The following is a 57,671-nucleotide window of genomic DNA, read 5'->3' as shown; positions in this document are numbered from 1 at the left end:
CTTATTTACTTCATTCCATTCGTGTTCATCATTGCTGAATTCGTATCAGCAAACAAAAATTCTGAGTCAGGCATGTACGACTGGCTTAAAAAACCGCTGGGTACGAAAGCGGCCTACCTAGGTTCGTTCCTGTACTGGTTTGTGAACCTTTTCTGGTTTGTATCGCTGCTACCAAACGTTATCGCCTACGCATCTTACGCGATGCTTGGCTACGAATACGCCTTCTCACCTGTCGTCACATCGGCCATCTCGATTGGTCTATTTGCTGCGGCAACGCACATCTCAACCAAAGGCGCGAGCTGGTTAGGTAAGATTGCAGAGATCGTGGCATACGGTGTATTTGCTCTGTTCGCGATTTACGTTATCGGTGCACTGATGGCACTGGGCGGTAACCACGAACCAGTTGAACCAATCACGCTAGAAGCAATGACACCAACCATCAACTGGGCAACCCTAGGTATTATGTGTTGGATCTTCCAAGCAGCTGGCGGTGCAGAAACAGCTGCCGCATACCTAAACGATGTGAAAGGTGGTCATAAGTCTTTCATCAAGGTCATCATTGGTGCCGGTATCGCGATTGGCGCGATGTACGCAGTTGGCTCTCTATTAGTAAACGTATTCGTTGCACGTGATGAACTCACTTACGCTGGCGGCATGGTTGAAATCTTCACAGGTATGGCGAACTACTTCGACATTTCACAATCTCTAACGGGTCGCTTCGTTGGTATCGTACTGTTCGTTGCAATGTTCGGTTCAATGATGATGTGGACTGCGGCACCTGTAAAAATTCACTTCTCTGAAATCCCTAAAGGTGTTTACGGCGAGAAGACAACAGAACTGAACGAGCACGGTGTTCCTGTTCGTGCAGCATGGTGGCAGTTTGCGTTCGTATTCGTGATGCTTGTGGTTAACGGCTTCGGCTCTGAATCTGTACAAGACATGATGAACACGGCTATCAATCTAACAGCCGGTACCGCAATGCTACCGCCTATTTTCATTATGGTGGCGTACTTTGTGTTCCGCTTGAAGCATGACGATACACCGCGTGATTTCCGTATGGGTACTCGCACTCAAGGTATGGCTGTGGTTTCTGTTCTGATTACTATCTTCGTTGTGAGCATGACAGCATCGGCATTCCCGACAGGTGTTGACCTTGTTCAAGCCTTCTTCATCAACGTCTTCATGACAGCGGTATTCTCTGGTATTGCATGGTGGTGGATCTCTCGCTTTGAAAAGAAGCAAGCAGGTAAAGAAGCAAAGCTAGAAACGGCTAAGCAGTCGTAATCCAAAACCTTCACATCTAATTAAAAGCGCCTTCATTGGCGCTTTTTTGTTTTAAATCAGACAATTGAAACAACAACCTCAAAAATAAAAACGCCGTTCCGTCAAGGTTTCACTTCACGAAAAACGCCAATTAATCGGTAATAAAACTCGAATAAAAACCAAGGTAAAACATTAACTAAATTTATTTACTCAAGGTCACATAATTGATCAATTTTGATTAACTTCCCGCCGCTTAATCTTTAATCTTCTTGCTGAAGAGACAAGCTGTTCCATATAAAAAAACGACACAAAGCCCCTACAAGCCTTATCAAAGGTCGCACATGAAACAGCCAATCTCTTTATAGAACTTCTGAGTCCTTAACCTGTTGTTTCGGTAATAAATTTACTGAAACAGCAAAGATAAATCACTAAGAAGTCCGATCGTCAATCTATAAAAATAATATCTGAGCCAACCCTGATTGATCTGAGCGGGTGTTTGCCAAACCAACATAACAATAAAAGTGCGGCCTAGAGCTTCCCTCTCTAGGACCAAGTTATAACGATCATCAACGTGATTCACCGGAGAACATCATGTCCGATAATAAACGCAGTACGATAGGCAAATTTGCCCTACTGTCTATGACCTTCGCGGCGGTATATAGCTTCAATAACATCATTAATAACAACATCGAAATCGGCCTCTCTTCGGCTCCGATGTTCTTTTTAGCAACCATCTTTTATTTTGTTCCTTTCTGTCTGATAGTCGCTGAGTTTGTGTCACTGAATAAAGACTCTGAAGCGGGTGTTTATTCTTGGGTTAAAAGCTCGCTAGGCGGCCGCTGGGCGTTTATTTCGGCTTACACATACTGGTTTGTTAACTTATTCTTCTTCACGTCTCTGTTACCTAGAATCATCGCTTACGCGTCGTATGCGTTCTTAGGTTTCGAGTACATCTTCACGCCAATGACCACGGCAATCCTAAGTACCATTTTGTTTGCGGTCGCGACTCACATATCGAACAACGGCGCGAAGCTACTGGGCCCTATCACCTCTTTAACTTCGTCACTGATGCTATTGCTGACTATGTCTTACATCCTGTTGTCAGGCGGCGCATTAGTCGGTGGTATCGAACCGGCAGACCCAATCACGATTGAGGCAATGACACCAAGCTTTAACTGGGCATTCCTTGGCGTAATCACTTGGATCTTCATGGCGGCAGGCGGTGCGGAATCGGTCGCGGTTTACGTTAACGACATCAAGGGTGGTCACAAGTCTTTCGTTAAGGTGATCATCATTGCCGGTATCTTTATCGGTGCGCTTTACTCGGTTGGTTCTGTACTTGCGAACGTGTTTGTTGCTCGTGAAGAGTTGAAGTTTACTGGTGGTTCAGTACAGGTATTCGAAGGGCTAGCAAGACACTTTGGATTGTCTGAGATCCTGATGAATCGCTTTGTGGGTGTGGTTTCATTCACTGCGATGCTCGGCTCGCTACTGATGTGGACAGCAACACCGGTTAAGATCTTCTTCTCTGAAATCCCTAAAGGCATCTTCGGCGAGAAAACTGTCGCGCTCAACAAACAAGGCGTGCCAGAGCGTGCGGCTTGGGTTCAGTTCTTTATCGTAATTCCACTGATGTTCATCCCAACACTGGCGTCGGACACAGTACAAGATCTAATGAGCACCATCATAAACATGACAGCCGCAGCCTCTATGTTACCGCCACTGTTCATTATGATTGCTTACCTGCACCTGCGTGTAAAACTCGACCATCTACCTCGTGATTTCCGCATGGGCTCACGCCGAGTAGGCATTACCGCAGTGTCGATTCTTATCGGTATCTTCACGGTAGGGTTCTTTGCATCGACCTTCCCGACTGGCGCAGACATCATGACCATCATTTTCTACAACGTGGGTGGCATTGTGATCTTCCTTGGCTACGCGTGGTGGAAGTACGGTCAATACGAGAAAAGCTTGTCTCCAGAAGAGAAGAAGCTCGAAGCAAAGCCAGAACCTGCTAACGCTTAATTTGGCTTGATACTCTCATTAACAATCTAAGGCACTCTCCATTTGGTGAGTGCCTTTTTATTTACAAGCCTGTTTATTGGTTCAAAATTCGATTCACGCTCCAAATACCTTCCATCCCAAGCATTAGCGTACAAATTCAACTAAAAACCAAAATAAATTAAAAGTAAATATTTACTAAAAATAGATCACACTTTTAGATCAATTTAATTTTAAACACAAAAATAATCATTAATATCGGTTTTGCGATCGTAAGTGACCTGACCATATACGCCTTGAAGAACCCCCAACATTAGAAGTCAGAACAGCCTACGAAGCTTCATTTATCAACCCGAAACAGAAGTGAATAAAATGAAACGTAGTTTTACTAAAACCACTCTTATTACAAGCTATATCCTTGCTGCTCTAACGGCTAATGCCCACGCTGATGAAACAGCCGCTAACCACAGCGACACTCAGCCCCCTAAAACAGAATCTGAAACGCTATTTGACTTCTATGGTGAGCTTGGCCTTGGTGGTCACGTTGCACTAGAAGGCGACGACAAAGGCCGCTACGCAGACGGCACTTACATTGAGGCTGGCTTGGCTATCGAGCATGGCAATTGGTTTGGTCTTGCTTACATGGAAGGCTGGACGGTACAAGCCGATGACGAAGGCAATGCATGGGCAACTGGCCACGGCTGGGGCGGCTTCGAAGGGGGCTTTAACCGTTTTTACGCAGGTTACCGCACCGACGCAAAAACAGAATTTATTGTTGGCCGTATGGACTCGTCACTGGATGACGTTCAATGGTGGGGTGACCCTACCGTTGAGTACGGCTACGCAATCTCAAACACGCGCGACGTACATGTCGGTGTGAAGATCCAAAACCTAGAAGGCAAGCTACGCTACAGCGTTTCCTTTGCTCCAGAATCTGACTTCTCTGAAGACGATGCCCTACTTCACTTTGGTAAGTACGACAACTTCGCAGACCAATGGAAAGACAAAAATGCCATGGTCAACGGTTACCTCCAATACGATCTGACTGACGACCTAACCCTAATGGGCGGCGGTGAAGTTCGCAATAACGATGGTGGTGAACTTTTACTATTAGGTGCTGAGTACAAGAACTTCGCAACGCGTGTTTGGCACGATACCGACAAAGGCAACCAAGAGTCTTTCGGTAGCGAATCAGGTATTCAAACCAGTGTATGGTATGAAGCCGCACAAGGCGTTTACCTATCAGCAGCCTACAACTACGCGAACTTTGACGGTGACAATGGCGACAAAGAGATCACCTCTTACATCAATGCCGGCGTTTGGTACGAATACGGAAACGGCGCATTTGCTACTGCGTTCGACAGTCGCTTTGGCGTAGGCAGCGACACTGAAATCGGCGACGCGCAAGTGTTCGCAATGCAATACTTCTACTGGTAATAACAGGAACTCATCATGAAACTGAATAAATCATTCGCAGCTCTCGCTATCGGCGCAGCACTTGTTGTTACTGGCTGTACATCAAACTCAAGTTCTGACACAGAGCAACTGCAAGCAAACGAATTTAAGAACGTTATCGACCGCACTGGCTCACCAGAATACATGCGTGACTACGACTTCGATGACCACCAGCGCTTCAACCCATTCTTCGACCTAGGTGCATGGCACGGTCACTTGCTGCCAGACACAGCTGAAGGCATGGGCGGCTTCCCAGGAACGGCACTGCTTACTGAAGAATACATCAACTTCATGGCTGATAACTTCGACCGCCTAAGCGTGTTCAAAGATGGCAAAAAAGTCGCATTCACCATGGAAGCTTACAGCCTGCCAGGTGCATTAGTTCAGACACTAAAATCTGACGATGTGACGGTAGAAATGACGATGCGTTTTGCTTCAAACCGCACCTCTCTGCTAGAAACGAAAATCACTACCGACTCCCCAGTAGAATTGGTATGGGATGGTGAACTGCTAGAAAAGACCCATGCGAAAGAAGGCGTGGCACAAACCGACAAAACAATCGCTGAAACTTACCCTGAGTATGACCGTCAAATCGTCGCAACCGACGACGGCCTAAAGGTCACTTTCGGTAAAGTGCGTTCAACGTGGGATCTGCTGACTTCTGGTGAGTCTGAGTACCAAGTTCACAAATCGATTCCAACACAAACCACAGTGGATGGTTTAGCGTTTACTTCAACGGCAAACATTGAAGAATCGACCATCATCTACACCACTTACTCGCATGTTCTAACGGCAGAAGAAGCACAAGCTGAACAGCCTGAAATCAAGAAGATCATGGCAAACCCAACTGACTTCTTAGCGGCATCTGCAGAGCGTTGGGAAGGCTATCTTGAGATGGGTTTAACCAACCCGAACGCAACACCAGAACAAGAGCGTGTTGCAGTTAAAGCAATGGAAACCCTAAACGGAAACTGGCGTGGCGCTGCAGGTGCAATGGAGTTTGATTCTGTCACTCCATCGGTAACCGCTCGCTGGTTCTCGGGCAACCAAACATGGCCGTGGGACACATGGAAACAGGCCTATGCAATGGCTCACTTCAACCCAGACGTAGCGAAAGACAACATCCGCGCGATGTTCGCTTATCAAATTCAGGCTGACGACGCCGTTCGCCCTTGGGATGAAGGCTACGTGCCCGATCTATTGGCTTACAACCTAAGCCCAGAACGTGGCGGCGACGGTGGTAACTGGAACGAACGTAATACCAAACCAAGCTTAGCGGCATGGGCAGTAATGGAAGTCTACAAGACCACCAGCGACGAAGCTTGGCTTGAAGAGATGTATCCAAAGCTAGTGGCATACCATGATTGGTGGCTACGTAATCGTGATAACAACGGTAACGGTGTTCCAGAGTACGGCGCTGCACGTGACAAAGCACACAACACACCTGAAGGTGAAATGTACTTCACCGTGGTTCGTGGTGATAAGCATGAAACCGTCGTAGGCCAAGCAGCACTGGATAAAGTGGTAGCGGAAGGTAACTACGATTACATCGAGAGCCCAGCTCAAACCGCTGCATCTTGGGAATCCGGTCGTGACGATGCGGCAGCCTTTGGTTTCATCGATAAAGATCAGCTAGACGCGTATGTCGCGAACGGCGGCAAGCGCAGCGATTGGGATGTTGAATTCGCTCAAAACCGTGCGGAAGACGGCACACTGTTAGGCTACTCACTGCTGCAAGAGTCGGTTGACCAAGCAAGCTACATGTACAGCGATAACAAGTACCTAGCAGAAATGGCTGACATTCTGGGTAAAGACGCAGAAGCGAAAGAGTTCCGTGAAAAAGCGGAGCACCTATCGAACTACATCAACACCTGCATGTTCGATGAAAGCACGAACTTCTACTACGACATTCGTATTGAAGACAAGCCTTTAGCCAATGGCTGTGCGGGTAAACCAATTGTAGAACGTGGCAAAGGCCCTGAGGGTTGGTCACCACTGTTCAATGGCGCAGCAACACAAGCTCACGCTGATGCGGTTGTCTCTGTGATGAAAGATACTGGAGAGTTCAACACCTACGTTCCACTAGGCACAGCAGCGCTTTCTAGCCCAGCATTTGGTCCAGACATTTACTGGCGTGGACGTGTATGGGTAGACCAGTTCTACTTCGGCTTAAAAGGCATGGACAGCTACGGCTACCGTGACGATGCGATTGAAATGGCAGGCGCATTCTTCGACCACGCCGATGGCTTGGTACAAGATGGTCCTATCCGTGAGAACTACAACCCGCTAAACGGTGAACAACAAGGTGCACCAAACTTCTCTTGGAGTGCGGCTCACCTATACATGTTGTACAACGATTTCTTTACTGATGCAGAGTAAGTAAAAACCTATACCTGTCTTCTGAAATCCAATGAAAATCTAACCTCATAAATTTCAGACTTTGGCACTCAGTTTCTCGCTGAGTGCCTTTTTTATATCTGAAGCAACATAAGCGAAAAACAGGCTATCATAGTATTTGGCCTACTATGATCCTTTTGCTTAACTAGCCAAACGCAACCCATGAAACGATTCAAAAAGTTTCATGTACCCCACTTAGTTTTTGGCTCTAACGACCTTATTGGTATTTTCTTTACCCTTAATAGCTATCCGGACATTAATTTGATAGTCGTTTACTAAATAATCGCTAAACTATAGTGTCGCCTACCCCTTTTTTTGAGAAAACCTAAATGCCTAATGCTGATTCCACCCTAAACAAACGTATGGGAATCGTTGCGCTCACCTGGCCAATTTTTATCGAAGTTCTTTTAAGAACGGCACTCAACACCAGTGATGTATTCATGTTATCGGGATACTCAGACAAAGCCGTGTCTGCCGTTGGTGTTATCTCTCAGATATCCTTTTTCCTAATCATCGTATCGACCATGGTCAGCAGTGGTACTGGCATTCTAATCGCACAATATAACGGCGCCTCTCGCGAGCAAGAGAGTGCGCAAGTCGGCGTTGCTAGTATCATATTGGCAATTGTTACTGGTGTATTGCTGAGTATTTTTGCTGTGCTGGGCGCTGAATACTTTATCCCACTCTACCAACTTGAACCTCAAGTCGAGCAGTACGCTCAAGAGTACTTGTTCATCAGTGGTGCACTGACCTTTAACGTCACGATAGGTGTAGTGCTCACGACTATCCTGCGCAGTCATGGCTATTCAAAATCACCCATGGTCATCAATATGATTGCGGGTGTAATTAACGTGTTCGGCAACTACTGTGCACTCTACCAACCTTTTGGCCTGCCGGTTTACGGCGTGCAAGGCGTAGCGATTGCGACCGTTATTAGCCAAGTAATCGGGATGTTTATCTTGATTGGTGTTGTGAGAAGTAAAGGCATTGACCTACCACTGAAACAGTTTAAATCGGTACCTAAAGCCATCTACCAGAAGATCATTAAGATTGGCTCGATGAACGCCGGAGAAGTGCTGTCTTACAACATGGCGCAGATCACCATCATGTTCTTTGTCGTGCAAATGGGCACGGCTTCGTTGGCAGCATTCACCTATGCACAAAACATCGCTCGCCTCTCTTTTGCGTTCGCACTGGCAATTGGTCAGGGAAGCCAAATTCAAACCGGTTACTACATCGGCAAAGGTTGGATTGATGAAATCGCCAACCGTGTGCAACGTTATTTTGTGGTTGGCTTTATCGCCTCGACTACCATAACCTGCGTGATCTACCTGTTCCGTTTCGAGATATTGGATGTGTTCACACAAGACCCTGAGATTCTCGCGCTAACGGCCTCTCTGATTGCTGGCTCTATTATTTTAGAAGCAGGCCGTGTGTTTAACCTGATCTTCATCTCTTGTTTGAAAGCCGCTGGCGACATCAAGTTCCCTGTAAAAATGGGCATTGTTAGCATGTGGGGCATTGGCGTCGCGATGAGCTATCTACTTGGTGTGCATTGGGGTTATGGCGTATTTGGTGCTTGGATGGCGATCGCGATGGATGAATGGTTCCGCGGGTTAATCATGGTTCGTCGCTGGCGAGCAAAAAACTGGACTCGCTTCTCTTTATAATCTAATAAAAACAATTATCTACACAACACGTTAGGCATCTCAGTTATCGCAACTGGGCTGCCTTTCATAGTATTTGGCCTATGATGTTCCTTCCCGTTTATTAGCTGTACGGCCTCCATACCCTACTCGTTCAACCCCCTCTGATTTCTAATCACACCTCTACTCTTCATTACCTTCAATCCAATATAGAAAGTGTACCTGGAGAAAGCATTATCAACATTTTCTATATAAAGATTATTCAATCGTAGGGATTATCAAACAGGGTCACTCGAACTACTATTATTTCGTCCGCTAGCCAAGACGTTAGCAAGACAGTTACTAAAACGACCAATAACTAAAGTGCACAGACTCATTCAGAGCGCACAACGTGGAGAACATCATTATGTCTTACTATTCAGTACTAGAAGTAACACCAACTACAGACGCATGGGTTGCCGATTACATTGGCCCTGCAAACAAACTGGTTGCTCAATACGGCGGTAAATACCTAGCGCGTACTTCTAGCCACGAACGCCTTGAAGGCGACGCACAACAGCCTGCACTTCGCATCATCATCGAGTGGCCATCAAAGCAAGCTGCGGTAGATTTCATGAACGATCCTGGTTACGTTCCACACCTAGCAGCACGCACTGCAGGTTCAGTTAGCCACCATGCGCTTATCGAAGGTAAAGACGACCTAGCGTAATCAAGAGTCCAATTCTTGGTTAATGGCTATGATTAAACATGACCATTTCCAAAAACTAGAAAAGCCGCACCATCATTGTGATGGTGCGGCTTTTTATTGTTCGCTCTAAAGTATTTGGCCTATGATGATCTTTTTACTTAACCAACTATTAATTACCAAATAATCAGATAGTTAACAAGTTATCCTAGAGCATCAAGCCGTCGCTTCAACGCCCTTCTTTCGTTTTGCTAGTCGTCCAAAAATACCAAGCAACATAACAATGCCACACACGCCATAAACTTGCATGATGGTTGGATCGTCCGATACAAAACCAACATCAGAGAACATAACGTAAGCGCCAAGCACCATGTAAAGAATAATCGCTGAAGCCTCGAAGCGGAACTCCCACGGCGTCACATCGATATTTTCGTTTACTGGCATCTCGTACTCAGATTCGCGAGGCATAAAGTGACCAATGATGAACATCAGCGTGGTACATACCACGAACAGAATCGCCAATTGGTGTAGGAAGTGAATCGGTGTTTTGAAGATTAGCTGCATCGCCGCATAAGAACTTACGAACACCACCAGCGCCACTTTTGCTGCTAGAGCAGGCACACGTTTAGAGATGTAACCAACAAATACGATGGTAAAGATTGGCACACTAAAGAAACCAGCCACCATTTGTAGGTACTGGAACAGACCTTCAGGTGCGTACATGATGAAAGGAGCGATACATACCGAGATAATCGCAATCACAACACCAAAGATACGTCCTTTACCGACCAACTCTTCATCCGTTTTACCTTGACCAAACAGCGGCTTATACACGTTCAATGCAAACAAGGTAGTAGAGCTGTTCAACACACCGTTGAAGGTACTCAGAATCGCACCAAACATCACGGCAACGAAGAAGCCCACTAACGGTTTAGGCAATACTTCGTTAACTAAACGGGTATACATGGTATCTGGGTTGCCCGCATCAGCACCAAACATGTGGAATGCAATAATACCTGGAATGATCAGGAACAGCGGAGAGATAACCTTAATTGCACCCGCAAGGATGACCCCTTTCTGGCCTTCTTTTAGGTTCTTAGCACCCAATGCACGCTGGATGATCGATTGGTCAGTACCCCAGTAATACAAGTTCACCAATAGTAGACCTGTGAACAATGTCGAGAACGGCAGTGGATCGCTTTCTGTGCCGACAGATTGAAGCTTCTCTGGCGCCGCATACAGCAGAATGTCTAGACCCGCACCAAAGCTGCCCTCACCCAGCACCATCAAACCAAATACTGGAATCATCATGCCACCGACAATCAGACCAATACCATTGATGGTATCGGCAATTACCACGGCTTTAAGACCGCCATAAATGGCGTAAAAGAAGCCAAGTAATCCGATTGTCGCCGAAATTAGCGCTATTGAGCTAAATTCAGAGATATTCAGTAAAGCTTGAACATCGAAGATTTCGCCTAGAACAACGGCACCAGCGTAAAGTGTGGTTGGCAAAATATTGATAACGTACTGGCACAAGAAAAGCAGTGTTACAAACTTCTTCACAGACATGTCGTAGCGGCTTTCCAAGAAATCTGGAATGGTGGTAATGCCTTGCTTCAAATAGCGAGGAACAAGCATTAATGCGATGATGACAAGCGTGACACCCGATGCGACTTCCCATCCCATCACACTCATATTATGCGTGTAAGATTGGGCACTCATGCCCACAAAGCTGGTTGCGCTTAGGTTGGTTAAGATCAGTGAACTGGCGATCAGACCACCGGTCAGGCTTCTTCCGCCAAGAAAGAATCCATCTTGTGAGGTGTTTTTATCGTTCTTAACTTTGTTGTAGGTATACGCGACAACAAAACCAGTAAACAACAAAAATGACAGCAGAACTGTAATAGACATTTTGTTTTCCTTTCGTTTAGTTATTGCGGCAGCACTACCTCGCTGCCGATTATAATTTTTATATTTAGATTTTTATTTGTAGGGGTACTCAGAGTCAGAAATTCACATCTTTTTTAGATGCACAATTAAGGCTGACTCCGGGTCTAAAATAGGTAAGGTCAATCCAATTTCTTTGAGGTTGTCACCGCTTAACGTCAGTGTTTTATCCAACCATTGAGGGCGTTGCTTCATCAGTTGGAAGCTGGTTTGTGGCATCTCCACCAGCTTCACTTGGTATTGGGCATTGTCCTGGACGCAGCTGATTCGAAGGGGTGACGGAAGCGCATGATCTGGCATGGCTAATTGGCACACCGTAATCAACATCTCGTCATCATTTTGCACACCATAAATGTTCTGATTCTTATCCGCAGGATCCATACGGAAACTGCGACCAGAGTGCAGAATATGGCGGAACTGTTTATGCAGAGCGATGTAGTGAGAGAAGGCTTTCTTCTCTTGTTGCGACTCTTTTACTGGGTCTAGCTCAACGCCCATGTGTCCCATTAATGCCGTTACACCGCGCATATTGATACTATGACGACGATTCGTTGAGTGGCACTCAGCTGGGCCAATGTGTGCCCCCATCACTTCTGGTGGGAAGAAGTAACTCATGCCTTTTTGAATCGCTTGACGCTCAAGCGCATCATTACAGTCCGATGCCCAAAAACGATGTGTGCGCTTAAGGATTTCAAAATCGATACGGCCGCCACCAGACGAGCAAGATTCAATCTCAACCTCTGGGTGTGCCTCGTTAAGTTGATCAACTAAGCGATACAAAGCCTGAGTTTGACCGTGTACTGCCGCTTTACCGTTATGTCCAGGTTGAACCAATTCGCGGTTCATGTCCCACTTGAGATAGGTGATGTGGTAGCGAGTGAGCAGATCATCTAAACGTGAGAACAGGTAATCAAAGCACTCTGAGTTTTGCAGGTCTAAAACATACTGCCAACGACCTGAAGGCTGATGATAACCTTGCAAACCAAGTACCCAATCAGGGTGGTTGCGGTATAGATTTGAATCTTGGCTCACCATTTCAGGCTCAACCCAAAGGCCAAACTCCATGTCTTGCTGGTTCACATGGTCAATAACAGGCTCTAAACCATTTGGGTATTTCGCTTCATCGAGATACCAGTCGCCTAACGCTGCACGTTCGCCGTCACGCCCAACGAACCAACCATCATCAATAATGAAACGCTCAACGCCCATCACACCGGCTTCAGTCGCCATCTGCATGATGTACTCAGGTTTATGATCGAAGTAGATCCCTTCCCAAGTGTTTAGGTGAACAGGACGTAGCTTATCGGTTGGAAAGTTGATGATGTTATCGCGAACAAATTGCTGAAAACGCTGAGCGATACCATTCAGCCCTGAATTGCTGTAACAGCCAAATAGCCAAGGTGTTTGATAGCTGGCTTGAGGTTCAAGAATGGATTCGCCCGCCAGCAATAACTCGCCAGCTTGCACAAAACGACGACCGTCACTACGAACATCAGCACGCATTTGGTGGTTGCCACTCCAACCTAAATGGAAGCCCCACACCAAACCTTGTTGCTCTGAGAATCCTTGAGTGCCCGCAAACATACCCGGAAAGTTTTCATGAGAGGTTCGACCGCGGCGGTTCTCTTGCATGAAACCACCGTGCTCAAAGCGCTGACGCTGTGTTTGGAACTCATGACACCAACGACCATGGAACGTCATCAGCTCATTAGCATGATTCGGAAGTGGCAGTGTTGAGGACAATTTGTTGAGGTAGTATTTACTGTCGCCTTTATTGGTAATCGTGACACGTTTTTGAACCACATCAGATTGGTAATCAAGCTTAATTTCGACGGTCAGTTCAAGCTTGGCTACGGTGTCTTCAAGAACAAATGTCGCTTGCTGAACGTTAGCTTCACCGTCTGTAGTATCAGCTTCAACACGTGTGGTATTGAATACAGGCGCCCAATCCAAGCCATCACGATGCCCTTCAACTCCCGGCGCGTTAAAGTGGCCGCTGCCCAGTTCAGGACAAAGTGAAAGCGGCACATCGACATCAAGGCGCGCTTGAGAAATCGGTCTCTCAGTTGATAACAGCAGATCTTCATCAATACTGGCGATCTTCGCTCCCCAGTGCAGGATCTCTGGAACACGCCCTGATTTAATGATCAAACTGTGGTTTTTACTTGTTAGATGAATAAACTCGCTCATAGCCAATCTCATATTGTTTTCGTAAACATAATTTGAGATTAATAGTGAACCTAGAGACTATAATTAATACTAATTCGAATAAATAACGTGATCTAAAAGCAGTTATTCCTTTTCAAAATTTGCACAAGATCGACTGTTTTCGGAAACATAAATAGTGTTTCAAATGACATTTATTTGAAGGTGTACAAGGTTTATTTCATCAAGATTGGTTAGGCTTGTTTCATTGTCAAAGTCTGATGAGCAGAATAATGAGTGTCACCTTTAAAGATGTCGCAAAGCTAGCGGGTGTCTCTACCCAAACCGTTTCTCGAGTAACAAATGGTTCAGAGAGCGTCGCCGAATTAACACGTCACAAGGTTAATGCGGCTATTAAACAGTTGGGGTATGTGCCAAACAAGGGCGCGCAAATGCTCAGCCGAGCTAAGTCCACCAGCGTTGGGTTGGTGACTCTCGATATGGCACTGCATGGTGCAGCGATGATCGCCAATGGCGTGCGAATGCAGGCTCATGACATGAATTATGGTATTGCTTTCTCTGTTGTGTCAGAGCCCAACCTCGCTAACACGCGTGAAGCTATCCGTGAATTAATGGCTCAACAGGTCGACAGCATCATTCTGAATGTGCCTTTAAAAAGTGCCGATGCAGAGCTATTAGTCGAACAGTACCAACACTTAAATCTTATCTTCATTGATGTCCCTTCTAACAGCCAAGTGAACTATGTTTGCGGTGATCACGCTGAAGGAGCAAAACTTGCAGCTCAACACCTGATAGCGAGTGGGCGAACTAACTACCTATTGATCACAGGTCCAAATGAATCCAGTGCATCACAGATTCGTCACCAGAGTTGGTTAGCAGTGTTATCAGATGCCGATTGCAAAGTGCCGTATCAACATCAAGGAAACTGGCAAGCAGAAAGTGGCTACCTTGGTGTTCGCGAAGCTGTCGCGAAGCAAGCTGTATTTGATGCTGTGTTGGTGGCAAGCGATCAGATGGCATTAGGAGCATTGCGCGCACTGCAAGAACTGCAAATCCCAGTGCCTGACAAGGTCGCTGTTGTCGGTTTTGATGGCATCGAAGACAGCGCTTACTTTAACCCACCATTGACCACTATCAAGCAAGACTTCACTACCATCGGTCGACAAGCAGTGGTACTTGCAGAGAAGCTCAACGCTAATTCACAAGATGCTTTGCTACAACACCATATTGAAACTACATTACTCCCAAGAGAAAGCAGCCAACCTAAAGTGACTGCTCATTATGAGAAACAAGAGATAGAGCGACTGCTGCAACGGATTCAAACCCTTCTGCCTGAATCGAGATGAAAAGAAAAAGCGCTAGGGGGAGCTAGCGCTTTAAGACCAACTAAGTCCGTTTAGCCTGGTAGTTTTTTAAGCTATATCATGAGGATATAACCAATTTTTTTACTTAGGTAAATCAAAAAGCCTATTCTTTACGACTGCTTTGAGTCGTAAATTAAGTATAGTCGGATTCTTATTATTAACCTGATTTTTCCTTAAATAATTAGAAAAAGTGTGGTTATCTCCCAATACAAAAAATTACTCAGCAATCACAGACGACACCGCCTCAGTAATCAATCTTCTAAGTAGCTTATTTTTATCATCTAAATGCTTCGCTTTCCTATAGACAAGCTGTATGTCGAAATCCGGTACATCTATCGGTGGCTTGACAGCCAACAGTGCTTCTTCACCCTCAATGTCATTGCGAGCCACCAGCTTAGGCACTATACAGAGCAGTTCTCTGCCACGAATTAAGCGCTTTACTGTTAAAAAGTTACTCGAAGCAATAACCACTTTTCGACTTAAGCCAAGTTCAGCTAAACGATTGTCGACTCCAGTTTTTATCACACCAGCAGGCGAGACCAAAGCATGTTCAACAGATGCAAATTGCTCTAAAGACATAGGCTCTTCGATCGACAAAACCGAATTGTCGAGCAGGCAGACGTGTTCTTCTGTATACAAATGCTTAGTTCTGTATAGCTTAGACACCTCACCAAAGCTACCAATCGCTATATCCAGCTTAGAATCTTCAAATACTCGCTGATAGTTACCTCGATTTACGTTAAACAAAGCAATTTGAGAATCAGGAGAGGACTGTTTAATGAGGTCAAACAACACTGGAGCAAACATCTGCTCGGCATAATCGGTAAGACCAATCTTCCAACTGCCTTTGTAAGTTGTTGCATCAAATGATTTAGAGAGTAGTACTTCAGATTGAATGGTATTGAGCAAGGCATCGACAGTACTGGATAATTCAATCGCTCTATCCGTTGCTTCCATCTTGCTACCTACCCGCTCAAACAGAGGGTCATCAAACAACTTTCGAAGTCGTTGAAGGCTATGACTCATTGCAGACTGACTGACATAACAGCGCTCAGCTGCTTTACTTACACTGTTCGTTTTGTATAACGCTTGCAGAGCTATCAATAAGTTAAGATCGATACCTTTCCAGTTAAAATCAGCCATCCAGAAGAACCTATTTCATTAATAGTTATAATTAAAACAATTAATTTGAATCATAGTGCAAGTCACCATAAATTACGCTAAACATTTATCTGGAATCGATCATGCTTTCAATTTTTAAAACCTTTTTCTGGCTTGGCTGGATTAGCTTTGGTGGACCAGCTGCGCACATTGGCTACTTCCGTAAAACCTTTGTTGAGAAACTTAACTGGCTATCTGATGAAGAGTACGGGCAAATTGTTGCTCTCAGTCAGTTCCTACCAGGCCCAGGTTCAAGCCAAGTTGGCTTTGCGGTTGGCTACAAAAGAGGTGGCTTAACGGGTGCGATTGCTGCGTTTATCGGCTTTACTTCCCCATCAGTCATCTTAATGTTGATATTAGCTTTGGTGAGCAATCAACTATTGGAAGCACCTCTGTTTAATTCAATCATTCACGGTTTGAAGCTACTCGCAGTGGTGGTGGTTGCTGATGCCACATTTGGCATGTACAAAAACTTTTGCCAATCGAAGATAGCGACCGCCTTGTGTGTAATGACAGCGATTGTCCTGCTGTTAATTCCAGGGATCTGGCCGCAAATCTTGGTACTTCTATTTGCTGCAATCATTGGCAGTAAGTTTTTGACCTCACAAGAAATCAAAACTGTTGCATCAACACACAAGATCTCCATAACACCGCTCGTTATTTTTGTTGCGCTGTTGGTTGGCCTTCCTCTGTTCAGTGCATACTCTCAAGGTATTGAGGTATTTGGTCTGTTCTATCAAGCTGGCAGCTTAGTATTCGGTGGCGGTCATGTGGTACTTCCATTGTTACAGAATGGTATTGGTGACCAACTATCGCAAGATGCATTCCTAACAGGTTATGCCGCAGCACAGGCCGTACCTGGCCCTATGTTTACCTTAGCCACTTACCTCGGTTATGTATTAATGCCATCGGCACCAATTACTGGCGCTTTGTTAGCGACAATCGCCGTGTTCTTACCGGGCTTCTTATTACTACTGGGGGTATTGAAAAACTGGCAGGCAATCGCAAGTAAACCATTAGTTGCTGGTGCACTTACCGGTGTGAATGCAGCGGTAGTCGGGTTACTACTTGCGGCTCTGTATCAGCCAATCTTCACAAGTGCGGTGAGTGGCGGTTTAGACTTCGCTCTGATCATCGTAGGTGTGTGGCTATTGAAAACGGTCAAGATGCCAATCGTAGGGCTTGTCGGCATGTTTATGCTATTCGGCGCTCTTACTGGCTTTGTTAACTAAAGGTCTAACCGAAGCAAGAAGTTAGTGAATACCTAACTTCTTGCTTACGACTGAACGATAGGAGCCGTCGAACCTTTAACTAGCAGGCTTGATTCCATGGAAGTTAAAAAACAAATTGCAATCAATGAGCGGGATTGGGCTTAATGGCCAAAAAGAGTGTTTATTATCAGGGAGATAGTACTTTAAAAAGGCGATCAAATTATTGCAGGGATTAACATGTTCTCTCGCCATAATGTAATCGTAGTTCCACCCCTTTTTCATTCCAAGTTTACTTGTCGTCATATAACGACCAACTTTCCATGCAATACCTGGGTCTGTAAGAATCAAAATGGACAAAGTGCCGCCCGGCTTTAATACCCTAAGCCATTCTTTAATCACAAGATGAGACTCATAAAGGTGTTCCAATATATGTGTCGCAATAACACGATCAAAGCAGTTACTTTCAAAGTCTAACGCTCGTGCATTCGTTACATTAAAAACGAGCTTGTCATAAGTACTGGTGTTACTGAGTTGCCTTTTTGCCACTTCGAGTGCAGCTGAATCGCCATCACTGACCGTATACTCGTCAAAACTATGCTGAACATGTCTCAAATGTTCACCCGTTCCTGAACCCACTTCTAACACCTTCGAGAAATACTCTCTGTTACTGAAAGGCTTCTCACACGCTATATGACCCGCCCTCATCACATAGCCTGTCGTACTGCTTTCGTAGACTCGCTCGTCATATTCATCACTGAAACGGGACAAATAATCGAGCCACTCCTTGTCTTCATCCTTGTTTATTCTCATTCCTGAATCCTATTGAGGTGGCTTGTGATCGTGACTTCTTAATATTGAAAGGATCCTCATCTCTCGTCTGCCACGCGACACGTTGTCGAGTATCAAGCCGCAAAAGAAAGACATCACCGCGATAAGTGCAATTGAACTAGACAGAATAGCTGTTGGGACCCTTTCAACGAGCCCGGTATCAATAAAATCGATAATAACGGGAATCCCTAATCCCAGTGAGATAAAGCAAAGAAACACCGACAAAGCACCGAAAAAAAACATTGGCTTTACATCTCGTAGCAGGAACAAAATAAAGTTGAGGATTTTGATCCCATCACTCAATGTATTCAGCTTACTCGCCGTGCCTTCAGGCCTTGAGTGATAATGAGTGGGGACTTCTTTGATCGACATATTGTGGTGCAATGCATGCACGGTTAGTTCCGTCTCAATTTGAAAGCCGTCACTGAAAATAGGGACCGTTTTTACAAACCGGCGACTCATCACTCGATAGCCAGAGAAAACGTCATTCAATTGAGCATTGAACCCTTTATTTATCAGAGTCGAAAACATCTTATTACCCAAAATATGTCCTGCAGGATAAGCCTCGGAAGAGCGCTCTCGACTGCCAATGATCATATCGAGCTGTTCAGTAACCAGTTGTTCAATCAGTGTAGGGCTAATGGAGGCATCGTAGGTATCATCACCATCAGCCATAATATAAATGTCAGCATCAATATCTGAGAACATCCGTCGCACGACTTCACCTTTGCCCTGACGATACTCATGGCGCACAACAGCACCCGCTTGCAGCGCCTCTTCGACCGTGCCATCAGTAGAGTTATTGTCGTACACATAAATCGTCGCACTTGGTAGTGCACGTTGAAAGTCAGCCACCGTTTTTCCAACCGCTCCGGCTTCGTTATAGCACGGGAGTAACACCGCTACGGTTTGATTATTCATGAACTCTTCCTGACTCGAAACACTCGGTACCCATTTTCAATATTGTCGTACACAACATCTAACCAAGTTGGTGTATCTGAGCTGTACAGCTTATTGATCAATGCCCCCTCGCTCGCCGAGTCCTTTAAAATCAACAAATGCGGATCATTGCCAATAACAATGATATCGATGCTTTTCTCTATGATTTTCCGTTCGGCTAAGCTCAGATCTTCCTCTAGCATCACCTCGATAAGAAATTGGTTCCCAACAATATTTCGATGGTAAGGAGCAGCAATAATTCGATTATCCGTTTTTGCCAACACTGGAGCCCCCGTTTCAATTCCTGAAAGTATAGTGTGCGAATTTATATCGTTATCTTTTAAAACGTTATGAATCTTCAGCGATTGCTCCTTTTGATCAAGAGTAGTTGTAATTTCTTCGGTTGGCGACAGCGCGAGAATGACAAAGGCGACCGCTAGTGGTGCTCCAGAAGTAATAACGGTCGCTTTTATGATGGAGGAACGGATGTAATCTGCTAACTGAAGAATCACATATGCTTGCAGGGGAGCCGCTAGCACAAAACACAACCTCATGACTCTAATTTGCCAAAAGATCGCAAGGGCTAAATTGAACATAAAGATGAGATACAAAATTGTGCAGTGGTGATTTTTACGCTTAAAAAGTGGATACAAAGTGGCAGGAATCACCAGCAAAGCGTAATTCTCTATCGAGAAAAAACCATGACTTGCGACATATCTAACAATCGATTTCGCTTCTGTCACTTGGTCTAGCCAGTACACTTTAAGTATCGGAGGGTAATCAATAAACAACGCACTACTGAGTGATGGGTAAAGCACTGCCACTGGGATTAAAAATAGAACAGCTAGAAATACGAACAGAAAAACCTTTTGCAGTAGGCTGTTATCTTCATTCATAAACCGATGATAAACATTAACGAAAAGCCAGCCACAAAAGAAAAGAATGATGAGAACAAATGATATTTCGTCGTACTTAAAAACAAAAAACTCATCATAAGGTCGATTTAATAAAACCGCACAAATCCCAAACAGAGCGGAACTCGCATACAAATTAGAGATATAACCAAACCACTCATGGCGAACAAGACCGTAATACACGGTGTAAATCGCGGAAAAAAACATGAATAGCAAAACATTATCAAGCCCCGTCCATAAAGATAAAGACAGCAAGATAGATTGAGCATATACACGCCACGAATGGCTTAGCTGCTCATGATTCAATGGTGTCAAAGCTAGAAACAGGGCAGCGAAGATCAGCTGAATATTATGATGATCAATAGAACCGGGTAAAAAATGGATAATTGAAGGCGAAGAAATCGCAAACATCATACTAATAAAGCGATATTTGGCACCAAAGAGGTGGTCAGCTAGGTAAAAGCATGACAGCGAAAAAAGCAGCAAATAAAGCAGAGGGACAAGAGAGATTGATATTGCATAAGCAAGGTTATCATCGACGATAAACAACAATGGAAAGGCAACAAGCGACAGCATAAGATCAGGAAAACGAGACCAATGAATAATATTGCCATCAGCGGCATTAAAATTATTCATTGGCTCTAGGTACCAATGACCAGTTGACATCCAATCCTGAAATTGAACAAAACGCATATAATCGTCATTGTCATTCAGGTTAAGAGTTGAAACACTCTCCCACTTATAAATAAAGATCACTGTGGCACAAACTAACCAGATGACAGAGATAATGATGATATCTTTATTAAAATTTTCACTTTTAGGCGACATGAATATCCTTTTCACTGAGCCAAATTTTAAATGACTATTGCTTCATCTCTCTCACTTCCGCTAGTGCTCTATTTAAGTTTTCGTTCGCAACTCTGTAATATGATGGCTTCTTGTCTATTGCTTGCTGAAGGTAAGGAACGGCTTCATCAGGCTTACCTTGTAATATTAGGAAATACCCAACATTATTCAACGCTTCAGGCGTATCCATATGTCGCATAAACATATTAGTGGCTTTCTTCACGTCACCGGAGGCCAGATAAATGAGCGCTAGATTATTTTGGGCCTTCTCGCTATTTGGCTCTAACTCTAAAGCTGAGCGCGTGTACTGATAAGCCTCTTTGTAATTGCCGTACATGTAATGGGAGTAGCCCATATTCAACAAAGCTTTGAATGAGTTTTTGTCTATCTGCAGTGACTTCTTGAAGTACTCTTGTGCGATCTGATGCTTTCCGTCGACATCTTCCAACACACCAATTCCCATATACGCTGATGCAGGAGACATACTGTCGACCTTCAAGCTAGCGACTTCGCTTTGGCTTAACGCTTGGTGGTTTTTAATCGTTTCACTGCTTTTCAAACGGACTTGGTCGGCATTAATCGCTTTAAAGAAATAACTTCGACCTTCATCTGTTCGTCGCTGCTTCGTATACAAAACGCCCAACTCTTCCAATACCTCGGTATGTGCTGGATTGAAATCTAAGGCTGCCAAATACGCTTTCTCGGCAAGCGCTGCGTTGCCACGAGATGAATGGATTTTACCTATAGTAAACAGTGTTTTGTCGTGAAACTCTTGCTCAGGAAAAGACAGTGAGCGAATGTATTCATACAGGGCAAGATCGACATTGTTATCCCTTAATGCTACATCACCACGCATGATCGCCTCTTTCTCGTTCAAAGGAGGGTCATCATTCGTTAACGTATCTATCGGTTTACCCGAGTACAATTCCGCATCAAATTGATTCGTTGGTTCATCAGATGAGGCACAACCAAGTAGTAGTATTGGTAGAAAAAGTAGAAGGAACTTATTGTATAACATCATAAACTTGCTCCCGGCGCACTCAATGCGTCCATTACGATAAGTAGTCCTGGGCCAAGTGCAACAATGAAAAAACAAGGCCAAATAAATATCAGCATAGGAAATAACATTTTAGTCGGTATTTTAGCTGCCACCTCTTCTGCCGCTTGCTGGCGTTTATCTCGAAAATCTTCCGTATAATCACGTAGCGTTTGCGCTAAGCTTCCCCCCATTCTCGATGCATGAGAAAGCAAAGAAACCAAGCCTTCTAGTTCGACTAAACCCGTTCGTTCGATAAGTTGCCGAAGTGCATCAGGCATGGTGACACCCGCTTGAATTTTAGCAAACACAGTCTCAAGTTCATCCGCAAGCTCCGGCTGAGAGACATAGAGCTCTGATGCAACACGACCAAGTGCAGCATTAAAACCAAGCCCAGATTCGGTACACACAACAAGAAGATCAAGCGCATCAGGGACACCATTTCTTATTTTTTTCTGACGTTCTTTTTGTAACTTACTCAGAACAATATTTGGCGTGAATGTTCCGAGAAAAACACAGGTCATGATGAGTAAGTTATTGTAATCTCCGCCCAACGCTATGTAATAAACCATGAAAGCAGCGATGATGCCTATTAAGCTAGATAAAACCTTCAACGCATAAAAAACTGATAATGAGCTCTTCTCATGGAACCCAGCATGCATCAGCTTTTCTGAGTAAGTTTCATTATCCTTTTTGTTCCCTTTACTTATAAAAGGGCTTAATGATTCAAGCGTATTTGAGAAATCATAGGGCTTCCTTCCATCTGTACTTCCCTCTTCAGATATTTGTCTTAACTTTCTGTCTAAAGGAGATCGTGCACCTAACAATAGAAACCCAACCGTCAATGTTAACAAGACAGTAGTGAGCAAAATCATCGCATAAATAACCACCTGAGAGCTGATCCCAAATTCTTCTAGCATTTGCTTCCAGACTTCAATATTGAGTAGTTCCATAAGTTAAATCTCTATGCTAATGATCTTTTTGATCCACAAGGCCCCAATGGCCAAAAGAACAATACCGACACTGACCATCGATAAACCACGCGGATCTTTATAAAGTGGTTCGATATACTCGGGACTAGCCACCCGCAATGCGAAAAACAAACCAAAAGGGGATAACGTTAAGATCCATGCTGATAAACGACTTTCAGCAGAGAGTGTTTTTACCTTCCTTTCCAATTTAAAGCGTGCTCTAAGTACTTCAGATACCTTTTGTAAGTTCTCAGATAGGTTACCCCCAGTCTCTTTTTGCAACATTACGGCACTAGAAAAAGCCAGCATTGATACGGTTGGTACTCGTTCTGTCATCTGTAAAATCGCTAGACGTAAATCATAACCATAATTAAGTAAGTTATAGGTGTTCTTAAATTCGGTACCGATTGGGTCCGGAAGCTCTTCGCCTACCTCATTAAATGATTGAACGAGCGGTTGCCCTGCTTGTAAGGCACGTCGAATAATATCCAACGCTTCAGGAAGTTGTTCTTCGAATCGAGCCATTCGGTAAGTCACTCGATTTTGCACAAATAGGTAAGCAATAACCCAAACAAAGATGAATGCCGCGACACTTATGAACCACACTTGGTTGGTCATTATCGATATCAATGAGAGCAATACAGCGCAAAGAGAAACAATCAGTAAGAACCGGCTTAACGCCACTTTCATACCTGCGAGTTCCAACATTTTTTTTAAGCCAGCAAAATATGGAATGACGATTAACTTGCGGTCTACTGGAGATAAATCTTTGTTATAGTGTTCTTTGAGTAATGACAAACTCTCTGCATCGATATTACGTTGGGTCTCTTTCAAGCGACGAGACAACTCTTTATGCTTCGCTTTCTTACCCGCAGCAGGTAACAACAACGCTTGGGAAATAAAAAGTACTGCGATAAACAATAGACCTAATGAAACGCTTACATTGTCCATAATCTCTCCTTAACCTTTGGTCTCACTAAAGAGCTCGAAAGGCAGATCGAGTCCACGTTTGACTAACTGGTCATGGTATTGAGGCACAACCCCCGTTGCCGTGAAATAACCGATAATATTGCCGTTTTCATCAATACCTTGACGTTGAAAACGGAATATTTCAGACATCGTAATCACTTCTCCTTCCATGCCGTTGATCTCTTGGATACTCACCATACGACGCTTACCATCTTCTTGGCGTTCCATTTGAACAACAAGGTGGATAGCCGAAGCGATTTGAGCACGTAAGTTTTTGGTCGATATGTTCCACCCTGCCATCGAGAACATGTTTTCGACACGACTCAAGGCATCACGAGGGGTATTCGCGTGAATGGTAGCAAGAGAGCCATCATGACCCGTGTTCATCGCCGCTAACATGTCAACAGCTTCGCTACCACGCACCTCCCCAACCACAATTCGGTCAGGTCGCATACGCAAGGTGTTTTTGACCAATTCTCGCTGACTGATTTCTCCCTTCCCTTCCAGGTTGGCAGGTCGGGTTTCTAACCGAATTACATGAGGTTGTTGAAGTTGTAATTCCGCCGAGTCTTCTATGGTAATAATTCGCTGATCTCGAGGAATGAAACCAGAGAAGATGTTTAATGTAGTGGTCTTTCCTGAACCGGTACCACCTGAAATCAATATATTGAGTTCGCCTTTAACAGCAGCTTCAACAAATTTAGCCATTTGAGGCGAAACTGAATTGTAGTCAATCAGGTTATCCATCGTTAAACGATCGACAGCAAAACGACGGATAGAAACAGAAGGACCATCAAGCGCAAGAGGAGGGATAATAGCGTTCACACGAGACCCATCAACTAGACGGGCATCTACCATAGGTGACGCTTCATCTATGCGACGGCCAACCTGACTGACGATACGGTCGATAATGTTTCTTAGATGGCGATCATCGAGAAAAGTATAGGGCGTTTTTTCGAGTTTACCTCTTCGCTCAACGTAAACACTTTTAGGGCCGTTAACCAATATATCCGACACAGTTTGATCGGCTAATAGGGGCTCTAACGGACCAAGACCAAAAACCTCATCTTCTATTTGCTTGATAACTCGTTTACGACCTTCTGCGCTCAGAGCATGGCTACCATCTTCAGCCATTAGCTGTACGATCGCTTCGTGCAAATCTAGCTTAGCGCGCTCTTTCTCCAAGCTCGAAAGTAATCCTAAGTCCAATGTTTCAAGCAGCTGCTTGTGAAAGAAGTGTTTGATTGATAGTTCCTGCTCTAAAACCTTTCGAGCCTCATCAATTGCTTTTTCCTTTTCAACGCTCGCTTCTATATTTCTATTTCTAGAGTGACTAGACGCCTCAACATTGGATAAACGGTCAACAGGATTGGCATCTTCTGAATCATGCGAAATCTGTTCTACTTTTTTTTCAAACTCTGGATTTACATTTTTTCGTTTAAAGAACATCACAATCCCTCGTGTTTACTTTTCATCAACCCATTATGAAAACAACTTTTTCAACCACCCTTTTTCTTCTTGCTCTGGTGGTGATAGAACATGAGACAAATCGATGATAGAGCGAGTAATTGAGCTTTTCTTTCTCGACTGAACTAACGGCTGCCCCAAATTGGCACTCTCTAGCGCCACTTTAAAGTCATTAGGCATCAGGTGGATATCGTGATTGCCCACCGCCTGCTCAATGTCTTTTAACTTAATAGAATGTCGTTTTTCGTAACGATTAAGGATCACCTCTATTGCGTCGCTTTGTAAGCCATACTCAAACTTCAGAGACTTAATTAATCTACTTGTGTTTTTTACTGACACTAAACTCTGCTGTAAAACCAGAAGCACTTTAGTTGCTGGTGATATCGCAGATGCAAATACATGATCTAACCCTCTAGACAGGTCAATAACCACGTAAGGATAAAAGCGACGTAATATAGGAAGTAGTCGACCTATTTTCTGTGCCTGCTCGAAGTCATCAGCGTTATTTTCATGCTTAAAGCTTAGAACATGGAGACCCGATTCATGTTTGTTTACCAATGAACCCAAAGACATTTCATCCAAATCATTAGAATTGTTGATCGCATCCGAAACACTGTAAGTGGGGGTTATGTTCAAATAATCAGGTATCACGCCAAATTGAAGATCGATATCGAGTAAAAGTACTTCGTTAGGATGTTGCGTGGCCATCTCAATGGCAGTATTTAACGCTAAGGTGGTGGCTCCCATCCCTCCTTTGGTGTTCAAAAACAAGATAAACTCTCCATAACTGGAGTTCTCAAGCTTTTCAGAGGCCGTTTTCTTCAACAGTGGCAGTAGGTCCGATAGGGTCACATTGTGAGACAAAAAGTCTGACGCCCCTAAACGCAGTGCTATTTTTAGTGACCCATTATCACTTTCATCACCAAGCACAACTAAGGACAAATCCTTGTCTTCTAAAGACAAATCATACCCTTGCAACTCAACCATTTTTTGTGCCCAATTCCCGTGAGCTTCAACGAAAATAAGCTCTGGAACATCCGCACTTTTTAAGTATTCCTCACTCATTGCCGCAAGAGAAAACGACGTTACATGAACATTTCGGCATTTTTTTAGTTCTTGACTCATATGCGAATGAAAGCCGTCAGTACTGTAGACTAACCAAACCTTTAGATTCGTTCTTAAACGCGTCATATCCTTATCGTTTTCATTCTGCGTTATTTTGATCGCTTCCCCCATACCGCTACTCCTGTAATAAATAACTTATGGACACCGATTCCTTTTTTCAGAGTCCGCCCTAACCACACCTAAGCTTTCAGCTGGTAATATTGTTTCAAACGCAGGAGAGGCAAGAAACCCATTCACTCCTAGAAAGCTTAGGTTACTGATTAACTGAATGCCATACCCCGTAGCCCTAGCACGCACAAACTTAATGGTTCCAAAGTTAGCTTCAAAATCAGAAGCAATCTCTCCCCCGCTCGCGTCTAAGTAAGCCACTTCTAAGTTCGCACTGGTAAACCCAACAAGAGGAATATCATCCACCACCATTCCCGCAATATTGTCTCTATCTAGGACGTAACATACCGTCGCTAATCTAGCCGCCTTCCTAGTCGCTTCACTGACCATTTGTAGCGAAAATATATAGGCCCCCAATGCTAAAATAAGAAAGAGCAGTAAAAAAATTAGCGATGAGACCAGAGTGAACTCAATAATGGCCAGCCCTTTAATTCGTCTTTTAAGCCTTGTCATCACAGCACCCTCATCACTGAAGTCACACTTAATGGAACAGCAAAACTCTCATTCGAAAAAGGAATAGACAAGAAAAGTGGAACATAATCGTACGTCACACTAACTCGTACATAACTATCGCCTGAAGGCGGGGTTACGGTCACATCCGATGTCGTCAATGAAGATAGTACAGCTGTCCCCGCACTGTTCTGACCATAGACCACGACATTCTGAATCTCAGACGTCGGTGCGATGGTTCCACCAATGGTTCCATACACTTCACTAACCGCATAACGAGCGCCATTTTGCACTGACTTCGATATCACATTGTAGTGAACAAGAATATTGCCAAGCTCTAGAACTAATACTAGAAAAAACAGTAAAACAGGAGTCGCGATGACCATCTCTACAGCAGCAAACCCCTGTTGAACTTGATTAGATTGCTTCATGATCAAGACTCCCCACTATTGGGGTCCTTATACAGAACAATCTTATAAGTCCCTTCCGTTGTCGACGTTGTACTACCAGAGCCACCAGCAACACTGCAAGAATGGATAAACTCACCAAAAACAGCGGGTGTACCTGAGTTGTTAGTTGGTGCTTTTTGCAACAAGAAAAAACAGCCAATTTTGTTCACGGTAAAGTCGGTTGCACCACCACTTTTACCTGAGCAATCCACCATAGGAATCGGTAAAATTCTTCGCCAAGCCACACCATTAGATGCACACCCAGAACCACCGTTTGCTATGCAGGCGTTGGTATCTGACTCATATTGAGCATAGGTATAACTTCCGTCAGAATCGATCTCTCCCGTACCAGCATCAATCGTGATTTCATTGGTAGGCTCTGTGGTTACATAATCTGAAGGGTAATCGGATGCCGATAAACCACCACCATAATCACCAAAACGAGTGTTTAAACCATCGCCCGTAGGGCCAACCGTGCCACCTGGTTTGGTTGTGATATCTTCACCAATTTTAACTGGCTGGTCATAACTACCACCTAAACCTTCTTTAACTGTTTTACCACCAGAGCCGAAATCCAATAGGTGATAATTACCGTTGCCCATTTCTGACAAGCTACTGTCACCCACCTTCAATGCGTGGACCGTTCCGACTTCATAGCCAAATACATTAACTATCTCTTCACCTGTCACATCGTGATAGCCATCTTCTGGATCAATATCGTTATCCGAAGTGCCATCACCAATACAAACACCAATGGGTACAACGTTATTAACTACATCTTGACCTGAGCTTGGCCCTGCAACAGCACTTGCCGATACTGCTTTCTCAAGACCAAACATATGAATGAAAAATTCATCCATCTCTAGTGCATCCACGCGAACTCGCACATAAACATCATCACTTGCACCGAACGTCGTCGTGGTCGTGCCAGTAAAATCCTGTGGGTCATTCGAATAATCAATGCTTATAGAAGCGGTCGAAAAATCAATTTCTTGGTTCCCTGTTGAAGCAGCCATGGCATTGAGTGCCGTACTGACTTCCGCGTCTACCGCGTCTTTATCTTTACTATTGTCTAATATGGTTGCCGCAGCCAGCGCTGCAGAATCAACTGCATTTTGTAAGCGCGTTTTATTTACAACCATATGGTTTATATCTATAGCTAGCGCTGAGACCGCTAGAAAAACCAACAAGGCAGCAGTAATCATCACCACAACTAAGCCTTGTTGCTTTTTGGGGCTTTGTGATACTCGATACAACATGTGAGTACCTCCAGATTTAATTAAAATCTTCTAGAATCTGGCTACTACTGCTTCCGGACAGATCATTTTCACCTCTGCCAACATATCGGTCGTAACCAGCCTGCATCCGCTCCCCTGTACCATCTGGTACTTCGAGTAAATTCTCTTGGGTCGCATTAGGGTTATACGTTTGCTCTGTTTTCACTAGTGCTACCGAGTGCCCTAAACGAGCATCGTTCGCACAGCCAACTAATAACATTGCGAGAAAGATCATCATTATTTTAGTCATATCTATCCCCTTATAAATCATGCCCAAATGAGCCTTCGCTACCACCATCGGTCGGTGATATATCCTGTGAAGCTTGAGATTGCTCTGAATCAGATTCAGACGGTTCAGCTATGTAAGCACTTCGGCCTAACAGATAATATTCAAGATCATTAGGGTCGACGAAAGCGTCCGTTGGTAACGTTACTTTCGTTCGGTCAATAGGTTTAGCGAGTCGAGGCGTAACAAGAATAACGAGCTCTGTTTCACCAGATACATACTCTTGGCTATTAAAGAGCTGGCCTAAAATCGGCACATCGCCAAAGCCTGGCATCTTGTTACTGATGTCCCTAACATTCTCACTCAACAACCCCGCAATACCGATGGTTTGACCGTCGGCTAACTCAAGCGTCGACGATGCACTTCTACGGGTAATTGGAGGGATAAAGTAAGTCGCATTGGTGGTACCAGGATCAATCGTTAATGAGCTACTATTGGCAATCTCACTCACATCAACCGCTAAGTTTAGGTTGATTTTTTTGTCACTCAGTACCGTCGGGATGAACTTTAAACCTACACCATACTCTTTATATTCAATGGTAATACCATCTTCGTCAGGCACCGGAATGGGAAATTCTCCCCCGGCTAAAAACTCAGCCTTTGAACCGCTTAGCGCGGTTAAGTTCGGTTCAGCCAAGACTTTTGCCACACCATTTTGTTTTGCTACGTCCAATGCAAAAGTAAACAATGTATTACTATCAATGAAAGAACCTAAAATGCCGTAATCGGTAGAGGTAGGAATATTGAAAATTGGGGTTGCACCTAACACACCGGCAGGGACTGAAGACGCCCCCCAAGAAAAGTCAGACCCACTGGTTTGGAAGAAATGGAAGTTCGCATCAAACTTTCTTACCAAGCTTCTTTGAACCTCAGCAACCGTCACCTCTAACATCACCTGCTGAGCCCCTCCGATCGACATCAAATTAATAACGCCTGTCGCTGCGGCTTGTTCACTTCCACTTTCTTTTGATGCGTCAGCTGCCTGCCCTGACGAATAGGTTTCTGCGATTCGCATCGCCACATTCATTTGTTGTTGGTTGCTGACTTGACCGCTCAATAGTAGACGGTTCTGCGCACTGTGCACTTCGATAGTTTCATCAGGAAGGAACTCATATAATTTAGCTTTAAGGCTATTAAGATCATGAGTAACCTCAATGTTAATAGATTCAATCAACCGACCTCGAGAGTCCCAAGCCATTAGGTTTGTCGCACCTAATTTTTTACCAATTAAAAACACTTCATTTGATTTTAAAATTACAATATCTAAAACTTCAGGATCACCAAGAGAAACCTTCGCCGCTTTTCCCGACAGCACGACATGCGTAGATTTATGATGTGGAACCGTGACTGTTTTTCCCGTTTGTAATGCCGCAACACTGGCCGTCGAAATACAAATCAGACTCAAAACACACGCAATTAATATTCTCATATTTCACCTCAATCCTTGACACGCACATTAGATGTTTCTGTGCCTTTGATAATGGTGACACTTGGTCTAGGCACATATCGACGAACCACTTTTTTCTCAACTTCATGTGGGTTTCTCAGAGTCAGCTGAATATCGCCTTTGCTTTTAGCCGTGAGAAGTTTCTCTGCCTCTTTCGGCGTCATCTCAAGTGTTACCGCTCGGACAATAATCGGACTGTTTTCGTTCGTTTTAGCCGTTTGGTCAACAGCCAAAACCTTAATATCTTTAAGAACTGTTTGAGTCGCTGCAGAATTTTTTCCGTAAGAAACGGTATTGAGAATATCAACCTTGTTACCCGGTAATAAGAAACCCGCCACACCAATAACATCATCAACACGTATCGTTACCGCACGTTTATTTTCAGGGATAAGAGCTGCAAGCGTTGACCCTTCTCCTGGTACAGTAAATCGTAACTTGTGAAGCACCTCTCCCGCATAGACAGTATTCGCAACAACCTTGCCAATCAGCTCTGCTTTATCCGAATAGTTATTTTCATTAATCCAATCAACTTCCATCAATCTGGTGGTTAAAAACTGATCCTCGATAATAGTTCCGGCTTCAATTTCTTGTGATGCGACAACAACAGGGTGACGCTCGACCTTTTCAACTTCAACGGATGGCTGAACTTGATCGTCCATCCACTGCTTAGCAAAAAATACAGCCGCTAAGCCGAATACTACGGACAGTAAAAACAGTAGGAAAACTTGACTCTTATTCATTATTCTCTTCCTCGTGTCCATCAGAGGTAAAATAAACTTCCCATGCCATGGAAAGAATATCGAATGTGATAACAGGTGGTAGCTGCTCAAACGAAAGAATATCTTTGCTTATACCAACGAGATCTTTCGGTAAACATGGGAAAAGTGGCACCTTAAGCAGCGTGTGCATTTGAGACAAACGCTCAAAAAAACCGTCTTGAAGCTCTACTTCTCTATCAGCAACGACGCTCATCCATAAAGCTTCATAATCTCGCTGATTAAGTGGCTTGAATTCAATCTTGTAACCTAAACGACGTAAAAAGGCAGGATCGCTTATTTTCTTAGGGTTTAGATTGGTAGAAAAGGCAAGAGTTAATACAAATGGCATCGTTATCTGCTGGCCATTAGGCAGCGACAAATAGTCGAATGAGTACTCCATCGGTACAATCCAACGGTTAAGAAGCGCATCCACCGGCATGGGCTGACGACCAAGATCATCAATGATAAAGATCCCATTGTTTGCCATCATTTGAACTGGTGCTAACCAGACACGACTGTTCTCAGAATGATTAACTTCAAGCATATCCATAGTCAGTTCTCCACCCACCTGGATATTTGGCCTTTCACAATTAAGCCAGCGCTTATCGTATTGATCTTTTAGCGAGATCGCTTTAGTGCTGCCGTTTCTATCTAAAGGTTTATGGTGTTGTGCAGAGAAAACCTTGATGATATTGCCAAGCGCATAGACGGCATAAGGAATAAACACCGACGTATGCAGCGCATTGACAATACGTGACGCTACAAATGTTTTACCCGTCCCTGCATGCCCATACAACAACAAGGCACGTCCAGAGTTGATTGCAGGCCCCAATACCGAAATCATTTTGTCGACACCATATACATCATCCAGTGCAGCCTCGACATGTGGCCGAGTCACTAACTCTGCTCTCAGGTCTTGCTGCTTTACCACATCACTATATTGGGTAAGTGAAACAGGTGCGGGGCCTAAATAAGCATCACGCTTGAAGGCAAGGTCAGCTTCTTCAAGTCCTTTCTCAGAAAGGGAATAGCGCACATGACTATGAGATGCCGATGAGAGAGAAAGGTTGGAGGTTGGTTGAAAAACTTCAATCAATGACTTTGTTCTCAACACCGCCAACGCACTTTCAACAATATGTGTCACAACACACAAATAGTTAGAAAGATCTAAAACATCCGACTTGGGGTAGGCTGACAGGTGCTTCAACACAAGGTTTTCTATAACAACTTCAGGAACACCCAACATATCAATAGATGTAGGAACGGCCGGGGCTGAAATTTGAGGCTTCAAAATTGTTGGAGCAATACGCCCTATAATATCCATATATTATTTCTCTCCACAAAGCTAACCAACAACAGTTCAAGTAAAGTAGCTATACATCGCCAATCCCATGACAACAGAGGGTGCAAAAGGCATCGTCACCTTATTTGAATATCTAGCGTGCAAACTCGCGCTTTTATCTATTACTGGAGCGACTCCACCAAGTGCAATCAGCTTGTTTTCAAAATAACCTTTAACAGTGGCATTGCTCGAATTAGCAAAGTTATACAGCAGGTAAAAAGTCCCGATCACTCCAGCAGAAAGTAAGATAAAGTATGACGCATCAAGTAATTGTCCCCACCCGAGATACATCCCAACAATACCTAATAGCTTCACATCTCCTGCAGACATAGCTCTTACAAAATATAAGAGTAATCCAAAACAAAAAAACACCATGGATCCAACGAAGGACATTAAGAAAACATCAAAGCTGTAATTGCGGTTAAACATTGATAAGAAATACACAAACAAAAACATAATCAATATTTTGTTCGGTATACGATGTTTCTCAACATCGTATACCGAAACTGCAATTAGCAATGCCCAAAAAACAGAAGGCTCATTAATCATAGGATCTATCTATACACTCGATATAATTTCCTGAAATTTACTGAGTAAGGCTATCGCCATCTCAGAAAAAACCAACCCGATAGCAATAACAAGCAAGGCAGCAGCAATAATGTAGGCAACCGTCGTTAATCCCCTCTGTTGCTCCAGACCTTTTCTACCCATGAATTAATTCCCAACATTAGCAACGATACTATTCAATTTAGTTGCTAGAGTATTGCCCAAACCAGAAAATACCGTTGTTAAACCTAACACTAACAATGCCGCACCGATAACATACTCAATAACGGTCAACCCTTCTTCATCTTTCATGAATTCTTTACAATTATTCAAAAACTTATCCATGAGAACCTCTCCTTGATTTACGTATCAGGCTTTGTTTACCTGTAAAGTAAATCTAGAGGTGAGTCACACATTCGGTTAGGATTTTTTTGCCATTCACTTGCACTTTTTTGTGGTACTTCTAATCTAATTACTACACATAATAATTTATCTATTTTTAAACTTACAATTTAATATGAAATAGAGTTGGTATTCATATGAAAGTAGTCACACCTTTATTGTCAGATAATAATAGTGATTTTCACGCTGTTATTATCAATAAAATAAGCCACTACTTTCCTATTGAAAACTTTGGACAAGATATATCTATAATCAGTAACTTAGATGTAAGGTTAGTGTTTTTTATATTGAATAATCCAGATAAACTTCAACTACTTACAATGGCTTTAGCTATTTGCGAGAATCTAAATAAAAGAATAGTCATTATTTGCTCGGACCCGTTACCTAATATCGTTCGAAATCATAAGAATATATTCTTTATTATCGAAACAAACAATAAACATCTGACCAGTACATTCGAAGAGCTCAAGACTAAAACGCAACATATCTTCGATCCTCACTTCGATCTCGACCGAGATACCAACAACAATAATCAACTACCTGCAAAGTTGTTTACCTCTGAAGTCGTTAACTTTGTTATGGACAACATCAACAAAGAGATAAGAGAAACAGAGATCGCTGAAAAATGCCATTGTTCAACCACCTACTTTTCTAAGAAGTTTCACCTACACTTTGGAGTAAGCTTTAGAGACTTTGTGTGCGATAAACGAATCTTATTAGCCAAGAAGTTAATCGAAGCCGATACCGAATCAAAAATCGCTGTCATTTCTTATCAATGTGGATACAAGGATGTGTCGTATTTTTCAAGAATCTTTAAGAAAAGGACCGGAGTAACGCCCGCAAGTTACAGACGTGCCTGCACAGATGCGAAAAAACAAAGAGCAGAAAACGCTAATTTTACTCCCTAAAAGAAAAAATCATGGTACATTTAACATGATTTTAACAAAAATAACTTAGCGAAAAACATGGAGTTAGACAATGATTCAGCCTAACGAGTTTAGCCAAGAACAAGCAACAGCTCTCCCTACACCCAATGACATGATTTTAAAATGGGCAGAAGAACGCCCAAGTGAAGTCTATTTGAAACAGATTATTAACCGCCAATTTGTCGAATTTACTTATAAAGAAGTAGCCGACAAAGCACTGAAACTGGCGTCAGCATTAGAAGGACTCGGAGCCCAACCTGGCGATCGAGTCGCTCTCGTATCGAAAAACTGTGCAGAGTGGTTCATCTGCGATCTTGCCATGATGTTAGGAGATTTTGTCAGCGTCCCAATCTTTCCAACAGCGGGTGCAGACACCATTCAATACTGTATTGAACACAGTGAAAGTAAAATTGTGATTGCGGGTAAGCTTGACGATCCTAAAGCCACTCAAAAAGTACTTGATGACAACCCGAGCTTGGTGAGTATTTCACTGCCATACGACAGCGCAGCGAAGTGCCAACACACTTTCGAACAGCTCATTGATACACACGAACCCTCAAGCAAACGACCTCAGCATCACGATGATAAGCTGATGTCACTTGTTTATACTTCGGGTACGTCTGGGTTACCGAAAGGCGCAATGCTCACGTACGGCGCGTTTACTTGGTCTGTTCAAAGGTTGATTGATCATATTGGAATCCAACCTGGCGATCGCCTGTTTTCTTACCTTCCGCTTGCTCATATTACAGAACGCGTTTACATCTTTGGTTCTTCAGTGATGGGGGGCGTGGTTACAGCTTTCCCTGAATCTTTAGACACCTTTATTGATGATGTGAAAATGCATCGCCCAACCTTGTTTATTTCAGTTCCTCGTTTATGGACTCTGTTCCAACAACGAATTCAAGACAAGCTCCCACAGAAAAAACTGAATTTCCTACTCAAAATTCCGTTTGTGAATAACATCATTAAGAAGAAGCTAGCTGACGGCCTGGGCTTAGATCAAGCGCGCGTTCTCGGCTGTGGTTCAGCGCCAGTATCACCAGCTCTACTGGCATGGTACGAAAGCGTCGGCTTACACATTACCGAGGCTTGGGGTATGACAGAGTCTTTCGCCTACAGTACGCTCAACTACCCTTTCAGAGCCGATAAAATTGGTACTGTCGGTAATGCTGGTCCAGGGATCGAACTCAAGATAGCTGAAGATGAAGAGATTCTAGTTCGAGGTAAAGGGTTATTCTCTGGTTACTACAAGAATGATATTGCGACTCAAGAATCTTTTAACTCAGAGGGTTGGCTTCATACAGGAGACATCGGTGATATCGACAGCGAAGGCTACCTAACAATTCGTGGACGTAAGAAGGATACCTTTAAAACCGCTAAAGGTAAGTTTGTTGCTCCCGTACCTATCGAGAACAAGCTCTTTGAATACAGCCGTGTAGAAATGATGTGTTTGATAGGTTTAGGCTTACCTGGCCCTATTCTGCTTGTCGTTCCACACGACTTCCCTAATTTTGATCGAGCTCGTTATGAGAAAACGACCAAGCGTGTTATCGAGAAGATGAACGAACAACTCGCTTCACACGAGAAGATCAAAGGCGTATTGATGATTAAGGAACCGTGGAGTATTGAGAATGGTGTGTTAACTCCGACTCTCAAAATCAAGCGACATGTCCTTGAGCAGAAATACCATGAAGTTGGCCATAACTGGCCGAAAGATAAATTGGTGGTTTGGGAAGAGTAGCTATCGAACCGGAATGAAAGATAACGTTAAGGGTGAGCTGAAAAGCTCGCTCTTTTCATTTCTTTGAACAATCAATTGTTCACACTGTTTAGCAAGGAAAATTGCCTGCTCATCCATAAAGTGAAAATGTTATACTGGGAGTAACTAAATCGCGAGAATCCCTCATGACACAAGAAAATAACCCACTTCACGGTATCACTCTTCAAAAGCTACTGACTGAATTGGTTGAACATTATGGTTGGGAAGAGTTGAGTTACATGGTCAACATCAATTGTTTCAAAAAAGACCCGAGTATTAAATCTAGCCTAAAGTTTTTGCGTAAAACCGACTGGGCTCGTACTAAGGTAGAGCAGATTTACATCGACTTAAAGCGTTAGTCTCTCCCTTCTTTATCAGTCCCGTGTTGATTAAATACGGGACAACCCCTGTGTCTACTTTTTAGGGGCCACATCATATCTCGTATCTCGTATCTCGTATCTCGTATCTCGTATCTCGTATCTCGTATCTCGTATCTCGTATCTCGTATCTCGTATCTCGTATCTCGTATCTCGTATCTCGTATCTCGTATTATGTTACAAGCAATAAAAAGCCCCGCAAGCTTTCACTTACGGGGCTTTTTTAGCTAATTGAAAAAAGGGCTAATTACTTACCAGCTTCTTTTTCTGCTTTAACTTTTGCAATCACTTCGTCAGCAACGTTAGTTGGACATGGTGCGTATTGTGCGAATTCCATAGAGAATTGGCCACGACCAGAAGTGATAGTACGTAGGTGACCGATGTAGCCGAACATCTCAGAAAGAGGTACGTCAGCTTTAATACGAACACCAGTTACGCCAGCTTGTTGATCTTTGATCATGCCACGACGACGGTTAAGGTCACCGATAACATCACCAACGTGATCGTCTGGAGTGAACACGTCAACGTTCATGATTGGCTCAAGAAGTTGCGCGCCAGCTTTAGGCATAGATTGACGGAATGCGCCTTTCGCTGCGATTTCAAATGCGATAGCAGATGAATCGACTGCGTGGAAACCACCATCGAAAAGTTCAACTTCAACGTCTAGAGTTGGGAAGCCAGCTAGTACGCCGTTTTCCATCATAGATGCGAAGCCTTTCTCAACTGCAGGCCAGAATTCTTTAGGAACGTTACCGCCCACAACTACAGAGTTGAACTTGAAGCCAGAACCTGCTTCGCCTGGTTTGATACGGTAATCGATCTTACCGAATTGACCAGAACCACCAGATTGCTTCTTGTGCGTGTAGCTATCTTCAATTGCTTGAGTGATAGTTTCACGGTAAGCAACTTGAGGAGCACCTACAGTTAGGTCAACGCCGTATGTACGCTTAAGGATATCTACCTTGATGTCTAGGTGAAGTTCACCCATACCTTTCAGGATAGTTTCACCAGTCTCTTCGTCAGTCTCAACTTGGAAAGATGGATCTTCTGCAACCATTTTACCGATCGCGATACCCATTTTCTCAGAACCGCCTTTATCTTTTGGAGATACAGCGATTGAGATTACTGGAGTTGGGAATACCATTGGCTCAAGCGTTACCGGGTGCTTAGGATCACATAGAGTGTGACCAGTTTGCACGTTCTTCATACCAACGATCGCAATGATGTCACCAGCTTGTGCGCTAGTTAGTTCGTTACGGTCATCAGCTTGCATCTCAACCATACGGCCAACACGTTCAGTCTTGCCAGTGAATGAGTTAAGAATCGTGTCACCTTTGTTCAGTTTACCAGAGTAAATACGAACGAAAGTTAGAGCACCGAAGCGGTCATCCATGATTTTGAATGCAAGCGCTTTGAAAGTCTCATCTGTAGAAACGATAGCGTATTCGCCAGTTTCTTCGCCGTTCTCATCCATTAGAGGCTGAGGATCAACTTCAGTTGGTGCTGGTAGGTAATCTACTACAGCATCAAGGATAAGTTGCATACCTTTGTTCTTGAACGCAGAACCACAGAACGTTGGGAAGAATGCGATATCACGAGTACCTTTACGGATACAAGCTTTGATTTGCTCGATAGAAGGCTCTTCACCTTCCATGTAAGCTTCCATTAGGTCATCGTCTTGCTCTACAGCAGTTTCGATTAGCTCTTCACGGTATTGCTCAACGTCATCAACCATGTCCGCTGGAACATCTTTGATTTCGTAGTTTTCAGGAAGACCAGTGTCATCCCAAACGTATGCTTTACGGCTCAGTAGGTCTACAACACCAACGAACTCGTCTTCACGACCGATTGGTAGAACCATTACTAGAGGAGTTGCACCTAGAACGTTTTTAACTTGGTCAACAACGTTGTAGAAGTCTGCACCCATACGGTCTAGTTTGTTAACGAAGATCAGACGAGATACTTCTGATTCGTTAGCGTAGCGCCAGTTAGTTTCTGATTGAGGTTCAACACCACCAGAACCACAGAATACACCGATACCGCCATCAAGAACTTTAAGAGAACGGTATACTTCAACTGTGAAGTCAACGTGTCCAGGAGTATCGATAACGTTTAGACGGTGATCGTTCCAAAAACAGCTTACAGCTGCTGATTGGATAGTAATACCGCGCTCAGCTTCCTGTTCCATGAAGTCAGTCGTTGATTCGCCATCATGTACTTCACCAGTCTTGTGGATTTGACCAGTTAGCTTAAGGATACGCTCAGTGGTAGTTGTTTTACCCGCATCAACGTGCGCGAAAATACCAATGTTTCTGTATTTCGATAAATCTGCCATTGTCTTACTCTGTTAATAGGATATAAAATGCGCGCAGAGTATATCACAATCTGTGAAGACTGATAGCTTTGCATGCATTTGGGACTAAAAAACTTTGCCTTTTTCTAACATATAGAAAAAGGCACTCAGTAGTAACAATCTAAATGATTGTTAATTATAGTGCTAACCTAAAGCTTAATCGGCGTTAAGGTTAGGCTGAATTGCTGCTGTATAGAGTAGCTGAAGTGAGTTCAATTACAACTCATCAAAAGCATTAATTGCTTCCGATAATTTTTTCACACCGTGGATCTGCATTCCTGGAATGCCACCTTTAGGCATGTTCGCTGCCGGTACGATTGCTTTCTTAAAGCCATGTTTAAATGCTTCATTTAAACGCTCTTGTCCGCTCGGTACAGGTCGAATCTCACCCGCTAGGCCTACTTCTCCAAACACCACCACATCTTTTGGCAATGCGCGGTCTCTGAAACTAGAAAGTAGAGCCATCACCAACGCAAGATCAGCACTGGTTTCGGTTACTTTAACACCACCGACGACATTCACAAACACATCTTGGTCAGCCATTTGTAAGCCGCCGTGTTTATGCAGCACCGCTAATAACAGTGAAAGCCTGTTTTGCTCTAGGCCGACAGCGACGCGACGCGGGTTAGCCAGCTGTGAATAATCCACCAGCGCTTGGATTTCGACAAGAAGTGGACGCGTACCTTCCCACACCACCATGACAGAACTGCCCGAGGTTTCTTCTTCACCACGAGACAAGAAGATAGCGGATGGGTTGCTGACTTCTTTTAGCCCTTGGCCTGTCATCGCAAATACACCCAGCTCATTCACTGCACCAAAACGGTTTTTGTGGCTGCGTAGCGTTCTAAAACGGCTATCGGTTCCGCCATCTAATAAAACAGAACAGTCAATAATGTGCTCTAGTACTTTTGGCCCCGCTAAGGTGCCGTCTTTAGTTACGTGTCCAACTAAGAACACGGCAACGTTATTCTGCTTTGCGTAGCGCGTTAATGCAGTTGCCGATTCACGAACCTGTGCAACACTGCCAGGAGAGGATTGAACATCCGCAACGTGCATAACTTGGATCGAGTCGATAACCATGATCTTAGGTTGTTCTTTTTCGGCAACCTGACAGATCTTATCTACGTTCGTTTCGGAGAGCATCTTTAAGTGCTCTTTTGGCAATCCAAGTCGAGACGCACGCATCGCAACCTGCTGTAGGGATTCTTCCCCTGTGACATAAAGAGTCGGTAATTGAGAAGAAAGCTGACACATGGTCTGTAATAACAGCGTTGATTTACCGGCACCCGGGTTACCACCAATCAGGATCGCAGCACCCGGTACGACACCACCACCGAGTACTCGGTCGAGTTCTTTAAAGCCACTGCTAAAACGTGGGACTTCTTGCAGATCGATTTCTGACAGCGTTTGAACTGAAGATTCAGTTGCACCGCCCGCATAACCACTCAACCGTTCATTACGCGCGACCTGAGGTGAAGCAGCTAATCTAACTTCTGTAATCGTGTTCCAAGCACCACATGCATTGCACTGCCCCTGCCAACGTGGAAAATCGGCACCACAGTCATTACACACATAAGCTCGCTTTGCCTTAGCCATAAAACCTCAATAATTTACTCAGTTACACAATGATGTTGTCAATTTGTGACTTATTTGACCGTACGGATGAAAATAAAAGTTGCAGTCATACCACTTATACTTAAAGATCGATTTAAACTAGTCGATAACATAAACGCACCGTCCATTCTAACAAGAAAAGTATGCAGCAATCTGAAATTCTATCTGTAGCAGAACGTTTAATCCCGGCTTACCACGCCGAAGATTTCGAATTCCTTCTTTCTCAAATGACAGAAGGGGAATCGCCGTCTCTGAAGCTGCTCGTTAAAATGGAACTGAATCGTATCATGGCTCCGTGTACAAAGAGCATTGATTTACGCGGACGCATTGATAATGAGTGTCGTCAATTTACACTCGACGGCCGTAAGCACTGGCTCGATGACATTGCTTTAAACGCGTATCAGCGTGGTACAAAAAAGTTTAAAGGTTACACCGAGGGCGCATGGGAGTTAGTGATGACTCCGAGAACTCAGCCACTGCGCAGTGTTGTTAAAACTTCGTCTCAAGATAGCCACGACATCACCAGCGCTAACAGCCCGTATGAAGCAGAAGCCATTAACCTAGGTTACGACTTAAAGCGCCAAGAGAACAGACTCAAGATTAGCTCACAGGTTGAGATCACCACATCGAAAGGGCAAGGCCTACACGGTGTTACGGTCGATATTTCCCCTTCAGGTGCAAAATTCAAGGTGCCAAGTGCCTTTCGCTATAACCTTGGTGAAATCATCAGCGTTAAATTCACCGAGCTTGTCGAAAAGTCTCAAGAAAACGACGTTAACCAAGCAGTAGAATTTCGCGTTCTGGGTATCGATGAATCATACGAGAACAACGCAGTTAAATTTCTGAGAACCATCAAGGTAAGCGACACCAATGTTGTGGCTCGCTTACTTGATGAGTCTTTAAATAGCACCAGTAAGAAAACCAGCCATGAGAACCAAGATAGGATCATTCGAACTCGTACACGAGGCATCGAACACACCTATCTAAAGCACACCTGTAACCTACCTTTGTTCTTCAGCGGTAGCGAACTCAAACTTGCCTTACTTACGGATAACAACCATCCATTGTGGCAGTACTGGCACGACGAGCGTAACCAACAAGCTCTGGGTACCCTGTTCAACGAACAACGAATGAACCTATTGGCTAAGCCTGGCGTTAAAGGCACCAGTAACGTCATCTATTCGTTTACCCACGAACATCAGAATAAGACCTTGTTCTACTCGATGATGCTCCCTGAAGCCTCTCGTGAACAAAGACAACTGTTCTGGCACATTGGTGGCAAACGTAAAAGTTGGAAGGCGTTCAAGTTCTCGGTGTTCGAACTCTCCGATACCGAGCGACAAGCGTTAGCCAAGCACTCAGATACGCTGGCTCAAAGCTCAGCACAACTGACGCATTGCGGCATTTTGCAAGAAATTGGTGATCACGAAAGTGCGGCAGATTATCTATTGAGTGAGAAGCCACGCATTCCAAGCAGTGAACTGAATCGCTTCCGTCACCCACGCACTGTGGTTGGGAACATTCAAAGTATCTACTTTGACTCTCAGACTCGTCGTAAAGAGCCGAGATACCAGTTTAAGTCGCCGTTGCAGCTCACTTCACAAGATGGTGCAGCAGCGAACGGGCACACCTTAGACATCTCGAAACGTGGGTTGAGCATTACTCTTGAACACCCAATGGTGCTCAAGATTAATGACCCGGTATTGGTCAACTTCAATGAGCTACAGCTCTATGATAAGAACTTGCCACTGAGCACAGTGCCTTATCATGTGATTCGCGTAAGCCCGAATGGCCGAAACGTACAATTGGTTATTGCTGAGAATGCCAAGACAATGCGTACCATCGCGTTCCTTAACGGGCTTATCGACCAGAACCAAAGCAAACTGATTAAGAAGAAAGAGATACTGCCAACTAACTCATTGCTTGAGTCCCTGCACAATATATTGCTTAGCAAAATGGTCAGTAACCCTATCTTCATTGATAAGCCAAGCTCAACACTGCGTTGTAAGATCATTGGTGTGAACTTCCCACTGAATAAGCACCTAACGTTACTAGCTAAGCTTGGACACAACCAAAAGTTCTCACTAGAGCCGATCTTTAAGGGTCACACTAGCTCGCTACTAGCCGAGCCACTGAAAAGAATCGAAGGCGCAGAGCCTAAACACCATGACGTGTATATTGCTGCGGTAAAGTTTGGTGACAAAATCCAATCAGTGCACACCAAATTGGTAAAAGATTTTGCCTCGGCAAAAGAAAGAATCTTATTCATTAAGAAGGCGCAACACTTGGGTGATGTCTATGTGCTTCGTGTTACGACCGCGCCAATCTTTAACCCATTGACCACTTTGTTCCAATCGGATCTAGAAGAACTGACACGGATTAGCATGCACCAAGCGAAGAAGCTAGAGAACGAGATCACCGCTTTTATCGGCTATGGTGAGATTGAAGACATCACTGATGAAGTGTTGATTCGATTAGAACTGACTCGTTAGGTCAGCATCCATTTACGGCATTTAAAAATAGAAAAAGCAGGCTCATCGCCTGCTTTTTTGTATCTGTGTTCTATTATAGTTTGCTGCTAATAGAACTTACCAAGCGAACCTTAAGGTTTGGCCTGCCAGCTGATTTTTTGCTGCTTAGCCAATACACCAGACAAGATACAAAGCACCCCGCCTAAACCTGCGTAACGCACAGCGGTTTGAGCTTGCTGCTCTACTTTTGGTTTCGCATGGTAGGCAATACCTAAACCTGCAGAACCCATCATCACTAAGTCATTCGCGCCATCGCCCACAGCAACCGTGTTGTGCAATTCAAGCTCATACTCTTCAGCCAGTTCCACTAAGATGTCGGCTTTGGTTTGCGCTGAAACCACATCACCAAGAACTTCACCCGTCAATTTTCCTTTAACGATTTCTAAAGTGTTCGACTGAGCGTGGTCTAGATCTAACGTGTCTTTCAAGTAGTCAGAGAAGTAAGTAAAGCCACCAGATGCGATAGCCGTCTTCCAGCCTAACTTATTCAACGTGTTCACAAGCCCAACAAGATCAGGCATAAATGGCAGTGATTGACGCACTTGCTCGAGAATAGCTTCATCGGCACCTTTCAGTGCGCCCACTCGTTGGCGTAAGCTCTGTTCAAAATCGAGTTCACCTTGCATTGCTCGTTCGGTGATTTCAGAGACTAACTCTCCTACTCCAGCCAGCTTTGCAATTTCATCAATACATTCAATCTGAATCGCTGTGGAATCCATATCCATCACAATCAAACCTGGCTTAGATAAGTCTGGGACCTCGCTAAGGCAAGCATAATCAAGCTTCAATGCTTGCAGAATTTCTTCGTGAGCAGGTGTTAAGTTTCCAGACATCAGTGCCACTTCATAATGCCCAACTTTCCACGTATCAAGAATGGTGTTGTAAGTGCCAGTGAAAAAGTCGATGTCATCAAAATATTGTGGAGATAGGTACTCGCCAAATACAATCCAGTTGGCCTTTGCCTTAGCGAGTTGAGATGCGAAACGAGTCTCGGGGAGTCGAGTTAATAATGTAGTATGCCTTTTAATCGGCAGATATTTCTGAGCGTCCATGTGTATGATTCCTAATTAACTATGCTAAACGTTAACCTATTGCAATTTGAAAACGCAAGTCTCAATATGTCTTAATCATAACATTTGTTTATTTCAGGCTTCGTGAAACATGAATGAATCATTGTTCTCAATACGTAACGCTTTACGAATGCTAGCCCTCATTTTGTTGGCTACCATGTTTGTTGTAACGATTAAAAATACGGTCGTGATCAGTAAAGGTAACGAGAAGATCCAAGCGAAACAGTTGGAAACTCTTACCAAGCTGCTTATCTCTCAGGCATCACTTTCAGCCAGCAAAATGATCACGCAACAAGACCAAGAAAGACTGCTAGATCTAACTAATCAGCTGTCTCAAGATAGACTGGTATTCGATACCACCATCTATGATGCTGAGGGTATTCGACTAGCTTCGAGCGAAAAAGCACTCTCTGTACGTGAGGTTCTTGGTTTAGACACGCCACTTTCCACCGCAAGTATCGGCAGACAGCAATTAGTTGAACCTATTTATTCTACAGAACATACGATCATCGGCTTTATTCGTGTGACCTTCGAAACCGGTAAGATGACGGCGATTTCAGATCACCACTACCGCAAAAGCGATCGTTATATGATTGGTATGGTTTTGATGGGCTTCGTCAGTGGTGTACTGTTCATCATGTTGATTCGTCGAAGACCGACCAAGTCTGGTGAGAACTTATTGTTGAGAAACGTAAACTCATAACGACTCAGTTCAAAAGATCCAATAAAAAGCCCCGACGCTCAGGCAGCGACGGGGCTTTTTGTTATCTGTTACTTTATCAAGCTATTGTGAACTGTAATTACTCTTGGTCACCAAGAAGCACAGAATCTAAAGCGATAACCATCATGTCGTTGAAGGTTGTTTGACGTTCATCCGATGTAGTTTGCTCACCGGTTTTGATGTGATCAGACACAGTACAGATAGTCAGAGCTTTTGCGCCGTATTCAGCACACACACCATAGATGCCTGCCGCTTCCATCTCTACACCGACAATGCCGTATTTATCCATAACTTCAAACATTTCAGGATCTGGCGTGTAGAACAACTCAGCCGAGAATAGGTTACCGACTTTTACATCAACACCACGCGCTTTTGCTGCATCTTCTGCCGCACGTACCATTTTGTAATCTGCGATAGCTGCGAAGTCGTGACCTTTAAAGCGAATACGGTTCACTTTTGAGTCAGTACATGCGCCCATGCCAATAACCACATCGCGCACTTTGATATCTTCGCTCACTGCACCACAACTACCAACACGAATGATCTTTTTCACACCGAAGTCTTTGATCAGCTCAGTCGCGTAAATGGAACAAGATGGAATGCCCATACCGTGTCCCATTACCGAAACCTTACGACCTTTGTAAGTACCGGTGTAACCAAACATGTTACGAACGTCGCACACTTGAACCACTTCTTCTAAGAAGGTTTCAGCGATGTATTTAGCACGCAGCGGGTCGCCTGGCATTAGAACTACGTCAGCGAAATCACCCATTTCAGCATTAATATGTGGAGTAGCCATTGAAAATATCCTTAATCTCAAAACAAAAAAGAAGAGAGAGGTTTCCCTCTCTCTTAGTTAACTATTATAGGAAGCTTGTGCCGTGTTCCATTGGTGATGTACCAAAGTATGACGCTAAGCTTTGACCAATATCAGCGAACGTATCGCGACGGCCTAGAGAACCGGCTGGAACCTTCTGACCGTAAACAATCACAGGGATGTGCTCACGAGTATGGTCGGTACCTGGCCATGTCGGATCACAACCGTGGTCTGCAGTTAGGATAAGTACATCATCTTCTTTCATCATATCGATGATTTCATTGATGCGACCATCGAAGTACTCAAGTGCCGCTGCGTAACCTGCAACATCGCGGCGGTGGCCGTAAGCTGAGTCGAAATCAACGAAGTTAGTGAACACAATCGTGTTGTCGCCCGCTTCATTGATCGCTTCTTTTGTTGCTTCAAATAGCGCAGGGATACCTGTTGCTTTGGTTTTCTGAGTGATACCACAACCTGCGTAGATATCAGAGATCTTACCGATTGAGTGAACGTTACCGCCCTTCTCATCAGCAAGTTTCTGCAGGATAGTTGCCGCAGGTGGCTCAACAGAAAGATCACGACGGTTACCCGTACGCTCAAATTGACCTTTACCCGGGCCAACGAACGGACGCGCGATAACACGACCAATGTTGTAGTCTTCTAGCTCTTCACGAGCAATCTGACAAAGGTCTAGCAGGTTTTGTAGGCCGAATGTCTCTTCATGACAAGCGATCTGGAAAACAGAGTCCGCAGAAGTGTAGAAGATTGGTAGGCCAGTCTTCATGTGTTCTTCACCTAGGTTATCTAGGATTTCAGTGCCTGATGAGTGGCAGTTACCCAAGAAACCAGACAAACCTGCACGCTCAAGAATGCGGTCAGTCAGTTCTTTTGGAAAGCTGTTCTCTTTGTCGGTGAAGTAGCCCCAGTCAAACAATACTGGTACACCAGCGATTTCCCAGTGACCCGATGGCGTGTCTTTACCAGAAGACAGCTCAGCAGCGTGACCGTAAGCGCCAATGATTTCAGCGTCTGCATCCATACCCGGAGCAAAACGACCTGTAGACTCTTTGTGAGCCATAGCTAAACCTAGCTTAGACAGGTTTGGTAGCGTCAGAGGACCTTGACGATCCGCGTTGTCTGCAAGACCTTTGTCACAATGATCTGCGATGTGACCCATAGTGTCTGAACCTACATCACCAAATTTGTCTGCATCCGCTGTTTCACCGATACCGAATGAATCTAAAACTAAAATAAATGCTCTTTTCATTTTCTTCACCAACTTATTGCTCTTTGCACCAGAACTCTGTTTATCGGCATACACTAGGTATGCCGATACCTGTTATTTACACGTCTTCAGAACGAATCTGACGGTAAACGTCTGGCGTTGCTGTATATTCTCCGCCCACAGTGATTGCATTTTGTAATGCTGTTGCAGCTTCTTGCCACTGTTGTTCGTTGCGAGCATGAATCATTGCTAATGGTTTATCTTCACTTGCCACTTCGCCAAGACGAATGAAGTGATCAAAACCGACTGCGTAATCAATGCTGTCTGTTGCTACGCGGCGACCACCGCCCATACCAACGACAGCCATACCAATTGCACGAGTATCCATTGCTGATACCACACCGTTTTCTAGCGCGTACACTGGTTTAACAATTTCTGCTTTTTCTAGGTAGTTATCGTAGTTCGCTACGAAATCTGCTGGACCACCAAGGCCCGCTACCATTTTACCGAAGCACTCTGCTGCTTTACCGTTATCCAGCACTGTCATCAGTTTTTCGCGCGCTTCATCTGAATCTTTTGCAAGGTTACCCAATACCAGCATTTCAGCACACGATGCCATCGTAATTTCTAGCAAACGTGGGTTACGGTATTCACCCGTAAGGAATTGAACCGCTTCACGTACTTCAACTGCGTTGCCCGCCGAAGAAGCCAGAACTTGGTTCATGTCCGTTAGGATTGCTGTTGTCTTCGTACCTGCACCGTTTGCTACTGCAACGATCGATTTCGCTAGCTCTTCTGACGCTTCGTAAGTCGGCATGAATGCGCCTGAACCTACTTTTACATCCATTACTAGAGAATCAAGGCCAGCAGCCAGTTTCTTAGATAGGATTGAAGCCGTGATTAGCGAGATGTTATCTACGGTTGCTGTGATATCACGAGTCGCGTAAACACGCTTATCAGCCGGTGCTAGATCGCCTGTTTGACCGATGATCGCTACGCCAGCATCTTTAGTTACTTCACCGAACACATCGTTGGTTGGTGTAATGTTGTAACCAGGGATAGATTCAAGCTTGTCTAGCGTACCGCCAGTGTGGCCTAAACCACGACCAGAGATCATTGGAACGAAACCGCCACATGCTGCCACCATAGGGCCAAGCATCAGAGAAGTTACGTCACCAACACCACCAGTAGAGTGTTTATCAACAATTGGGCCATCAAAGTTCATGTGGCTCCAGTCAATCACCATGCCTGAGTCACGCATTGCACATGTTAATGCGATACGCTCTGGCATTGTCATTTCATTAAAGAAGATAGCCATTGCAAATGCTGCAATTTGGCCTTCAGAAACCGTGTTTTTAGCGACACCTTGAATGAAGAAGTTAATTTCTTCAGCAGTTAGGACTTCGCCATCACGTTTTCTGCGAATAATTTCTTGAGGTAGATACATTAGTGCCTCCCAAACTCTAGTGAGTATGGTTTGTAGGGGAAAGAGGTAATATGGAGTGACTTAACGCCACTCCATCAAACAGACTAAATCTTGTTACACCCGATTGGGATATTAGTATGCTGCTGGATCAGCAGTCTGGTCTGTCACTTCTAATGTATTAAGAAGGTTAGTTAGTAGGCTTGAAGCACCAAAACGGTAGTGCATGTTGTCTGCCCACTCAGCGCCTAGTAGCTCATCAGCCATTGCTAGGTATAGTGCTGCATCTTCAGCAGTACGTACGCCACCAGCAGGTTTGAAACCAACAGTTTTAGCAACGCCCATGTCACGAATAACTTCAAGCATCATACGCGCGAACTCTGGAGTCGCGTTTACTGGCACTTTACCTGTTGAAGTTTTGATGAAGTCTGCACCCGCTTCGATACAGATTTGAGAAGCTTTCTTGATCAGTGCTTCTTCTTTCAGTTCACCGGTTTCGATGATCACTTTAAGTGTGATGTCACCACAAGCTGCTTTACATTGCTTAACTAGCTCAAAGCCAACTTCTTCGTTGCCAGCAATAAGAGCACGGTATGGGAATACTACGTCAACTTCATCTGCGCCGTACGCTACTGCTGCTTTTGTTTCTGCAACAGCAATTTCGATGTCGTCATTACCATGAGGGAAGTTAGTTACAGTCGCAATGCGTACTTCTGGAGTACCTTGCTCACGCAACGCTTTCTTAGCTGCTGGGATAAAGCGAGGGTAAATACAAATTGCAGCGGTGTTACCTACTGCAGTCTTCGCGTCATGACAAAGCGCCACTACTTTCTCAGTAGTATCGTCGTCATTTAGCGTCGTTAGGTCCATAAGTTTAAGTGCACGTAGAGCTGCTGCTTTTAAATCGCTCATTTCTATCTCCGATCAATATATTCAAATAGTTAACTACTTCGCCCTCCATCCAGTATAGATGGATATTTTAGTAATGCTCAGTAGTCACAAATGAACGGACTTGGTTCCCTGAAGACTTGATAACTTTCGCTACCAATTGCAATCCTTGTCACCGCACAGTACCAGTTTGGTCTATGGCACAACAAATCAGTCATGTTGTGTCTAACATCTATAGCGTATCGCTAAGTTTGGCTTAATCCCAGAAGAATAACCTTTGGACGAATCCAAGCGGTCACTTTCTTGCCAAAAGAGACATCCTATCCCCTAAGCTTATACATTATAGGTATCCATCAATAAATTGTAGTGCTCCTTAGAACGCAAACGGTTTGTATCTCAAAAAAACATTCTAGGCCCATTATCGTTCTCAAGTTGATGCTTATGCTTATGCTCATACAAAAAAATCACTGGGCCTAAAAACAAAAAAGCCCCGCAGCAATTTCTTGCTACGGGGCGATATTATTATGGCGTCTATATATCTAAATCTACTTGATTAGAAAGATAGGAAGAAGCCAGCAATTGTTGCTGCCATCAGGTTAGATAGAGTACCAGCAATTACCGCTTTAACACCCATACGTGCGATGTCGTGGCGACGGCTTGGTGCAATACCACCTAGACCACCTAGAAGAATCGCAATAGAAGAAAGGTTTGCGAAACCACATAGTGCGAATGCGATGATAGCTTGAGTCTTCTCAGACATCACTTGACCAGTTGCTGCAACAACTTGAGCGTTTTCACCAACGTATGGTACGAAGTTTAGGTATGCAACGAATTCGTTAACAACTGTCTTCTGACCAATGAAAGAACCAGCGATAGTTGCTTCTTCCCATGGAACACCAATGATGAATGCTAGTGGTGCGAAGATCCAACCTAGAAGAAGTTCTAGAGTTAGGTTTTCCATACCAACCCAACCACCGATGCCACCTAGGATACCGTTGATTAGAGCAATTAGACCGATGAATGCTAGTAGCATTGCACCTACGTTTAGAGCTAGTTGTAGACCAACTGATGCGCCACCTGCTGCTGCGTCGATAACGTTAGCTGGTTTGTCATCGCCACCGTCCATTTCGTCAGCGATGTTGTCGTCTGGCTTATCAGTTTCAGGCTTGATGATTTTAGCGAATAGTAGACCACCAGGTGCTGCCATGAATGACGCTGCAACTAGGTACTCTAGAGGTACACCCATAGATGCGTAACCTGCTAGTACACCACCAGCTACAGAAGCCAAACCACCACACATTACTGCGAATAGTTCAGAGTTTGTCATTTTAGGAACAAATGGACGAACAACTAGAGGTGCTTCAGTTTGACCAACGAAGATGTTTGCTGCTGCAGACATAGACTCGGCGCGAGAAGTACCTAGAGCTTTCTGAAGACCACCACCAAGAACTTTGATTACAATTTGCATAACACCAATGTAGTAAAGTACAGAGATAAGTGCAGAGAAGAAAATCAGAGTTGGTAGTACTTGGAAAGCAAAGATGAAACCGATACCGTCAACAGAGAAGTTAACTAGGCTGCCGAATAGGAAACCAGTACCGTCTTTACCGTAGTCGATCACGTTTGCTACACCAGCAGAGAAACCTGCAAGTAGATCACGACCCCAAGGGATGTAAAGTACGAATGCACCAAGTGCGAATTGGATAGCGAAAGCGCCACCCACTGTTCTTAGATTAATAGCTTTGCGGTTGTCAGATAGTAGTACTGCGATTGCGATCAGTGCAACCATTCCGACTAGGCTCATAAACAGGCTCATAGTTTATGACTTCCTTATTAGTTATTTATTGGCGTGTTACAAAATGGGGCTATAAAGCGGAGGCAATTATACTCATGCGACCACTAATAAAGTAATGCCGTCCTCACACTTTCGTAGAAGATTCATGTACCATTCACACGCAAATGTGAGCTAAATCACAAGCTCAGTGCAATTTACGCAAACGATAAACAAAAACCTTCGATTTTATTCACATATACCGAATGCGCGATGGCTATTTTGCCAAATTTGCGCTGCAATCGATTTCTTTGGCTCTTTTCTAAGCAAAAAAAGTTCATTTAAGATCGTAACTAAATATTTGGAATGATTAACATTTCCTTGGTTTCCATGCATGGGCATGTCCGGGGCATCCGTTTCCAACACCAAGTATTCAAGGGGCAATTTTGCGATGGTTGTGCGTGTTTTTTGTGCTCTTGGGTAAGTTATCGTTCCACCGACGCCAATATAGAAACCGAGCTTGATCCAAGCCAAGGCCTGCTGTTCACTCCCCGAAAAACCATGAATCACACCACCTAAGGTGAACTTGTGCTGCTTTATTAGCTCAATAAGTCGGTTGTATGACTTCCTCTCATGGATGATTAAAGGCAGGTCAAACGCCTTAGCAAACTCCATCTGTTGGATAAAAAAACGCTCTTGTTTTTCCCTTTCTACGTCCACAAAGAAGTCGAGTCCGCACTCTCCTATCGCGACACATTGGCTGTTTTTTGAAGAGAGTAACTGGCGAAGTTCTGAAAATTGCGCCTCATCCGCTTGCTCTAAAAAGTACGGGTGAAAGCCTAATGCGTAGTAAATATTAGGGTGAGACTGAGCGATCTTATCGAGTTTTTTCCAGTTACTTTGACCAATAGAAGGAATCAACAGTTTCTCCACTTGGGCTTGTTTCGCTTCTTTTAGGTAACCATCAAGACTTTGCTCAACTGAAAAACCGCTATCAAAGGCGTCAAAATCCGCATGGCAATGGGTATCAAATAGCGGAAAATCATTTAATTCTGGTGTCATCTTCCCCACTCTCTGTTTGTTGTTCTTGAGGATCACGACGATAAGCAACACAGCTGCGCTTATTCTCAGGCGTTAAGCCAAGCTCCTCGCACCACTTATCGTATTTCTCAATCCAAACTTTTATCCAACCGAACATAACTGCCTCTAACCTCAACCTTTAAACCTTAAATAAAACGCATTAAAAAACGCCTATTGCAGAACAATAGACGTTTTTGTTTAACTCGAATAGAGCGCGGAGTAATTAGTGCTCGCGCGTCGCTCGGAACTGAACTTCAGGGAAACGTTCAGAAGCTAGGTTCAAGTTCACCATAGTTGGTGCGATGTAAGACAGGTTGTCACCGCCATCTAGCGCTAGGTTAGATTGGTTCTTACGTTTGAACTCTTCCAGTTTCTTAGCGTCGTCACACTCAACCCAGCGAGCTGTTGCAACGTTAACACCTTCGTAAATAGCTTCTACGTTGTATTCTGCTTTCAAGCGCGCTACAACCACGTCGAACTGAAGTACACCAACCGCACCAACGATCAGATCGTTGTTCTGCATTGGACGGAATACTTGCACAGCGCCCTCTTCTGAAAGCTGAACCAAGCCTTTTAGAAGTTGCTTCTGCTTCAGTGGATCGCGTAGACGAATACGACGGAATAGCTCAGGTGCAAAGTTTGGAATACCAGAAAACTTCAGGCTTTCACCTTGAGTAAAGGTATCACCAATCTGGATCGTACCGTGGTTATGCAGACCAATGATATCGCCCGCGTACGCTTTCTCAGCTCGCGCACGGTCACCCGCCATGAAGGTTACCGCATCAGAGATACTTACGTTCTTGCCAGTACGAACATGGTTCATCTTCATACCTTGGTTGTAAGTACCCGATACGATACGCATGAATGCGATACGGTCACGGTGCTTAGGATCCATGTTTGCTTGGATCTTAAATACGAAGCCAGAAAACTTCTCTTCTGTCGCTACTACATCACGCTCGTTCGCTTGGCGAGTTTGCGGTGCAGGTGCCCACTTCGTTAGACCATCTAGCATGTGGTCAACACCAAAGTTACCCAGTGCAGTACCGAAGTAAACAGGTGTTAGCTCACCAGCAAGGAACAAGTCGTGATCAAATTCTGGACAAGCACCGATAACAAGCTCTAGCTCTTCACGCACGCTTTCCGCAAGATCGTCACCTACCGCTTCATCTAGATCAGGGTTATCTAGACCTTTGATGATACGTACTTCTTGGATCTCATGACCGTGGCCAGATTCGTACAAGATCGTTTCATCACGGTGAATGTGGTAAACACCTTTAAACTCTTTACCACAACCAATTGGCCATGAGATTGGAGAACAAGCCATACCAAGCTCGCTTTCCACTTCATCAAGCACTTCCATCGGGTCACGAACGTCACGGTCAAGTTTGTTCATAAACGTTACGATTGGCGTATCACGTAGACGTGTTACTTCCATTAGTTTACGAGTACGATCCTCGACACCTTTCGCAGCATCGATAACCATCAAACAAGAATCAACCGCTGTTAGTGTACGGTACGTATCTTCCGAGAAATCTTCGTGTCCTGGAGTATCGAGTAGGTTTACTAGGCAATCATTGTATGGGAATTGCATTACCGACGTAGTTACCGAGATACCACGTTCTTTTTCCATCTCCATCCAGTCAGATTTAGCGTGCTGGTTAGAGCCACGGCCTTTTACGGTACCCGCTTTCTGAATCGCGTTTCCGAATAAAAGAACTTTTTCAGTAATCGTGGTTTTACCCGCATCCGGGTGAGAGATAATTGCAAACGTTCTACGTTTGCTCACTTCTTGTTGGAAAGACATAGTCGCCCTTTGCTGATCTAAAGCGTAAAAAGGGCAAGTAGATAATACTTGCCCTTGAATTCTGTGTGCGGATTATACAGAAAGCGTGTCACTTTCTAAAGGGTCAGTTTGCACCCTATTTTGTCGCTTATTCTCTGCTTAGCTAAAAGACATAAAAAGATAGCTCATAATGATCGCATCTTCATTGCCTTGCTTAGTGGGGTAGTAGTTTCGACGGCGGTCGACTTCGTTGAAACCGGCTTTCTCATACAGGTTAAACGCGTTCACGTTACTCTCGCGAACTTCCAGCCAAGCACTTTCCGCGTCAGCTTGCTCACACATATCAAGAAAATGCTCGGTCAGCGCTTTACCATAACCTTTACCTTGCTGGCTTGGGTCGACAGCAATATTAAGCAGCGTCACTTCACCAACGATATTTTGCGCGAAGAAATACCCGACCACTTGCCCATCGGCTTCAAGCACATGGTGACAAGCACCTCGGCTATCGAGATCACGAATCATTGTTTCAGACCAAGGGTGAGAATGCGCGGTCTGTTCTATCTGCCAAATAGCGTCTAGGTGTTGTTGTGAAGTCGGTAAAAATTGATTAGTCATAAGCACAAATTTGTTGCCATAAATCGCGGCGGTGTTGGTTATTACCATTAATGTCAGACAGTAATGGGGATTGTAATGTTTTTGCTTTCAGCTCTTGGGCCGACTCACAACCCGCAAACCACACCCATTCAACATCACCAAGTTCGATAGAAGATAGGTGTTGAGGCTGAATATGTAAGGCTTGAGATAAGTCGAGCTTGATACTTTTGAGTACACGCTCAAACATCACGGCGAGGTCTTCCTGAGGTTTTTCAGGCGATACCAACAGTAACTTGCAATCGTTAGAGAGCGGAGTCAATTCAGATTCATAGCCCGCTAAACGCTCTGGGTGGCTAAGATCCCATTGGCTAATGCCCATCTCTTGCAGGTATTGTGCGTGTGTTTGTGACATATTTAGCAGTGTAACCTTAGGTTTATAGTGGGTGGCTTATTAGAGCAGAGCTAAAACGAGCTCATCAGAGTTGGGCTGATACTAACAAAAAATAAAGGAGCATCAAGCTCCTTTATTTAGACTAAATCAGTTTGCATTATATTGCGTAGGAAATAACCTTATAAGTCGTTGAACTCAGGACTGTAAGCAATCTCACCAGAATGACCCGCAAGCGCACCTTCAACTAACTCGATAGCTTGGAAAGCTCCCTCAGGCACATCCCAAGCGCAGCTCAAACCAAACTCACTCGCAGCCTTGAAACCAAAGCGACCGTAATAGGCAGGATCACCAAGCACAACACAGGCTGGGTAACCGAAATCAACCAAAGTAGAGAAAGCATCTTCAACCAATGATTTAGCAATGCCTTGGTTGCGGAATTCTTCTTTCACAGCAAGTGGCGCAAGCCCCTGCCAGTTGTGATCGTCACCTTTAAGGGTAATTGGGCTAAACATCAGGTGACCAACCACCTCACCTTCGTCAGAACAAGCCACCAGCGATAGCGTTAAATGACTATTCTCACGCAAGCTCATAACCAAATTAGCTTCTGCATCCGTTTCAAAAACAGATTTCAATAGACGATCAATGACAAGTATATCTGCCGGTGCTTCAGTTCGAACAAGCATTCATTACCTCACTTTGTGTATCTGGGGATTGTACTCCCTTCTGCACAAAATCAGCTAATTGATTTAACAAAGTTTTCATAAGAGTCGGCAATAAGTCCAAATCTACGCTATCCATCAAGTTTTTGACCTCTAAACCGAGCTCTGTATCGCCTTCAATAGACAATCGACGTTGGAAGAAAAGCGTATCTGGGTCTTCTTTACGTCCCGCAATCAACACAAGGTCGTTAAGATTTCCGCTAAAACTAACATCTTCATCGACTTCTTTATCAGCTACAACCAGTTGCTCATTTTCGTAGCTAATACACCAACTTAACCCCATATCTTTTATTGAAACTTTCAGCCACTTATCTTCTAAGAATTCAAAGTCACCGTCTTCTAAAGCTTCCTTGAAGACATTCTTCAGCGCTTCTAACAAGGCTCTTTTTTGTACTGTTTTAGGCAATAACTGGACTGGAGATCGCAAAATTGATGCGGCATTTTGAACTAGTTGAGTGCGAATCTTGTTTATCACGTGACTTATCCGTAACTTTGTCAATAATATGGAATGCATCATAGATGATGTTGAGATCTCAGTTACTGTTATGTATCAAATTAACTTCTGTTTGATACTCGACCTTTAATATCCTGAAAATCACAGTTATAGTAACTCAGGTAATGAGAATTACAGCGAATCGCTGCACTCACAGGTAAATATCGATAACCACACAAAAAGTAATAAATATTTATCGATAGTGAATATTCAAGCTCTTGGAGAATTGGTAGTACTTTGATGCCTCCCCAGCAACTACAACATTGGTTTACCCAGCTAACTGCAAATAGTCCGTTCTTTTTTGCAGTACTTGATGCTCAACATAACTATTTTATGGTGAATGAGCGTTACTGCGATATTGCTGGTTTGAGCCAAACAGAGCTTGCAGGCATGAATGACCGCCAAACATTAGGCGAGCAATTCTACCAACATCTTAAGCCTTACTATGAGCGCGCCTTCAATGGCGAAACAATTGAGGCCGAAGTTACTCTCAACGAAACTGACCTCGATACCAGCCTTCATTTCAGCTTATCCCCTCTAGCAAACGGCAACAAAACCGACTACATCGTCTTTCATGCCTTCGATACATCAGAGAACCAAGTCCTTGTCCGTTCTTTAGAAGAGTCCGAAGCGAAGTTTCATAAGCTCTCTCACCTACTCCCAGACGGATTACTCTTGGTTGAGAACGACTACATATTGTCATCCAACCCAGCAGCTGCTCGCTTGCTTGGTTTCAATTCCACCACAGAGTTGATTGGCGAAGAGTTAGGCCGCTTATTTATCGATGAACAAACCAAAACAGTCTTCAATAATAGCCTGAGTTCTATTATTTCTGAGTCTGGTTTGGTTTGCTTAACGGGCGCTCGATGTGGCTTCGAACGCAAGGTTCAACTCAACATCGACTCAACGGCCATTCTCGGCAGTAGCACCCAACTTGTGCTTATCCAAGACGCGCAAGAAACCGCAAAACAATACACTCCGGCCAATAGTGAAGATGCTTATATCGACGCGTTAACCAAGCTCTACAACCGAGTTGGGTTTACCAAGCGTCTTGAGCAGTTCATTCACAACGATACGCCAGTGGTGATGCTCTACTTAGATATTGATAACTTTAAGAATATCAATGATTCACTGGGTCATCACATCGGTGACAAAGTGATTAAAGAAGTCGCTTCGCGTCTTAAACGCTTACTGCCTCGTCAAGCGGTTATCGGTCATTTGGGTGGTGATGAATTTGGTATTATTCTGCCAGAGCCTGAACATCAGCGAACACCTGAAATGCTCGCTGAAAAGATCATCTCCTTGATCAATCAACCCTTCGATCTTCACCACTTTAGTAAACGCTTAGCCTGCTCTATTGGTAGTGTGAGCTTTCCTCAAGATGGTACGGATGCTCGCATCTTGCTGCAAAATGCCGACACAGCAATGTATGAAGCGAAAGATCGTGGTCGCAACCGCTTGATCAAGTTCAACGAACAGATGAACAAAGAAGCGCGTATGCGACTGTGGCTGGAGATTGAGCTTCAGAAAGCGCTGCAACAAAATGGACTCGAGGTTTGGTACCAACCAAAAGTAAACGCCCGTGATTTCACCATTAACGGAGCAGAAGCTCTAGTT

At 44.1% G+C, this 57,671-nt stretch carries 50 protein-coding genes (2 of these 50 cut by a window edge); 14 read left to right on the top strand and 36 right to left on the bottom strand.

Translation table 11 applies throughout. From position 1 onward, the window contains the following. The 6 genes from L1D22_RS03125 to L1D22_RS03100 form a co-directional block, all read left to right on the top strand. Positions 1 to 1,284, top strand: the 3' portion of a protein-coding gene (locus L1D22_RS03125; protein ID WP_239828680.1) for an amino acid permease. Its footprint begins 141 nt before the window's first position; the window shows 1,284 of its 1,425 coding nt (coding positions 142-1,425); its start codon lies beyond the left edge, outside the window; its stop codon occupies positions 1,282 to 1,284. A gap of 570 nt (positions 1,285 to 1,854) precedes the next feature. Then, entirely contained in the window at positions 1,855 to 3,288 is a 1,434-nt protein-coding gene (locus tag L1D22_RS03120) for an amino acid permease (RefSeq protein ID WP_239828679.1), read from the top strand. A gap of 348 nt (positions 3,289 to 3,636) precedes the next feature. Beyond that, on the top strand, positions 3,637 to 4,701 hold the full coding sequence (gene ygjJ, locus L1D22_RS03115; protein WP_239828678.1) for a protein YgjJ: 1,065 nt from the start codon (positions 3,637 to 3,639) through the stop codon (positions 4,699 to 4,701). Positions 4,702 to 4,716: 15 nt separating this feature from the next. Further along, a complete protein-coding gene (gene ygjK, locus L1D22_RS03110) occupies positions 4,717 to 7,098 on the top strand; it encodes an alpha-glucosidase (protein WP_239828677.1) in 2,382 nt (793 codons plus the stop codon). Positions 7,099 to 7,445: 347 nt separating this feature from the next. Further along, positions 7,446 to 8,786, top strand: coding sequence for an MATE family efflux transporter (locus L1D22_RS03105; RefSeq protein WP_239828676.1), 1,341 nt, complete (start codon positions 7,446 to 7,448; stop codon positions 8,784 to 8,786). A 382-nt stretch (positions 8,787 to 9,168) separates the two neighbouring features. After that, positions 9,169 to 9,471: a DUF1330 domain-containing protein gene (locus L1D22_RS03100; RefSeq protein WP_239828675.1), complete on the top strand. Its 303-nt coding sequence runs from the start codon at positions 9,169 to 9,171 to the stop codon at positions 9,469 to 9,471. A 192-nt stretch (positions 9,472 to 9,663) separates the two neighbouring features. On the opposite strand, the gene L1D22_RS03095 is transcribed toward L1D22_RS03100, so the two are convergent. After that, on the bottom strand, positions 9,664 to 11,361 hold the full coding sequence (locus L1D22_RS03095; protein WP_239828674.1) for a solute:sodium symporter family transporter: 1,698 nt from the start codon (positions 11,359 to 11,361) through the stop codon (positions 9,664 to 9,666). Positions 11,362 to 11,463: 102 nt separating this feature from the next. Further along, complete coding sequence (locus L1D22_RS03090; RefSeq protein ID WP_239828673.1) at positions 11,464 to 13,587, bottom strand: alpha-galactosidase; 2,124 nt, start codon at positions 13,585 to 13,587, stop codon at positions 11,464 to 11,466. A gap of 248 nt (positions 13,588 to 13,835) precedes the next feature. Between L1D22_RS03090 and L1D22_RS03085 the strand changes: the two genes are divergently transcribed. Then, positions 13,836 to 14,909, top strand: coding sequence for a LacI family DNA-binding transcriptional regulator (locus tag L1D22_RS03085; RefSeq protein WP_239828672.1), 1,074 nt, complete (start codon positions 13,836 to 13,838; stop codon positions 14,907 to 14,909). 234 nt (positions 14,910 to 15,143) lie between these two features. Here L1D22_RS03085 and L1D22_RS03080 read toward each other — a convergent pair whose 3' ends face one another. Continuing rightward, entirely contained in the window at positions 15,144 to 16,070 is a 927-nt protein-coding gene (locus tag L1D22_RS03080) for a LysR family transcriptional regulator (RefSeq protein ID WP_239828671.1), read from the bottom strand. 101 nt (positions 16,071 to 16,171) lie between these two features. On the opposite strand from L1D22_RS03080, the gene chrA reads away from it, so the two are divergent. Then, positions 16,172 to 17,320 (top strand): chromate efflux transporter, encoded by a 1,149-nt coding sequence (chrA, locus tag L1D22_RS03075; protein WP_239828670.1) that lies wholly within the window; start codon positions 16,172 to 16,174, stop codon positions 17,318 to 17,320. Positions 17,321 to 17,395: 75 nt separating this feature from the next. On the opposite strand, the gene L1D22_RS03070 is transcribed toward chrA, so the two are convergent. From L1D22_RS03070 to L1D22_RS02985, 18 genes are read right to left on the bottom strand one after another with little or no spacing between them, the layout of a single operon-like run. Beyond that, a complete protein-coding gene (locus L1D22_RS03070) occupies positions 17,396 to 18,109 on the bottom strand; it encodes a class I SAM-dependent methyltransferase (protein WP_239828669.1) in 714 nt (237 codons plus the stop codon). A gap of 9 nt (positions 18,110 to 18,118) precedes the next feature. After that, on the bottom strand, positions 18,119 to 19,048 hold the full coding sequence (locus L1D22_RS03065) for a glycosyltransferase family 2 protein (protein ID WP_239828668.1): 930 nt from the start codon (positions 19,046 to 19,048) through the stop codon (positions 18,119 to 18,121). Continuing rightward, positions 19,045 to 20,808, bottom strand: a complete 1,764-nt coding sequence (locus L1D22_RS03060) for a hypothetical protein (protein WP_239828667.1) — start codon at positions 20,806 to 20,808, stop codon at positions 19,045 to 19,047. Before L1D22_RS03060 ends, L1D22_RS03065 begins: the two co-directional genes overlap by 4 nt. A 34-nt stretch (positions 20,809 to 20,842) precedes the next feature. Beyond that, positions 20,843 to 21,847 carry a tetratricopeptide repeat protein gene (locus L1D22_RS03055; protein WP_239828666.1) on the bottom strand — a complete coding sequence of 335 codons (1,005 nt, stop codon included), beginning with the start codon at positions 21,845 to 21,847 and terminating at the stop codon, positions 20,843 to 20,845. Continuing rightward, positions 21,844 to 22,815 (bottom strand): type II secretion system F family protein, encoded by a 972-nt coding sequence (locus tag L1D22_RS03050; RefSeq protein ID WP_239828665.1) that lies wholly within the window; start codon positions 22,813 to 22,815, stop codon positions 21,844 to 21,846. The genes L1D22_RS03055 and L1D22_RS03050 overlap by 4 nt, the downstream gene beginning before the upstream one ends. A 3-nt stretch (positions 22,816 to 22,818) precedes the next feature. Continuing rightward, positions 22,819 to 23,784, bottom strand: coding sequence for a type II secretion system F family protein (locus tag L1D22_RS03045; protein ID WP_239828664.1), 966 nt, complete (start codon positions 23,782 to 23,784; stop codon positions 22,819 to 22,821). Positions 23,785 to 23,793: 9 nt separating this feature from the next. Then, positions 23,794 to 25,251: a CpaF family protein gene (locus L1D22_RS03040; protein ID WP_239828663.1), complete on the bottom strand. Its 1,458-nt coding sequence runs from the start codon at positions 25,249 to 25,251 to the stop codon at positions 23,794 to 23,796. A 33-nt stretch (positions 25,252 to 25,284) separates the two neighbouring features. Continuing rightward, positions 25,285 to 26,505 (bottom strand): AAA family ATPase, encoded by a 1,221-nt coding sequence (locus L1D22_RS03035; protein WP_239828662.1) that lies wholly within the window; start codon positions 26,503 to 26,505, stop codon positions 25,285 to 25,287. A 24-nt stretch (positions 26,506 to 26,529) separates the two neighbouring features. Further along, entirely contained in the window at positions 26,530 to 27,015 is a 486-nt protein-coding gene (locus L1D22_RS03030; protein WP_239828661.1) for a TadE/TadG family type IV pilus assembly protein, read from the bottom strand. Further along, complete coding sequence (locus L1D22_RS03025; RefSeq protein WP_239828660.1) at positions 27,015 to 27,443, bottom strand: TadE/TadG family type IV pilus assembly protein; 429 nt, start codon at positions 27,441 to 27,443, stop codon at positions 27,015 to 27,017. Before L1D22_RS03025 ends, L1D22_RS03030 begins: the two co-directional genes overlap by 1 nt. A 2-nt stretch (positions 27,444 to 27,445) precedes the next feature. After that, on the bottom strand, positions 27,446 to 28,720 hold the full coding sequence (locus L1D22_RS03020; protein ID WP_239828659.1) for a Tad domain-containing protein: 1,275 nt from the start codon (positions 28,718 to 28,720) through the stop codon (positions 27,446 to 27,448). Between the two features lie 16 nt (positions 28,721 to 28,736). Beyond that, positions 28,737 to 29,036: a hypothetical protein gene (locus tag L1D22_RS03015; RefSeq protein WP_239828658.1), complete on the bottom strand. Its 300-nt coding sequence runs from the start codon at positions 29,034 to 29,036 to the stop codon at positions 28,737 to 28,739. Then, complete coding sequence (locus tag L1D22_RS03010) at positions 28,999 to 30,453, bottom strand: type II and III secretion system protein family protein (protein WP_048605622.1); 1,455 nt, start codon at positions 30,451 to 30,453, stop codon at positions 28,999 to 29,001. Before L1D22_RS03010 ends, L1D22_RS03015 begins: the two co-directional genes overlap by 38 nt. A gap of 8 nt (positions 30,454 to 30,461) precedes the next feature. Beyond that, on the bottom strand, positions 30,462 to 31,211 hold the full coding sequence (gene cpaB / locus L1D22_RS03005; RefSeq protein ID WP_239828657.1) for a Flp pilus assembly protein CpaB: 750 nt from the start codon (positions 31,209 to 31,211) through the stop codon (positions 30,462 to 30,464). Next, positions 31,204 to 32,553, bottom strand: a complete 1,350-nt coding sequence (locus L1D22_RS03000; RefSeq protein ID WP_239828656.1) for an AAA family ATPase — start codon at positions 32,551 to 32,553, stop codon at positions 31,204 to 31,206. Before L1D22_RS03000 ends, cpaB begins: the two co-directional genes overlap by 8 nt. Positions 32,554 to 32,589: 36 nt before the next feature. Beyond that, positions 32,590 to 33,120, bottom strand: a complete 531-nt coding sequence (locus tag L1D22_RS02995; protein ID WP_239828655.1) for an A24 family peptidase — start codon at positions 33,118 to 33,120, stop codon at positions 32,590 to 32,592. 9 nt (positions 33,121 to 33,129) lie between these two features. Beyond that, positions 33,130 to 33,282 carry a hypothetical protein gene (locus L1D22_RS02990; protein WP_239828654.1) on the bottom strand — a complete coding sequence of 51 codons (153 nt, stop codon included), beginning with the start codon at positions 33,280 to 33,282 and terminating at the stop codon, positions 33,130 to 33,132. Positions 33,283 to 33,285: 3 nt separating this feature from the next. After that, on the bottom strand, positions 33,286 to 33,462 hold the full coding sequence (locus L1D22_RS02985; protein ID WP_239828653.1) for a Flp family type IVb pilin: 177 nt from the start codon (positions 33,460 to 33,462) through the stop codon (positions 33,286 to 33,288). A 194-nt stretch (positions 33,463 to 33,656) separates the two neighbouring features. Here L1D22_RS02985 and L1D22_RS02980 point away from each other — a divergent pair, with 194 nt between their 5' ends. The 3 genes from L1D22_RS02980 to L1D22_RS02970 all read left to right on the top strand — a co-directional run bounded on the left by L1D22_RS02980 (position 33,657) and on the right by L1D22_RS02970 (position 36,563). Beyond that, a complete protein-coding gene (locus L1D22_RS02980; protein WP_239828652.1) occupies positions 33,657 to 34,427 on the top strand; it encodes an AraC family transcriptional regulator in 771 nt (256 codons plus the stop codon). 70 nt (positions 34,428 to 34,497) lie between these two features. Then, on the top strand, positions 34,498 to 36,186 hold the full coding sequence (locus L1D22_RS02975) for an AMP-binding protein (RefSeq protein WP_239828651.1): 1,689 nt from the start codon (positions 34,498 to 34,500) through the stop codon (positions 36,184 to 36,186). 164 nt (positions 36,187 to 36,350) lie between these two features. Further along, positions 36,351 to 36,563, top strand: coding sequence for a VF530 family protein (locus tag L1D22_RS02970; RefSeq protein ID WP_017106559.1), 213 nt, complete (start codon positions 36,351 to 36,353; stop codon positions 36,561 to 36,563). Between the two features lie 265 nt (positions 36,564 to 36,828). Here L1D22_RS02970 and fusA read toward each other — a convergent pair whose 3' ends face one another. Next, the gene (fusA, locus tag L1D22_RS02965) at positions 36,829 to 38,916 is read right to left on the bottom strand and encodes an elongation factor G (protein WP_239828650.1); all 2,088 of its coding nucleotides are present in this window, start codon (positions 38,914 to 38,916) and stop codon (positions 36,829 to 36,831) included. A gap of 234 nt (positions 38,917 to 39,150) precedes the next feature. After that, complete coding sequence (radA, locus tag L1D22_RS02960) at positions 39,151 to 40,530, bottom strand: DNA repair protein RadA (RefSeq protein WP_017063288.1); 1,380 nt, start codon at positions 40,528 to 40,530, stop codon at positions 39,151 to 39,153. Between the two features lie 161 nt (positions 40,531 to 40,691). Here radA and L1D22_RS02955 point away from each other — a divergent pair, with 161 nt between their 5' ends. After that, entirely contained in the window at positions 40,692 to 43,040 is a 2,349-nt protein-coding gene (locus L1D22_RS02955) for a PilZ domain-containing protein (protein ID WP_239828649.1), read from the top strand. A 110-nt stretch (positions 43,041 to 43,150) separates the two neighbouring features. Here L1D22_RS02955 and serB read toward each other — a convergent pair whose 3' ends face one another. Then, on the bottom strand, positions 43,151 to 44,131 hold the full coding sequence (serB, locus tag L1D22_RS02950; RefSeq protein WP_048612297.1) for a phosphoserine phosphatase: 981 nt from the start codon (positions 44,129 to 44,131) through the stop codon (positions 43,151 to 43,153). 109 nt (positions 44,132 to 44,240) lie between these two features. Here serB and L1D22_RS02945 point away from each other — a divergent pair, with 109 nt between their 5' ends. Beyond that, positions 44,241 to 44,852 (top strand): YtjB family periplasmic protein, encoded by a 612-nt coding sequence (locus L1D22_RS02945; RefSeq protein WP_239828648.1) that lies wholly within the window; start codon positions 44,241 to 44,243, stop codon positions 44,850 to 44,852. Positions 44,853 to 44,949: 97 nt separating this feature from the next. Here the strand turns inward: L1D22_RS02945 and deoD are convergent, their stop codons facing one another. The 12 genes from deoD to L1D22_RS02885 form a co-directional block, all read right to left on the bottom strand. Beyond that, the gene (gene deoD, locus L1D22_RS02940) at positions 44,950 to 45,669 is read right to left on the bottom strand and encodes a purine-nucleoside phosphorylase (protein WP_004734474.1); all 720 of its coding nucleotides are present in this window, start codon (positions 45,667 to 45,669) and stop codon (positions 44,950 to 44,952) included. Positions 45,670 to 45,733: 64 nt separating this feature from the next. Then, positions 45,734 to 46,954, bottom strand: a complete 1,221-nt coding sequence (locus tag L1D22_RS02935; protein ID WP_239828647.1) for a phosphopentomutase — start codon at positions 46,952 to 46,954, stop codon at positions 45,734 to 45,736. 76 nt (positions 46,955 to 47,030) lie between these two features. Further along, a complete protein-coding gene (deoA, locus tag L1D22_RS02930; RefSeq protein ID WP_239828646.1) occupies positions 47,031 to 48,359 on the bottom strand; it encodes a thymidine phosphorylase in 1,329 nt (442 codons plus the stop codon). A gap of 111 nt (positions 48,360 to 48,470) precedes the next feature. Next, positions 48,471 to 49,247 carry a deoxyribose-phosphate aldolase gene (gene deoC, locus L1D22_RS02925; RefSeq protein WP_048605645.1) on the bottom strand — a complete coding sequence of 259 codons (777 nt, stop codon included), beginning with the start codon at positions 49,245 to 49,247 and terminating at the stop codon, positions 48,471 to 48,473. A 529-nt stretch (positions 49,248 to 49,776) separates the two neighbouring features. Further along, positions 49,777 to 51,039, bottom strand: coding sequence for a NupC/NupG family nucleoside CNT transporter (locus L1D22_RS02920; RefSeq protein WP_017629634.1), 1,263 nt, complete (start codon positions 51,037 to 51,039; stop codon positions 49,777 to 49,779). 204 nt (positions 51,040 to 51,243) lie between these two features. Beyond that, on the bottom strand, positions 51,244 to 52,056 hold the full coding sequence (locus L1D22_RS02915) for a TatD family hydrolase (RefSeq protein ID WP_239828645.1): 813 nt from the start codon (positions 52,054 to 52,056) through the stop codon (positions 51,244 to 51,246). Beyond that, positions 52,037 to 52,192: a DUF5363 family protein gene (locus L1D22_RS02910; protein ID WP_239828644.1), complete on the bottom strand. Its 156-nt coding sequence runs from the start codon at positions 52,190 to 52,192 to the stop codon at positions 52,037 to 52,039. The genes L1D22_RS02915 and L1D22_RS02910 overlap by 20 nt, the downstream gene beginning before the upstream one ends. 105 nt (positions 52,193 to 52,297) lie before the next feature. Further along, positions 52,298 to 53,878, bottom strand: coding sequence for a peptide chain release factor 3 (gene prfC, locus L1D22_RS02905; protein ID WP_239828643.1), 1,581 nt, complete (start codon positions 53,876 to 53,878; stop codon positions 52,298 to 52,300). Positions 53,879 to 54,016: 138 nt separating this feature from the next. Then, entirely contained in the window at positions 54,017 to 54,472 is a 456-nt protein-coding gene (rimI, locus tag L1D22_RS02900; protein WP_239828642.1) for a ribosomal protein S18-alanine N-acetyltransferase, read from the bottom strand. After that, positions 54,465 to 54,863, bottom strand: coding sequence for a DNA polymerase III subunit psi (locus L1D22_RS02895; protein WP_239828641.1), 399 nt, complete (start codon positions 54,861 to 54,863; stop codon positions 54,465 to 54,467). The genes rimI and L1D22_RS02895 overlap by 8 nt, the downstream gene beginning before the upstream one ends. A gap of 158 nt (positions 54,864 to 55,021) precedes the next feature. Next, complete coding sequence (locus tag L1D22_RS02890; protein WP_239828640.1) at positions 55,022 to 55,525, bottom strand: N-acetyltransferase; 504 nt, start codon at positions 55,523 to 55,525, stop codon at positions 55,022 to 55,024. Beyond that, a complete protein-coding gene (locus tag L1D22_RS02885; RefSeq protein ID WP_239828639.1) occupies positions 55,509 to 56,036 on the bottom strand; it encodes an SCP2 domain-containing protein in 528 nt (175 codons plus the stop codon). Before L1D22_RS02885 ends, L1D22_RS02890 begins: the two co-directional genes overlap by 17 nt. 258 nt (positions 56,037 to 56,294) lie before the next feature. On the opposite strand from L1D22_RS02885, the gene L1D22_RS02880 reads away from it, so the two are divergent. After that, positions 56,295 to 57,671, top strand: partial view of a bifunctional diguanylate cyclase/phosphodiesterase gene (locus L1D22_RS02880; RefSeq protein WP_017629626.1) — the 5' portion only. 663 nt of this gene lie beyond the right edge of the window; the window shows 1,377 of its 2,040 coding nt (coding positions 1-1,377); the start codon lies at positions 56,295 to 56,297; its stop codon lies off the right edge, out of view.

The organism is Vibrio sp. Isolate34 (assembly GCF_022397915.1).
Lineage (GTDB): Bacteria > Pseudomonadota > Gammaproteobacteria > Enterobacterales > Vibrionaceae > Vibrio.
This window is presented reverse-complemented; position numbering and strand designations above follow the sequence as displayed.

Excerpts from the sequence above, each read along its gene's own strand:
- L1D22_RS03120 (WP_239828679.1), top strand. The coding sequence starts at position 1,855 with ATGTCCGATAATAAACGCAGTACGATAGGCAAATTTGCCCTACTGTCT.
- ygjJ (WP_239828678.1), top strand. The coding sequence starts at position 3,637 with ATGAAACGTAGTTTTACTAAAACCACTCTTATTACAAGCTATATCCTT.
- ygjK (WP_239828677.1), top strand. The coding sequence starts at position 4,717 with ATGAAACTGAATAAATCATTCGCAGCTCTCGCTATCGGCGCAGCACTT.
- L1D22_RS03105 (WP_239828676.1), top strand. The coding sequence starts at position 7,446 with ATGCCTAATGCTGATTCCACCCTAAACAAACGTATGGGAATCGTTGCG.
- L1D22_RS03100 (WP_239828675.1), top strand. The coding sequence starts at position 9,169 with ATGTCTTACTATTCAGTACTAGAAGTAACACCAACTACAGACGCATGG.
- L1D22_RS03095 (WP_239828674.1), bottom strand. The coding sequence starts at position 11,361 with ATGTCTATTACAGTTCTGCTGTCATTTTTGTTGTTTACTGGTTTTGTT.
- L1D22_RS03090 (WP_239828673.1), bottom strand. The coding sequence starts at position 13,587 with ATGAGCGAGTTTATTCATCTAACAAGTAAAAACCACAGTTTGATCATT.
- L1D22_RS03085 (WP_239828672.1), top strand. The coding sequence starts at position 13,836 with ATGAGTGTCACCTTTAAAGATGTCGCAAAGCTAGCGGGTGTCTCTACC.
- L1D22_RS03080 (WP_239828671.1), bottom strand. The coding sequence starts at position 16,070 with ATGGCTGATTTTAACTGGAAAGGTATCGATCTTAACTTATTGATAGCT.
- chrA (WP_239828670.1), top strand. The coding sequence starts at position 16,172 with ATGCTTTCAATTTTTAAAACCTTTTTCTGGCTTGGCTGGATTAGCTTT.
- L1D22_RS03070 (WP_239828669.1), bottom strand. The coding sequence starts at position 18,109 with ATGAGAATAAACAAGGATGAAGACAAGGAGTGGCTCGATTATTTGTCC.
- L1D22_RS03065 (WP_239828668.1), bottom strand. The coding sequence starts at position 19,048 with ATGAATAATCAAACCGTAGCGGTGTTACTCCCGTGCTATAACGAAGCC.
- L1D22_RS03060 (WP_239828667.1), bottom strand. The coding sequence starts at position 20,808 with ATGTCGCCTAAAAGTGAAAATTTTAATAAAGATATCATCATTATCTCT.
- L1D22_RS03055 (WP_239828666.1), bottom strand. The coding sequence starts at position 21,847 with ATGATGTTATACAATAAGTTCCTTCTACTTTTTCTACCAATACTACTA.
- L1D22_RS03050 (WP_239828665.1), bottom strand. The coding sequence starts at position 22,815 with ATGGAACTACTCAATATTGAAGTCTGGAAGCAAATGCTAGAAGAATTT.
- L1D22_RS03045 (WP_239828664.1), bottom strand. The coding sequence starts at position 23,784 with ATGGACAATGTAAGCGTTTCATTAGGTCTATTGTTTATCGCAGTACTT.
- L1D22_RS03040 (WP_239828663.1), bottom strand. The coding sequence starts at position 25,251 with ATGTTCTTTAAACGAAAAAATGTAAATCCAGAGTTTGAAAAAAAAGTA.
- L1D22_RS03035 (WP_239828662.1), bottom strand. The coding sequence starts at position 26,505 with ATGGGGGAAGCGATCAAAATAACGCAGAATGAAAACGATAAGGATATG.
- L1D22_RS03030 (WP_239828661.1), bottom strand. The coding sequence starts at position 27,015 with ATGACAAGGCTTAAAAGACGAATTAAAGGGCTGGCCATTATTGAGTTC.
- L1D22_RS03025 (WP_239828660.1), bottom strand. The coding sequence starts at position 27,443 with ATGAAGCAATCTAATCAAGTTCAACAGGGGTTTGCTGCTGTAGAGATG.
- L1D22_RS03020 (WP_239828659.1), bottom strand. The coding sequence starts at position 28,720 with ATGTTGTATCGAGTATCACAAAGCCCCAAAAAGCAACAAGGCTTAGTT.
- L1D22_RS03015 (WP_239828658.1), bottom strand. The coding sequence starts at position 29,036 with ATGGTGGTAGCGAAGGCTCATTTGGGCATGATTTATAAGGGGATAGAT.
- L1D22_RS03010 (WP_048605622.1), bottom strand. The coding sequence starts at position 30,453 with ATGAGAATATTAATTGCGTGTGTTTTGAGTCTGATTTGTATTTCGACG.
- cpaB (WP_239828657.1), bottom strand. The coding sequence starts at position 31,211 with ATGAATAAGAGTCAAGTTTTCCTACTGTTTTTACTGTCCGTAGTATTC.
- L1D22_RS03000 (WP_239828656.1), bottom strand. The coding sequence starts at position 32,553 with ATGGATATTATAGGGCGTATTGCTCCAACAATTTTGAAGCCTCAAATT.
- L1D22_RS02995 (WP_239828655.1), bottom strand. The coding sequence starts at position 33,120 with ATGATTAATGAGCCTTCTGTTTTTTGGGCATTGCTAATTGCAGTTTCG.
- L1D22_RS02990 (WP_239828654.1), bottom strand. The coding sequence starts at position 33,282 with ATGGGTAGAAAAGGTCTGGAGCAACAGAGGGGATTAACGACGGTTGCC.
- L1D22_RS02985 (WP_239828653.1), bottom strand. The coding sequence starts at position 33,462 with ATGGATAAGTTTTTGAATAATTGTAAAGAATTCATGAAAGATGAAGAA.
- L1D22_RS02980 (WP_239828652.1), top strand. The coding sequence starts at position 33,657 with ATGAAAGTAGTCACACCTTTATTGTCAGATAATAATAGTGATTTTCAC.
- L1D22_RS02975 (WP_239828651.1), top strand. The coding sequence starts at position 34,498 with ATGATTCAGCCTAACGAGTTTAGCCAAGAACAAGCAACAGCTCTCCCT.
- L1D22_RS02970 (WP_017106559.1), top strand. The coding sequence starts at position 36,351 with ATGACACAAGAAAATAACCCACTTCACGGTATCACTCTTCAAAAGCTA.
- fusA (WP_239828650.1), bottom strand. The coding sequence starts at position 38,916 with ATGGCAGATTTATCGAAATACAGAAACATTGGTATTTTCGCGCACGTT.
- radA (WP_017063288.1), bottom strand. The coding sequence starts at position 40,530 with ATGGCTAAGGCAAAGCGAGCTTATGTGTGTAATGACTGTGGTGCCGAT.
- L1D22_RS02955 (WP_239828649.1), top strand. The coding sequence starts at position 40,692 with ATGCAGCAATCTGAAATTCTATCTGTAGCAGAACGTTTAATCCCGGCT.
- serB (WP_048612297.1), bottom strand. The coding sequence starts at position 44,131 with ATGGACGCTCAGAAATATCTGCCGATTAAAAGGCATACTACATTATTA.
- L1D22_RS02945 (WP_239828648.1), top strand. The coding sequence starts at position 44,241 with ATGAATGAATCATTGTTCTCAATACGTAACGCTTTACGAATGCTAGCC.
- deoD (WP_004734474.1), bottom strand. The coding sequence starts at position 45,669 with ATGGCTACTCCACATATTAATGCTGAAATGGGTGATTTCGCTGACGTA.
- L1D22_RS02935 (WP_239828647.1), bottom strand. The coding sequence starts at position 46,954 with ATGAAAAGAGCATTTATTTTAGTTTTAGATTCATTCGGTATCGGTGAA.
- deoA (WP_239828646.1), bottom strand. The coding sequence starts at position 48,359 with ATGTATCTACCTCAAGAAATTATTCGCAGAAAACGTGATGGCGAAGTC.
- deoC (WP_048605645.1), bottom strand. The coding sequence starts at position 49,247 with ATGAGCGATTTAAAAGCAGCAGCTCTACGTGCACTTAAACTTATGGAC.
- L1D22_RS02920 (WP_017629634.1), bottom strand. The coding sequence starts at position 51,039 with ATGAGCCTGTTTATGAGCCTAGTCGGAATGGTTGCACTGATCGCAATC.
- L1D22_RS02915 (WP_239828645.1), bottom strand. The coding sequence starts at position 52,056 with ATGACACCAGAATTAAATGATTTTCCGCTATTTGATACCCATTGCCAT.
- L1D22_RS02910 (WP_239828644.1), bottom strand. The coding sequence starts at position 52,192 with ATGTTCGGTTGGATAAAAGTTTGGATTGAGAAATACGATAAGTGGTGC.
- prfC (WP_239828643.1), bottom strand. The coding sequence starts at position 53,878 with ATGTCTTTCCAACAAGAAGTGAGCAAACGTAGAACGTTTGCAATTATC.
- rimI (WP_239828642.1), bottom strand. The coding sequence starts at position 54,472 with ATGACTAATCAATTTTTACCGACTTCACAACAACACCTAGACGCTATT.
- L1D22_RS02895 (WP_239828641.1), bottom strand. The coding sequence starts at position 54,863 with ATGTCACAAACACACGCACAATACCTGCAAGAGATGGGCATTAGCCAA.
- L1D22_RS02890 (WP_239828640.1), bottom strand. The coding sequence starts at position 55,525 with ATGCTTGTTCGAACTGAAGCACCGGCAGATATACTTGTCATTGATCGT.